The sequence below is a fragment of the Rhizobium sp. LARHSG275 genome (assembly GCF_052871115.1).
In genome coordinates, this window is record NZ_JBIXJN010000003.1 from 278,122 (window position 1) to 332,913 (window position 54,792).

The 54,792-nt window shown below is 61.0% G+C and carries 57 protein-coding genes and 4 pseudogenes (2 of these 61 cut by a window edge); 38 read left to right on the forward strand and 23 right to left on the reverse strand.

Annotated elements, in window-relative coordinates; translation table 11 throughout:
• The 3 genes from ACIPSK_RS05210 to ACIPSK_RS05220 all read left to right on the forward strand — a co-directional run.
• Positions 1–456: the 3' portion of an ABC transporter ATP-binding protein gene (locus ACIPSK_RS05210; RefSeq protein ID WP_162116104.1), read on the forward strand. 651 nt of this gene lie to the left of the window's left edge; only the last 456 of its 1,107 coding nucleotides appear in the window; the start codon falls outside the window, past its left edge; the stop codon is at positions 454–456.
• Between the two features lie 112 nt (positions 457–568).
• Positions 569–1,399 carry a glycerophosphodiester phosphodiesterase family protein gene (locus tag ACIPSK_RS05215; RefSeq protein WP_017964925.1) on the forward strand — a complete coding sequence of 277 codons (831 nt, stop codon included), beginning with the start codon at positions 569–571 and terminating at the stop codon, positions 1,397–1,399.
• A complete protein-coding gene (locus ACIPSK_RS05220) occupies positions 1,396–2,226 on the forward strand; it encodes an inositol monophosphatase family protein (protein ID WP_162116105.1) in 831 nt (276 codons plus the stop codon). Before ACIPSK_RS05215 ends, ACIPSK_RS05220 begins: the two co-directional genes overlap by 4 nt.
• Positions 2,227–2,482: 256 nt before the next feature.
• On the opposite strand, the gene ACIPSK_RS05225 is transcribed toward ACIPSK_RS05220, so the two are convergent.
• On the reverse strand, positions 2,483–2,893 hold the full coding sequence (locus tag ACIPSK_RS05225; RefSeq protein WP_246709635.1) for an RNA ligase family protein: 411 nt from the start codon (positions 2,891–2,893) through the stop codon (positions 2,483–2,485).
• 455 nt (positions 2,894–3,348) lie between these two features.
• On the opposite strand from ACIPSK_RS05225, the gene ACIPSK_RS05230 reads away from it, so the two are divergent.
• Entirely contained in the window at positions 3,349–4,095 is a 747-nt protein-coding gene (locus tag ACIPSK_RS05230; protein ID WP_162116106.1) for an SDR family oxidoreductase, read from the forward strand.
• A gap of 194 nt (positions 4,096–4,289) precedes the next feature.
• Positions 4,290–4,928 (forward strand): annotated as a pseudogene (locus tag ACIPSK_RS05235) (metallophosphoesterase family protein); the annotation flags it as partial.
• 98 nt (positions 4,929–5,026) lie between these two features.
• Here ACIPSK_RS05235 and ACIPSK_RS05240 read toward each other — a convergent pair.
• Positions 5,027–5,380, reverse strand: a complete 354-nt coding sequence (locus tag ACIPSK_RS05240; RefSeq protein WP_162116107.1) for a hypothetical protein — start codon at positions 5,378–5,380, stop codon at positions 5,027–5,029.
• Positions 5,381–5,385: 5 nt separating this feature from the next.
• Positions 5,386–6,195 carry a DUF899 domain-containing protein gene (locus ACIPSK_RS05245; protein ID WP_162116108.1) on the reverse strand — a complete coding sequence of 270 codons (810 nt, stop codon included), beginning with the start codon at positions 6,193–6,195 and terminating at the stop codon, positions 5,386–5,388.
• Positions 6,196–6,313: 118 nt separating this feature from the next.
• Between ACIPSK_RS05245 and ACIPSK_RS05250 the strand changes: the two genes are divergently transcribed.
• The 4 genes from ACIPSK_RS05250 to ACIPSK_RS05265 all read left to right on the forward strand — a co-directional run bounded on the left by ACIPSK_RS05250 (position 6,314) and on the right by ACIPSK_RS05265 (position 10,772).
• Positions 6,314–7,534: a helix-turn-helix domain-containing protein gene (locus ACIPSK_RS05250; RefSeq protein ID WP_162116109.1), complete on the forward strand. Its 1,221-nt coding sequence runs from the start codon at positions 6,314–6,316 to the stop codon at positions 7,532–7,534.
• Between the two features lie 49 nt (positions 7,535–7,583).
• Positions 7,584–8,240: a Vgb family protein gene (locus tag ACIPSK_RS05255; protein ID WP_162116110.1), complete on the forward strand. Its 657-nt coding sequence runs from the start codon at positions 7,584–7,586 to the stop codon at positions 8,238–8,240.
• Positions 8,241–8,617: 377 nt separating this feature from the next.
• Positions 8,618–10,360 carry a sensor histidine kinase gene (locus ACIPSK_RS05260; RefSeq protein WP_162116111.1) on the forward strand — a complete coding sequence of 581 codons (1,743 nt, stop codon included), beginning with the start codon at positions 8,618–8,620 and terminating at the stop codon, positions 10,358–10,360.
• A 10-nt stretch (positions 10,361–10,370) separates the two neighbouring features.
• Positions 10,371–10,772, forward strand: a complete 402-nt coding sequence (locus ACIPSK_RS05265) for a response regulator (protein WP_003560657.1) — start codon at positions 10,371–10,373, stop codon at positions 10,770–10,772.
• Between the two features lie 320 nt (positions 10,773–11,092).
• On the opposite strand, the gene ACIPSK_RS05270 is transcribed toward ACIPSK_RS05265, so the two are convergent.
• Entirely contained in the window at positions 11,093–12,502 is a 1,410-nt protein-coding gene (locus ACIPSK_RS05270; RefSeq protein WP_162116112.1) for an aminotransferase class I/II-fold pyridoxal phosphate-dependent enzyme, read from the reverse strand.
• Between the two features lie 90 nt (positions 12,503–12,592).
• On the opposite strand from ACIPSK_RS05270, the gene ACIPSK_RS05275 reads away from it, so the two are divergent.
• Entirely contained in the window at positions 12,593–13,456 is an 864-nt protein-coding gene (locus tag ACIPSK_RS05275) for a DMT family transporter (protein WP_162116113.1), read from the forward strand.
• Positions 13,457–13,901: 445 nt separating this feature from the next.
• Here ACIPSK_RS05275 and ACIPSK_RS05280 read toward each other — a convergent pair whose 3' ends face one another.
• The 4 genes from ACIPSK_RS05280 to ACIPSK_RS05295 all read right to left on the reverse strand — a co-directional run bounded on the left by ACIPSK_RS05280 (position 13,902) and on the right by ACIPSK_RS05295 (position 17,103).
• Positions 13,902–14,237, reverse strand: coding sequence for an antibiotic biosynthesis monooxygenase family protein (locus ACIPSK_RS05280; RefSeq protein WP_162116114.1), 336 nt, complete (start codon positions 14,235–14,237; stop codon positions 13,902–13,904).
• A 191-nt stretch (positions 14,238–14,428) separates the two neighbouring features.
• The gene (locus ACIPSK_RS05285) at positions 14,429–14,956 is read right to left on the reverse strand and encodes a cupin domain-containing protein (RefSeq protein ID WP_162116115.1); all 528 of its coding nucleotides are present in this window, start codon (positions 14,954–14,956) and stop codon (positions 14,429–14,431) included.
• A gap of 112 nt (positions 14,957–15,068) precedes the next feature.
• Positions 15,069–15,455, reverse strand: a complete 387-nt coding sequence (locus ACIPSK_RS05290; RefSeq protein WP_162116116.1) for a cupin domain-containing protein — start codon at positions 15,453–15,455, stop codon at positions 15,069–15,071.
• A 430-nt stretch (positions 15,456–15,885) separates the two neighbouring features.
• Positions 15,886–17,103, reverse strand: a complete 1,218-nt coding sequence (locus tag ACIPSK_RS05295; protein ID WP_162116117.1) for an ROK family protein — start codon at positions 17,101–17,103, stop codon at positions 15,886–15,888.
• Positions 17,104–17,298: 195 nt separating this feature from the next.
• On the opposite strand from ACIPSK_RS05295, the gene ACIPSK_RS05300 reads away from it, so the two are divergent.
• The 5 genes from ACIPSK_RS05300 to ACIPSK_RS05320 all read left to right on the forward strand — a co-directional run bounded on the left by ACIPSK_RS05300 (position 17,299) and on the right by ACIPSK_RS05320 (position 23,845).
• Entirely contained in the window at positions 17,299–18,573 is a 1,275-nt protein-coding gene (locus tag ACIPSK_RS05300; RefSeq protein WP_162116118.1) for an ABC transporter substrate-binding protein, read from the forward strand.
• A 203-nt stretch (positions 18,574–18,776) separates the two neighbouring features.
• Positions 18,777–19,661: a carbohydrate ABC transporter permease gene (locus ACIPSK_RS05305; RefSeq protein ID WP_162116119.1), complete on the forward strand. Its 885-nt coding sequence runs from the start codon at positions 18,777–18,779 to the stop codon at positions 19,659–19,661.
• Positions 19,661–20,512 carry a carbohydrate ABC transporter permease gene (locus ACIPSK_RS05310; RefSeq protein WP_446532634.1) on the forward strand — a complete coding sequence of 284 codons (852 nt, stop codon included), beginning with the start codon at positions 19,661–19,663 and terminating at the stop codon, positions 20,510–20,512. The genes ACIPSK_RS05305 and ACIPSK_RS05310 overlap by 1 nt, the downstream gene beginning before the upstream one ends.
• 40 nt (positions 20,513–20,552) lie before the next feature.
• On the forward strand, positions 20,553–21,698 hold the full coding sequence (locus tag ACIPSK_RS05315) for an ABC transporter ATP-binding protein (RefSeq protein WP_162116121.1): 1,146 nt from the start codon (positions 20,553–20,555) through the stop codon (positions 21,696–21,698).
• Between the two features lie 14 nt (positions 21,699–21,712).
• Positions 21,713–23,845 (forward strand): beta-galactosidase, encoded by a 2,133-nt coding sequence (locus ACIPSK_RS05320; RefSeq protein ID WP_162116122.1) that lies wholly within the window; start codon positions 21,713–21,715, stop codon positions 23,843–23,845.
• 377 nt (positions 23,846–24,222) lie between these two features.
• Here ACIPSK_RS05320 and ACIPSK_RS05325 read toward each other — a convergent pair whose 3' ends face one another.
• The 8 genes from ACIPSK_RS05325 to ACIPSK_RS05360 all read right to left on the reverse strand — a co-directional run bounded on the left by ACIPSK_RS05325 (position 24,223) and on the right by ACIPSK_RS05360 (position 32,910).
• Positions 24,223–24,873, reverse strand: a complete 651-nt coding sequence (locus ACIPSK_RS05325) for a hypothetical protein (RefSeq protein ID WP_162116123.1) — start codon at positions 24,871–24,873, stop codon at positions 24,223–24,225.
• Positions 24,874–25,167: 294 nt separating this feature from the next.
• Positions 25,168–25,506, reverse strand: coding sequence for a slr1659 superfamily regulator (locus ACIPSK_RS05330; RefSeq protein WP_162116124.1), 339 nt, complete (start codon positions 25,504–25,506; stop codon positions 25,168–25,170).
• A 7-nt stretch (positions 25,507–25,513) separates the two neighbouring features.
• Positions 25,514–26,074, reverse strand: a complete 561-nt coding sequence (locus ACIPSK_RS05335; protein ID WP_162116125.1) for a slr1658 superfamily regulator — start codon at positions 26,072–26,074, stop codon at positions 25,514–25,516.
• Positions 26,075–26,077: 3 nt separating this feature from the next.
• Positions 26,078–28,441 (reverse strand): SpoIIE family protein phosphatase, encoded by a 2,364-nt coding sequence (locus ACIPSK_RS05340; RefSeq protein WP_168724686.1) that lies wholly within the window; start codon positions 28,439–28,441, stop codon positions 26,078–26,080.
• On the reverse strand, positions 28,441–29,613 hold the full coding sequence (locus ACIPSK_RS05345) for a class I SAM-dependent methyltransferase (protein WP_162116127.1): 1,173 nt from the start codon (positions 29,611–29,613) through the stop codon (positions 28,441–28,443). Before ACIPSK_RS05345 ends, ACIPSK_RS05340 begins: the two co-directional genes overlap by 1 nt.
• Positions 29,610–30,101 carry a hypothetical protein gene (locus ACIPSK_RS05350; RefSeq protein ID WP_162116128.1) on the reverse strand — a complete coding sequence of 164 codons (492 nt, stop codon included), beginning with the start codon at positions 30,099–30,101 and terminating at the stop codon, positions 29,610–29,612. Before ACIPSK_RS05350 ends, ACIPSK_RS05345 begins: the two co-directional genes overlap by 4 nt.
• A gap of 55 nt (positions 30,102–30,156) precedes the next feature.
• Complete coding sequence (locus tag ACIPSK_RS05355; RefSeq protein WP_162116129.1) at positions 30,157–31,809, reverse strand: putative bifunctional diguanylate cyclase/phosphodiesterase; 1,653 nt, start codon at positions 31,807–31,809, stop codon at positions 30,157–30,159.
• A gap of 156 nt (positions 31,810–31,965) precedes the next feature.
• Positions 31,966–32,910: a LysR substrate-binding domain-containing protein gene (locus ACIPSK_RS05360; RefSeq protein WP_246709637.1), complete on the reverse strand. Its 945-nt coding sequence runs from the start codon at positions 32,908–32,910 to the stop codon at positions 31,966–31,968.
• A gap of 130 nt (positions 32,911–33,040) precedes the next feature.
• Here ACIPSK_RS05360 and ACIPSK_RS05365 point away from each other — a divergent pair, with 130 nt between their 5' ends.
• Positions 33,041–33,427 carry an ectoine synthase gene (locus ACIPSK_RS05365; protein ID WP_162116130.1) on the forward strand — a complete coding sequence of 129 codons (387 nt, stop codon included), beginning with the start codon at positions 33,041–33,043 and terminating at the stop codon, positions 33,425–33,427.
• A 118-nt stretch (positions 33,428–33,545) separates the two neighbouring features.
• On the opposite strand, the gene ACIPSK_RS05370 is transcribed toward ACIPSK_RS05365, so the two are convergent.
• On the reverse strand, positions 33,546–34,034 hold the full coding sequence (locus ACIPSK_RS05370) for a DUF4168 domain-containing protein (protein ID WP_162116131.1): 489 nt from the start codon (positions 34,032–34,034) through the stop codon (positions 33,546–33,548).
• Between the two features lie 317 nt (positions 34,035–34,351).
• Here ACIPSK_RS05370 and ACIPSK_RS05375 point away from each other — a divergent pair.
• Both ACIPSK_RS05375 and ACIPSK_RS05380 read left to right on the forward strand, forming a co-directional pair.
• Positions 34,352–34,506 (forward strand): annotated as a pseudogene (locus ACIPSK_RS05375) (GFA family protein); the annotation flags it as partial.
• A 217-nt stretch (positions 34,507–34,723) separates the two neighbouring features.
• The gene (locus ACIPSK_RS05380; RefSeq protein ID WP_064247377.1) at positions 34,724–35,167 is read left to right on the forward strand and encodes an SRPBCC family protein; all 444 of its coding nucleotides are present in this window, start codon (positions 34,724–34,726) and stop codon (positions 35,165–35,167) included.
• 37 nt (positions 35,168–35,204) lie between these two features.
• Here ACIPSK_RS05380 and ACIPSK_RS05385 read toward each other — a convergent pair whose 3' ends face one another.
• Together ACIPSK_RS05385 and ACIPSK_RS05390 are read right to left on the reverse strand one after the other, a co-directional pair.
• Positions 35,205–36,131, reverse strand: a complete 927-nt coding sequence (locus ACIPSK_RS05385; RefSeq protein ID WP_162116132.1) for a hypothetical protein — start codon at positions 36,129–36,131, stop codon at positions 35,205–35,207.
• A gap of 133 nt (positions 36,132–36,264) precedes the next feature.
• On the reverse strand, positions 36,265–36,438 hold the full coding sequence (locus ACIPSK_RS05390) for a hypothetical protein (RefSeq protein ID WP_017964889.1): 174 nt from the start codon (positions 36,436–36,438) through the stop codon (positions 36,265–36,267).
• 104 nt (positions 36,439–36,542) lie between these two features.
• Between ACIPSK_RS05390 and ACIPSK_RS05395 the strand changes: the two genes are divergently transcribed.
• From ACIPSK_RS05395 to ACIPSK_RS05405, 3 genes are all read left to right on the forward strand, one after another.
• The gene (locus tag ACIPSK_RS05395; protein ID WP_162116133.1) at positions 36,543–36,968 is read left to right on the forward strand and encodes a hypothetical protein; all 426 of its coding nucleotides are present in this window, start codon (positions 36,543–36,545) and stop codon (positions 36,966–36,968) included.
• 83 nt (positions 36,969–37,051) lie between these two features.
• Positions 37,052–37,252, forward strand: coding sequence for a hypothetical protein (locus ACIPSK_RS05400; protein ID WP_017964887.1), 201 nt, complete (start codon positions 37,052–37,054; stop codon positions 37,250–37,252).
• 1 nt (position 37,253) lies between these two features.
• Positions 37,254–37,463 carry a hypothetical protein gene (locus ACIPSK_RS05405; RefSeq protein ID WP_132609999.1) on the forward strand — a complete coding sequence of 70 codons (210 nt, stop codon included), beginning with the start codon at positions 37,254–37,256 and terminating at the stop codon, positions 37,461–37,463.
• A 91-nt stretch (positions 37,464–37,554) separates the two neighbouring features.
• Here the strand turns inward: ACIPSK_RS05405 and ACIPSK_RS05410 are convergent, their stop codons facing one another.
• Positions 37,555–38,439 carry an SDR family oxidoreductase gene (locus ACIPSK_RS05410; protein WP_162116134.1) on the reverse strand — a complete coding sequence of 295 codons (885 nt, stop codon included), beginning with the start codon at positions 38,437–38,439 and terminating at the stop codon, positions 37,555–37,557.
• 91 nt (positions 38,440–38,530) lie between these two features.
• Between ACIPSK_RS05410 and ACIPSK_RS05415 the strand changes: the two genes are divergently transcribed.
• The 5 genes from ACIPSK_RS05415 (at position 38,531) to ACIPSK_RS05435 (ending at position 42,194) form a co-directional block, all read left to right on the forward strand.
• Positions 38,531–39,355: a helix-turn-helix transcriptional regulator gene (locus tag ACIPSK_RS05415; protein WP_162116135.1), complete on the forward strand. Its 825-nt coding sequence runs from the start codon at positions 38,531–38,533 to the stop codon at positions 39,353–39,355.
• A gap of 216 nt (positions 39,356–39,571) precedes the next feature.
• The gene (locus ACIPSK_RS05420) at positions 39,572–39,754 is read left to right on the forward strand and encodes a hypothetical protein (RefSeq protein ID WP_162116136.1); all 183 of its coding nucleotides are present in this window, start codon (positions 39,572–39,574) and stop codon (positions 39,752–39,754) included.
• A 38-nt stretch (positions 39,755–39,792) separates the two neighbouring features.
• The gene (locus ACIPSK_RS05425; RefSeq protein ID WP_017964882.1) at positions 39,793–39,918 is read left to right on the forward strand and encodes a hypothetical protein; all 126 of its coding nucleotides are present in this window, start codon (positions 39,793–39,795) and stop codon (positions 39,916–39,918) included.
• A gap of 261 nt (positions 39,919–40,179) precedes the next feature.
• On the forward strand, positions 40,180–41,718 hold the full coding sequence (locus ACIPSK_RS05430; RefSeq protein ID WP_162116137.1) for an Ig-like domain-containing protein: 1,539 nt from the start codon (positions 40,180–40,182) through the stop codon (positions 41,716–41,718).
• Positions 41,719–41,981: 263 nt separating this feature from the next.
• On the forward strand, positions 41,982–42,194 hold the full coding sequence (locus ACIPSK_RS05435) for a hypothetical protein (RefSeq protein ID WP_245268365.1): 213 nt from the start codon (positions 41,982–41,984) through the stop codon (positions 42,192–42,194).
• Positions 42,195–42,317: 123 nt separating this feature from the next.
• Here ACIPSK_RS05435 and ftsZ read toward each other — a convergent pair whose 3' ends face one another.
• Complete coding sequence (gene ftsZ, locus ACIPSK_RS05440; protein ID WP_017964879.1) at positions 42,318–43,337, reverse strand: cell division protein FtsZ; 1,020 nt, start codon at positions 43,335–43,337, stop codon at positions 42,318–42,320.
• Between the two features lie 433 nt (positions 43,338–43,770).
• Between ftsZ and ACIPSK_RS05445 the strand changes: the two genes are divergently transcribed.
• From ACIPSK_RS05445 to ACIPSK_RS05460, 4 genes and pseudogenes are all read left to right on the forward strand, one after another.
• Complete coding sequence (locus ACIPSK_RS05445) at positions 43,771–44,235, forward strand: hypothetical protein (RefSeq protein WP_162116138.1); 465 nt, start codon at positions 43,771–43,773, stop codon at positions 44,233–44,235.
• A 4-nt stretch (positions 44,236–44,239) separates the two neighbouring features.
• On the forward strand, positions 44,240–44,527 hold the full coding sequence (locus ACIPSK_RS05450; RefSeq protein WP_162116139.1) for a hypothetical protein: 288 nt from the start codon (positions 44,240–44,242) through the stop codon (positions 44,525–44,527).
• Positions 44,528–44,644: 117 nt separating this feature from the next.
• Positions 44,645–45,925, forward strand: a complete 1,281-nt coding sequence (gene blh / locus ACIPSK_RS05455; protein WP_162116140.1) for a bifunctional sulfur transferase/dioxygenase Blh — start codon at positions 44,645–44,647, stop codon at positions 45,923–45,925.
• Between the two features lie 39 nt (positions 45,926–45,964).
• Positions 45,965–46,156, forward strand: a pseudogene (locus ACIPSK_RS05460) (hypothetical protein); the annotation flags it as partial.
• On the opposite strand, the pseudogene ACIPSK_RS05465 reads toward ACIPSK_RS05460, so the two are convergent.
• Positions 46,153–46,649 (reverse strand): annotated as a pseudogene (locus ACIPSK_RS05465) (HIT family protein). The pseudogenes ACIPSK_RS05460 and ACIPSK_RS05465 sit on opposite strands and share 4 nt — an antisense overlap.
• 225 nt (positions 46,650–46,874) lie before the next feature.
• On the opposite strand from ACIPSK_RS05465, the gene ACIPSK_RS05470 reads away from it, so the two are divergent.
• From ACIPSK_RS05470 to ACIPSK_RS05505, 8 genes are all read left to right on the forward strand, one after another.
• A complete protein-coding gene (locus ACIPSK_RS05470) occupies positions 46,875–47,798 on the forward strand; it encodes an MYG1 family protein (RefSeq protein WP_162116141.1) in 924 nt (307 codons plus the stop codon).
• Positions 47,799–47,997: 199 nt separating this feature from the next.
• Positions 47,998–48,387 (forward strand): c-type cytochrome, encoded by a 390-nt coding sequence (locus ACIPSK_RS05475; protein ID WP_162116142.1) that lies wholly within the window; start codon positions 47,998–48,000, stop codon positions 48,385–48,387.
• A 162-nt stretch (positions 48,388–48,549) separates the two neighbouring features.
• Positions 48,550–49,368, forward strand: a complete 819-nt coding sequence (locus ACIPSK_RS05480) for a cytochrome c oxidase subunit II (RefSeq protein ID WP_162116143.1) — start codon at positions 48,550–48,552, stop codon at positions 49,366–49,368.
• Positions 49,369–49,433: 65 nt separating this feature from the next.
• On the forward strand, positions 49,434–51,203 hold the full coding sequence (ctaD, locus tag ACIPSK_RS05485) for a cytochrome c oxidase subunit I (RefSeq protein WP_162116144.1): 1,770 nt from the start codon (positions 49,434–49,436) through the stop codon (positions 51,201–51,203).
• Complete coding sequence (locus tag ACIPSK_RS05490; protein ID WP_162116145.1) at positions 51,200–51,913, forward strand: cytochrome c oxidase subunit 3; 714 nt, start codon at positions 51,200–51,202, stop codon at positions 51,911–51,913. Before ctaD ends, ACIPSK_RS05490 begins: the two co-directional genes overlap by 4 nt.
• Before the next feature lie 9 nt (positions 51,914–51,922).
• On the forward strand, positions 51,923–52,642 hold the full coding sequence (locus ACIPSK_RS05495) for a heme-copper oxidase subunit III family protein (RefSeq protein WP_162116146.1): 720 nt from the start codon (positions 51,923–51,925) through the stop codon (positions 52,640–52,642).
• A 7-nt stretch (positions 52,643–52,649) separates the two neighbouring features.
• The gene (locus ACIPSK_RS05500) at positions 52,650–53,015 is read left to right on the forward strand and encodes a cytochrome C oxidase subunit IV family protein (protein WP_017964866.1); all 366 of its coding nucleotides are present in this window, start codon (positions 52,650–52,652) and stop codon (positions 53,013–53,015) included.
• Between the two features lie 43 nt (positions 53,016–53,058).
• Positions 53,059–53,751, forward strand: coding sequence for a molybdate ABC transporter substrate-binding protein (locus tag ACIPSK_RS05505; RefSeq protein WP_162116147.1), 693 nt, complete (start codon positions 53,059–53,061; stop codon positions 53,749–53,751).
• Positions 53,752–54,029: 278 nt separating this feature from the next.
• Here the strand turns inward: ACIPSK_RS05505 and ACIPSK_RS05510 are convergent, their stop codons facing one another.
• Positions 54,030–54,792, reverse strand: partial view of an AraC family transcriptional regulator gene (locus tag ACIPSK_RS05510; RefSeq protein WP_162116148.1) — the 3' portion only. 275 nt of this gene lie beyond the right edge of the window; only the last 763 of its 1,038 coding nucleotides appear in the window; its start codon lies off the right edge, out of view — the gene reads right to left on this strand; the stop codon is at positions 54,030–54,032.

Below are 54,792 nucleotides of genomic sequence, written 5' to 3' on the forward strand. Positions count from 1 at the left end.
ATCCTCAACAAGGGGCGGATCGAACAGTTCGACACGCCGAAGGCGATCTATCACCAGCCGGCCTCGGTCTTCGTCGCCAAATTCATCGGCGCGCCGCCGATGAATATCCTGCCGGTCACCGGCGACGGCACGGTGCTCAGGCTCGCCGACGGGCAGGTGGTGGCGCAAGCCCGGCTTACCGGAGACTATAAGCTCGGCATCCGGCCAGAGGATATCCTGATCGGTGGCGGGGCCAACGGACATGTGGTCACGTCAGCTCTGCGGTTTCGCGAGGATCTCGGCTCGCACGCGATCCTGGCAGCCGCGCTCGGCGGTTCAGTCATCAGGATCGCGACACCCTTCGGCGTCGAGATGCCGGATCACAGCCAACTCTCTCTCAATTTCCCTGCCTCCCGCCTGCATCTCTTCGATGCGGAAAGCGGCAGGGCCATACCAGGCGCATTCGGCGCAAACTAGAACATTGCCGTTTTTCTCCGAAACACGAAAACGTTCTATCTCTTTGTTTTAACACAATTCCGGACGCAAAGCCGCTGCGCACTTTTGCTGGAATTGTTCTAGAGGAAATCCCATGAAATACATCGACCACATTGCCGACCCGTCGCGCGCCTGCGCCATCGTCGCCCATCGTGGTGCCTGGCATCAGGCTCCCGAAAACAGCCTTGCGGCAATCGAGAATGCGATTGCCGGCGGCTATGACATCGTTGAGGTGGATATTCGCCAGAGCGCCGATGGCGTGCTGTTCATCCTGCACGACGACACGCTAGAGCGCATGGCTGGCATCGATCGCATTCCCGAGGAGATGACGATCGCCGAGATCACCAGCCTTCGGCTGCGCATGGCCGATGGCGGGCCGGACCAGCCGTTCACGACGCAGACCGTTCCGACGCTGGAACAGGTGCTCGAAACCGTGCGCGGCCGCATCTTCGTCGATCTCGACCTCAAGGACCTTGAGATGATGGGCATCGTCGCCGCCAAGGTCAAAGAGATTGGCATGGCCGACCAGGTCGATCTCAAGGCTCGCGCCGACACGCCGGAGGCGCTGGCTTGGCTCGCCAGGCAGCCCGGGATCGACGGCATTCCGTTCATGGGCCAGGCGTTCTTCAGGGTCGGGAGCGCCGAAGAGACCGCCAAGGCAGTTATCGCGGCGCGCCCCTTCATGTGCGAAGCCAAGTTCGATGCGCTTGAGACGCTGGCCGGCCAGCACGCGCGTCTGCGTAACGCCGGAATCTCGCTCTGGGTCAACACGCTCGATCCGGTCTCCTGCTGCGGCTTGACCGATAGTGCGGCGCTTGCCGATCCCGACGCGATCTGGGGACGGATGATGGCGGCCGGCATCAGCGTCATCCAGACCGACCAACCCGCCGCGCTTAAGGCCTATATCGAGGCACGCCGCGCATGAGGGAGGTGTCGGATGACGTATTCTTCGCCGTGATGGAGGATATGCGCCGGGCGGCGAAGGCGGAAATCCTGCCCCGCTTCCGCGGCATCACCGCCGAGGGCATTCGCACCAAGACCGCGCCCGACGATCTGGTGACCGATGCCGATCTCGGCGCCGAGCGACGGCTCACCGAGGCGCTTTCGGCGCGCTTTCCCGAGGCACTGCTCATCGGCGAAGAAGCGGTTTCGGTCGATCCCGCCGTATTGGCGCGGCTTGCCGACGCCGATCTCGCCGCGATCATCGATCCGGTCGACGGCACCTGGAATTTCGCCCACGGCCTGCCACTGTTCGGCATGATCGTGGCGATCGTCTCCGGCGGAGAGACCGTGGCCGGGCTGATCCACTATCCCGTGACCGGCGAATTCCTCGCCGCCCGGCAGGGGCGAGGGGCGTGGCATATTGCCGGCGACGGCACGCAGACCCGGCTCAGCGTCGCGCCGCCGAGGCCGATCGGGGAAATGCACGGCTTCGTGCCGCTGCATATGTTTCCCGCCGAGGAGCAGCCGGTCTACGCTCGGAGCATGCTGCACTTTGCCCGCACCACCACATGGCGCTGCTCGGCCTATGAGTACCGGTCGGTGGCATCGGGGGCGATGAGTTTTTCGCTGAACGCCGAGCTCAAACCCTGGGACCACGCCGCCGGCGTGCTGATCCATCACGAAGCCGGCGGCTACGGGGCATTGCTCAGCGGTGAAGCCTATCGTCCCGCGATGACCAAGGGCCGGCTGCTCTTGGCGCCGGATGCCGAGAGTTGGAAGGCGATCCGCCGCAGTTTTACGGAGGGGTGATCGCGGGTGTGGTTCGGCATTGCGCCGGTGTGAAGTTTGGCAGAAGCGCCACCCCATCCGCCATGCCTGTGACAATCACAGGAATGGCGGATGGGGTGGCGAGCGGCCGTCAGTGATTCGCCAAGCGATTGGGAATGAGTTCCGACTGCATCCAATGCGTTTCACTTTGAACGTGGTTGTCCCGCACATATTTGCCCATGCGAACTGGCATTTCGGTTTCTGGGAAGGCATCAGCGATCCGAACGACAAACCCCTCCTAGCTGGTCCTATCCAGCGAGGCCGCAGTATCCTCGAACAGGCCGGCTTTGTATGGTCCCCGATACAGAGTCGACACGGGAACGATGCTCAGTTCTTCGAACCGAGCCAGAGTCAGATCCCAGGACTGAACTTCGCCTTCGATAATCCATGCAAAGCCGAGGAAGTATGACGGCAGATCATCATAGCCGATCGAGTGCCGGGCATAGAGGTTCTCGCCCACGATGCGTTCGCCGTCTGCCAGTTGCGGGCTGATCCCGGCGGCAAAGGCTTTAAGCCAATCGCGCGACGAATGGTAACGGCTGTCGGGGCTGCGGGCGTGAGACCCACTCCGATGAATTGTCGTGTTCTCACCATCCATTTTCTCGGTGATGACAAGATCGGCGATCATCAGCCCGTCAAGCTTCGCCATGACCTTATCGTCGCTTGTCGCTCCGGGCGAAATTGGCAGGTGATAGGTTCGTCCGTATTTTTTCATGGGATGAACGCATACCCGGTGGCGACCGCACAATGCAAGGTCGCCTTAGGGCTACAAGCTGCCCTTGATGGTACGCAACGCCCGGCTTTATTGATGCGCCAAGCGTCCGTGGATCGGCATCTTCGGCGACTGTCACGGCGATCGCTGACGGGTGCCCTGTCTGGTTGTCATCCTACGATCCATTGCGGTTTCTTCGAGCGGTCTCTGCTGCCCCCGGAACCGCGCCTGCGCGACGATGGTCACGAACGCCTTGAGCTCCGCGGAGTCGCTGCCGCGCATTATGCCTCGAAGTCCACATAGTCTGTTCGATTTATATAGCATTGTTGCTATGATCATCGCAGCCTAATTGCCGATAATTTCACCCTGAACCAAAAGACGGGAGAGCCGGTATGCAGACAGACAAAAAGCTCAGTGGCAGGGTCGCCCTCATTGCCGGCGCTTCGTCTGGCATAGGTGCGGCGACCGCTCTGGCGCTGGTGGAGGAAGGGGCAAGTGTGGTGATCGCCGCCCGCCGCATGCCGCGCCTCGAGGCGTTGGCGGAGCGCATCCGCGAGCGCGGCGGTGAGGTCCTGCCGATCGAGGCCGACGTGTCCGACGAGGCACAGGCTGTGGCGATGGTGGAGCGGGCGATCGGCGATTTCGGCAGGCTCGACATGCTGCTCTGCGTCGCCGGCGTCGGCGTTGCCGCGCCGTTCCGGAACACGACCACCGCCGAGTATCGGGAGATGGTCGAGGTCAACTTCCTCGGGCTGCTCTATCCGATCCATGCGGCGTTGCCGGCGATGCAGCGGCAGGGGACCGGCCATATCGTCATCGTCTCCTCCGGCACCGGCCGGTACATTCATCCCTCGACGGTCTATTCCGGAACCAAGCATGCGGCGAGCGCTATGGCGGAATCGCTGCGGCGCGAGATTGGCCGGGATGGCATTCGCGTCACCTGCATCGAGCCCGGCGCCGTCAGGACCGAGTTTACCTCTCATATGCGCGCCAGTGTCCGCGAGGCGGTGGAGCAAAGGCTGGGCGACATGGAGCAACTGGAGGCCGCGGACGTCGCCGCGGCCATTGTCTATGCGGTGACGCAGCCGCGCAGGGTCAATGTCAATATCCTGACGCTCTACCCCACTGAACAGGCTTGAGCGTTGTGGCGATTGCCTCAAGCGGAAGGAGAGCCAACCGCCATAAATGCCGGAGATTGAGTCGGCTTTCGCGACGGCGACTGGCTTTCGTTGGTGATGGGCGGGCGGCGAGCGGTGCGAGCCTCGGCACAATGTCCTGGCGCGCCTCCACGTCCTTGGCCGCGGGCCGTCGCAGCAGCCGAGAGGGTTGAAACATGCGCTACACATTCGCCGTAGGTGATATCCACGGCTGTATCGATCCCCTGAATAGGATGATCGATCTTATCGAGGCCTATGCGCCTGAAGGGACCGTCGTCTTCCTTGGCGACTATATCGATCGCGGGCCTGACAGCAAAAGTGTCCTCGACCGGATCATTGCCGGTCCATCGGAGCCTTGGAGATGGATCTGCCTGAAAGGCAATCATGAGGATATGATGGTCGCTGCCTATGCCGACGGTCTAAGCAGATCCGTGTGGCTCGGCAACGGCGGGCTGGAGACCGAAATATCCTATGGCGGCAGGGTTTTGCCGCAGCATCTGCAATGGGCGGCCGATCGTCCGCTCATGCATGTCGATCGGTACCGCATCTTCGTCCATGCCGGCGTCGATCCGGCATTTCCGCTGGACCGGCAGAGCCAGGACAATCTTCTATGGATGCGGTTCGTGGCCGGTGAGCCGGGCGAATATTGGGGCAAGCACCTCGTCCACGGCCATACGCCATCGATGTCGAACCCGATGACGACAGGAAATCGCACCAACATCGACAGCGGCTGCGTCTTCGGCGGCAAGCTTTCCTGTGCGATCTTCGACGACGATATTGCCGGCGGGCCGATCGACTTTATCGAGGTGAGGGCACGAACGTGGGAGGGCCGGCAGGGAGATATTACGGGAGGGGCAGTGCGGCTTGCTGCCTCTTCTCTCCAGCGGGGAGAAGAGGGCGCGACGCCACCCACTCAGACCCGCCAGCCGGCGGCGGCGAGCCGTAGCCAGGGCGCCAGGTGGAAGCCGCTCATCAGCAGGTACATCGGCACCATTCCGCCAATCGGGAAGGCATCCGGCGCCGTCATGCAGATCATGTCGATGCTGCCGGTCGCGGCTGTCAGCAGCGCCATGACCGCGAATGTCGGGGCGGCGGCGAGCGACAGCCAATCGGCGGTGTGGGCGGCGGTCCGGCCGCCTGGGCTCGCCATGCCGGCGCTCGGTTTACCAACTGATCCGTCTGCGGCGGCGGCCAGCGAGAGCCATTCGGCGGCGTTGAGAGCGACGTTGCCGTCGCCTCGCTCCGGAGTGTGGGCGGAAAGCAGCATCGGCGTCACTCCTTGCCGTACCGGTCGTGGTGGCGCCACCAGATGCCGGTTTCGTTGCGGCCCTTGGGGGCGCGGTCGAGCCATTGGTACATGCCCCACAACCCGTCCAGGCCGCGGGCATAGCTGGAATAGCTGTGGTAGACGGCGCCGTCGGCAAGCTCGAAGGCGCTGACTCCGGGCCGGTCGCGGGTATAGGTCGCGACATCCGTTTCGGTCATGGCGGCGATCTGGGCGACCGGTCCCTCGCTGCCGCGCAGTTGCCATTCCTGCACGGTCCTGCCGGCCAATGGTTCGGAAGCGGACTGCTCGGGAGCGGGCGGCTCGCGGCGGTAGTTATATTCTATCCCGCCCTGGCGCTGCTGCTCGGGGGTGAACCAGACGCTGAAATCGCTGTTGAAGTCGCTGCCGGAGGAGGAGGCCCAGGGAAAGCTCCAGTCCATGCGCTGCCGGAATGCCAGAAGCTTTGCCAGCGGCGCGCGCGAGATCGCGGTGAAGGCGACGTCGTGGTTTTCTAGATGGACGAAGAAGCCGTTGAAGCCGTCGGCGATCGAGGAGCAGGAGGGGCATCCGGCGGTATAATCCGGCCCGAACATGAAGTGATAGACGAGGAGCTGCGAACGGCCGCCGAAGAGATCCTTCAGCGAAACGTTGCCGGCCTCGGTGTCGAAGCGGTATTCCTTGTCAATCCTCACGCGGGGCAATTGCTGGCGCTTCATCGCCAGCGCGTCGCTCTGCCGCGTCAGCGCCTTCTCCTCTTCGAGCAGGTCGAGCCGCGCTTCCAGCCACTGCTGCCGTGTTCCGAGTTGTATCGTCATGGGTCTTCTCCTTTGCCTGTTTCTCGTCGTACCATCCGGCTCGGGTTGCTTGCCGGTCGACGACAAAGTTACGGCCGGGCAGGGCAAGGGTGGGAGTGACAAGTGTGACGGGATTTGAATGGACTCGCTGATCACGGCAGCTGCGCGGGCGCTGGCAGTCGGAGACGCGCTGGGCGCGCTGAAGCGGGTAGCACTTCGCGACGATGCGCCGGCGCTGGCGCTGCGCGGCATTGCGATGGCGCAGCTCGGCGATCTCGTCCGTGCCAAGGCGCTGCTGAAGAGTGCGGCGCGTGCTTTCGGCCCGCGGGAGGCGGTGGCGCGAGCCCGCTGCGTGGTCGCCGAGGCCGAGATCGCGCTGGTCTCGCGTGATCTCACCTGGCCGCCCAAAGCGTTGGAGGCGGCGCGCAAGGTGCTCGAAGCGCATGGCGACAGGGTCAACGCTGCCCATGCCAGGAATGTCGAGCTTCGCCGGCTGGTGCTGATCGGCCGGCTCGACGAGGCCGAGCGGGCGCTCGAAACACTCGACCCGTCGCCGCTGCCGCCGGCGGCAAGGGCTGCCCATGAGCTTGTGGTCGCGGGTATCGCGATCCGGCGCCTGCAGACGAAAGCGGCACGTGCGGCGCTTGATAGGGCGAGGCAGGCGGCGCGCGAGGCCGGTATGCCCGTATTGACGGCGGAGGTGGAAAATGCCGCCGACGTACTCAACGCACCCGTGGCACGGCTGATCTCGCGCTGGCGGGAAAACCCGCTGCGGCTTGAGGAGGTGGAAGAGCTGCTAGGTTCGGGTGTGCTCGTCGTCGATGCCTGCCGTCATGTCGTGCGCGACGATCAGCTTTCCGTGTCGCTGGCAACGCGGCCTGTGCTCTTCGCGCTCGCCCGCGCGCTTGCCGAAGCCTGGCCGGGGGATATGGCCAGGGGTACGCTGGTCGCGCGTGCCTTCCGCGGCAAACATGCCGATGAATCGCATCGTGCCCGGCTGCGCGTCGAGATCGGCCGGTTGCGCGCCGAGCTGCGGGCGCTCGCCGAGGTTTCGGCGACGAAACGCGGCTTTGCGCTTTCGCCTCGGCGCGCCGGCGAGACCGCGGTGTTGGCGCCGCTGGTCGAAGGCCAGCATGGGGCGGTGCTCGCCTTTCTCGCCGATGGCGAGGCGTGGTCGAGTTCGGCGCTGGCGATCGCGCTCGGCGCCAGCCCGCGCACCGTGCAGCGGGCGCTGGATTCTCTTGCCGGGGAGAGCAAGGTGCAATCCTTCGGGCGCGGGCGGGCAAGGCGTTGGATGAGCCCGCCACTGCCCGGTTTCCCGACGATCTTGTTACTCCCGGGACCTTTGCCAAGCGACTAATATGGCCTGACAGATGAAGATGGCCCTACGGGCGAACAGGATAGAAGAGATGAAAAAATCAGCTGCGACCATCATCCGTGAATATGGACCTTTTCCCGGCGCCGAGCGCGTCAACGGCGTCACCTTCGATGGTGAGCACGTCTGGTTCGCCTCGGGCGACAGGCTGAATGCGCTCGATCCCGCAAGCGGCGAAGTCGTGCGCTCGATCGAAGTTGCGTCCCATGCCGGAACGGCCTTCGACGGCGAGTTCCTCTATCAGATCGCCGAGGATGTCATTCACAAGATCGACCCGAAGACCGGACGTATCGTTTCCACCATCCCGGCGCCCGGCAATGGCGGCGATTCCGGCCTTGCCTGGGCCGAAGGCTCGCTCTGGGTCGGCCAGCACCGGGGGCGCCGGATCCATCAGATCGACCCGGAGACTGGCAAGATCCTCCGCACCATCGAATCCAACCGCGTCGTGACAGGCGTCACCTGGGTCGACGGCCAGCTCTGGCACGGTACCTGGGAGGGCGATGACAGCGACGTCAGACGCATCGACCCCGAAACCGGCGAGGTGCTGGAGCGGCTTGATATGCCCGAGGGAACCGGCGTCTCCGGCCTCGAATCCGACGGGGGAGACTGCTTCTTCTGCGGCGGTGGCGGCAGCGGTAAGGTCCGCGCGATCAGCCGGCCGGCGCAGGGCAAGGAGGGGAAGGGGAAGTAGCCGATGCGACGCCGAAGAGGCCGATGCGGGATATCTCTCCCCAGCGACATTCAGCTCGCCAGCAATCCGGGAGCCAAAGGGGAAGTCGGCACCAAGGGTCAAGTTGTGGGAATTTCAACTGAGTGAGCGATTGATTTCGTTACGTGACGATCTACTTTCGCGGGCAGTGTCGAGGCTTCGGCGTCGGTGATACAGCGCCGCGCGTCTCGAGCGCATGATGAAAGCTGTCGATATGGACGGCAGCGATCGGTTCGATCCTGATGCCTGATGTATCCGACGATGCTGCTTCCGTGTGCTTCTCCTTCAACGATTGCGATGCCTATCTGAGATCTGCCGCAACCCCACACGGGAGCGCATAATTCACGGTCCGTCAACCTTTGCGTGTCAATTTCTCGGCAGCGGGCGCCATTAAAAGGTTGCAGATATTGAAGGTCGGGCTCACATCCCACATTACATTCGTCCTGGTGACGCTCACCTGCGCGGCGGCAGCATTGCTGTGCGGATTTGCGTGGCTCGCCGCGGTGAAGGTCGATGATCTCTCCTTGCGCCGGCAGGCCGACTTCGTCAGCCAAGGATTGGAAGAGCAGATCGCGGCCCTTCCCCGGGAGCAGGAAAGCGTCACAAAATGGGACGATGCCTTCCTTTATGCCAAGCAGCGGAACCATGAATGGCTGCTCGATAACGTCGGCCGGTGGACGAGCCGGTATTTCGGGCACGACAGGACCTATATCTTCGACGATGCCAATCGCCTGATGTTTGCTTTCCGCGACGGCGCGGATGCCATGCCGCCCCGCCTCGGCAATGACGACGGCCGAGAAATGACCGCGCTTGCCGGAGAGGTGCGCGCCGCTCTCGTCGATCGGGCTGCAAAGCCCGGCACAGAGGCGCTCGGTCAACTGGCTGTGGTTCGCACGATCATGATCGGCAACAGGCCGGCAATTGCCAGCGCACGTCCCATTCTGCCGAGCTCGGCCCGGATGCAGATCGAGGTGGGTCAAGAGTTCATCGCCGTCTCGGTCAAGTTCATCGATGGAAAAGCTGCCGAAAGCATTGCCCATTATGCGCGGCTCGAAGGATTGCATTTCGCGCCTTCGAAGGGTGAGGACGAGCGGGCGCAAGTGCCTGTGTCATCGCATGACGGCACGATCGGCTATCTCGTGTGGCCGCCTATCCTGCCCGGATTCATGCTGCTTCGGCAGATCGCGTCTGCGGGGCTCGGCTGCCTGGCGCTGCTGATCGCCGTCGTCTTCTGGCTCGGACGAGGTCTGCATCGGACCTCGCTGACACTGCTGGACAGCCAGGCGCAGCTCACCCATCACCGCAACCATCTGGAAGAAATGGTGGCCGATCGAACGGCCGAGATCGAAAGGCAGAGAGAGGAACTGGACCGCCTGTTGGTGCATGAACGCCAGGTGAATGCGCTCCAGCGCCAGTTCGTCGCCATGGCTTCGCACGAGTTTCGCACGCCGCTCGCCATCATCGACGCCGCTGCCCAGCGGCTCTGCCGCTCGATAACCAATGTCAGCGGCGATTACGTTCACGAAAAAGCCGGCGTGATCCGCAGCGCTGTCGTGCGCATGGTCGACCTGATGGAGAGCATCCTGGCCAACGGCCGGCTCGAAACCGGGCAGATCACACTGAAGCGCAGCGAAGGCGATCTGAAAGCGGTACTCGTCACCTGCTGCGACAGACAGCGCCAGCTCAGCCGCTCGCATCTGTTTCATCTCGATCTCGAAGCCATACCTGATGTATTGACATTCGACCGCAGCGCGATGGAACAGGTCTTCACCAACCTGATTTCGAACGCCGTCAAATATTCGCCCAGTGTGCCTGATGTTCATATTCGCGCCCGGGCCGACGTGAAGACGGTGGAGATTGCCATCTCCGACAGCGGCATCGGCATGGATGCGGAGGATCTGCCGAAGCTGTTCCAGCCCTATTATCGCGCCCGCAGCGCGACGGGCATTGCCGGAACCGGCATCGGTCTCAACGTCGTCAAGCAGGTCGTCGAACTGCATGGCGGCACCGTCGAGGTGACGAGCGAGCTCGGCAAAGGCACAACATTCACCATTCTTCTGCCAATAGAATTTCTATTGTCGGATCAACAAGTCGCAGCATAAGGAAGAGCTCATGGTTACGGTCCTGTGCATAGAAGACGAAGTCGAGATCCGGAATCTCCTCGTCGAAGAATTGAGCGAAGCCGGTTACAAGACGCTCGAGGCCTCGAACGGCGCCGAAGGGCTGGAAATGATCCTGTCGAAATGGCCCGATATCGTCATCAGCGATATTTCGATGCCTGTGATGGACGGGCACCAGCTTCTGGCGGAAATTCAGATCAATCATCCTGAGCTTTCCAATATTCCCTTCATCCTGCTGACGGCGCTGACCGACCGGGAAAACACGCTTGCCGGCCTTCGCGGCGGAGCGGCGGACTATCTGACGAAGCCGCTCGACTTCGATCTGCTGCTCGCCAAGCTCGAAGGCTGCGTGACGCGTCTTGCCAACGACAAGGCGGTTCACCGGTCGTTCTGATGGTTGCTGGGCAAGGACGAGGGAAGAAAGCACATGTCCTTCGTTTCCGCAAAAGACGCTTTCAGGAAGAGCGAGGCGTCGCCACGAATCTCTTCTCCCCAGCGGGGAGAAGGTGCCGGCAGGCGGTTGAGGGGGTGAGCGACGACAGGAGCGAATGCGCTGAGCGCAAGTGAAGGGCAATGAATGGTGTGCCGTGCAGCCCATCCGACCCTTCGGACCACCTTCTCCCCGCTGGGGAGAAGAGGGAGCAAGCTGCTCGCTATTGTCTTCACAGACGTTTCGCGGGGCAACGCGCTCGATCTCCGACGGCCCACCTTCCATCATCTTCTTCCTGCCAGGACGTCGCCCAGTACCTCGAACACGCGCGGATCGAGTGTCTGGGACACGTTGAAGCGCATGAAATTCGTTGCCGATTGCGACAGGCTGAATGCGTTTCCGGGAGCCAAAACGATCCTCTTTCCCAGTGCGGCGCGCGCCACATCAGCCGCATCGATGCCGTCGGGCAGACGGCACCAGAGGAACATTCCGGACTGTGGCTCCAGCCAGGGCGTTATGCCGAGATTGTTCAGCCTGGCCGAGACCTCGCTCATCGCCCGGGAGAGCTTGTGTCTCAGCGTCTCCATGTGTTTGCGATAGCTGCCGTCGCTCAAGACGTTCAGCACCAGTTCCGCCGTCAGCCGGCCGCCGCCGAAGGAGGTGGCGATCTTGAGGTCTGTCAGGCCGTCGATCCATTCCGGTTTTGCCACGACGAAGCCGCAGCGCGCCGAGGCTGACAGGGTTTTTGAGAAGCTGCCGATGTGAATGACCCGCTCGAGCCCGTCGAAGGCGGCAAGGCGGGGCGCCGGCGTATATTCGAAATCGGCGAAGATATCATCCTCGATGATAGTCAAGTCGAACTGGTCGGCGAGTTTTAGAACCCGGTGAGCCGTAACGGGAGACAAGGTTGCGCCGGTCGGATTGTGGATGGCGGAATTGGTGATGTAGAGCCGCGGACGCTCATCGGCGACGACTTGCGCAAACAGCTCGATATCGGGACCGGACGCGGTGTAGGGCACGCCGACGATCTTTGCTCGATGAGCGCGCAGCAGCGCATGGAAATTGAAATAGCAGGGGTCGTCAACCAGCACCGTGTCGCCGGGTTCCAGCAGGAAACGGCAGAGCAGATCGATTGCCTGCGTGCCGGAATCGGCCAGCATGATTTGGTCGGGAGAGGCTTCGATCCCCCGTTCACCCATGCGGCGGGAAATCAGCTGGCGCAATTGCGGCAAGCCGAGCGGCGAGCCGTAATCGGCAAGCGCCGGCCCGTCTGCGCGGGCAAGCGTTCTGAGCCCGCGGCGCATGCCGTCTTCCGGCAGCCAGGAGGGCGGCAGCCAACCGCAGCCGGGCTTCAGGTCGGCTTCGCCGGCCTCCAGCGATTGCCGCGATATCCAGAACGGATCGACGGCGCGGTCGAGCTTCGGCCCGGCCTCGGCAAGCGCAAAGGGCGCTGCCTGGTTGGCGACGTAGAATCCCGAGCCCGGTCTTGCCAGGATCGCGCCTTCGGCGACCAACCGCTCATAGGCATCGACGACGGTCGAAGTCGACAGCTTCAACGTCGCAGCCAGCCCCCGGACGGAAGGCAGTCTTGCGCCCGGCGTCAAGCTGCGCCCGGCGATGCGTTGCCTGATCGTCGCGGCGACCATCTCCACGCGTGTACGTCCTTCGATCATCTGTATTGCTTTCTGCATCACTACAGTTTCGCAAATTCGTATCAGACTGTCACTGTCATGACCATCCGTGTTGGCCGATAAGAGTCAGAGAATGAAGGAGTGCAGCGCATCATGGACCGCATGGCATCGGGATGGATCAATGGTTTTATCGGGGTGGTGATCTTCAGCGGATCGCTGCCGGCGACGCGCGTGGCGGTGATGCAGTTCGATCCGGTTTTCCTCACCGTGGCGCGCGCGGCGATCGCCGGCTTCCTCGCCCTCGGCCTGCTGATCGCTTTCAGAGAGAAGCGGCCGAGCCGAGGTGATATTCTCTCGCTGGCGGTCGTCGCGCTCGGCGTCGTGGTCGGTTTCCCCCTGCTGACGGCGCTGGCGCTGCAGCATGTCACCTCAGCCCATTCAATCGTCTTCATCGGCCTGCTACCGCTCGCAACCGCGATCTTCGGCGTGATCCGTGGCGGAGAACGGCCGAAGCCGGCATTCTGGGTCTTTTCGGTTCTCGGCAGCGCGCTGGTGGCTGGATTCGCATTGACGCAGGGCCTGACGGCCTCGCCGGTCGGCGATCTGCTGATGCTGGCGGCTGTCATTGTCTGCGGCCTCGGCTATGCCGAAGGCGGCAGGCTTTCGCGCACGCTTGGCGGGTGGCAGGTGATTTCCTGGGCGCTCGTGCTGTCGTTGCCGGTGACGGTCGCGGTGGCGCTTTTGCATCGGCCGGAGACCTTCTCCGGCATCGAAACGCCGGCGCTGCTCGGCCTTGCCTATGTCTCGCTGTTTTCCATGCTGATCGGCTTCATCTTCTGGTATCGCGGCCTGTCGCAGGGCGGCATCGCCGCCGTCGGCCAACTGCAGCTGCTCCAGCCGTTCTTCGGCCTGGCGCTCGCCGCAACCTTGCTGCACGAGCCCGTGACCTCAGCCATGCTTGCCGTGACCGTTGCCATCATCCTCTGCGTCGCCGGTGCCCGCAGGTTTGCTCGGTAGGGGGAGGATCGACCGGGAACTCGCCAACTGAATACGGACGACTTGCCGTCAATCGCGGCTGTTGGGGGCTTGTGCCTTGTCCAAGGCATCCGACAACCAGAGATCCCGTTTTTCATGATAGCAAGGTAAGCCGCCGATGCAGCGCCTTTCATGTACATATCGCCTTTCCATTCCCCGGAGTGAAACTCCGGACAGCAGATATCCGAAGGCAAGGCAGGTGAATATGCAGGCCCAAACTATTGCGAAGGTGAGCTGTCGCGTCGTCATTGGTACACCCATCAGCCAGACGACGCGACTTAATCAGGCTTCGATTGCAGAAGGCTTTTGGAAATTCGTAAAATTTCAATGATCTTCATGCGGAGGCGACGTTAGATCCTGGCTGCATTTCGAAAGGAAATGTGCTTCCGTCTCACGCGCTTAGCCTTGGCTATCCAAACAAGCCAAGTCATGTCGCTTCGATGTTGAACCCGTAGGCTCGCGTGACGAGCGCAATACGGATTTCGTACCGAGTGTACCAATCTGATCGACCGCGATTTTGCGCCTCAACGTGATCGATGACTGATTTCCAAGCTCGAATGCTGTCCTCATCCTTCCAATACGAGATGAGTATGCCGAAACCGTCTGCTCCGCGCGCGCTTTCAAAGCCGAGATAGCCCGGCTGCTGTTTTGCAAGTTCGGTCATCGCATAACCCATCTCGCCATAGCCGTTGTCCACCTTTGTTCGTTGAGAGGAAAAACTGACCATATAGTATGGCGGTTCAGGCAAAACGGCGGTGGACATTTGAGCTCCGATCGGTTGCTTTGAACGTCATCATCATGCGCGGCTCAGCGCCTGACGGAAGGCGTTGCGCACGAAAACGACGAGCTGTTGCGGTTGGCTGGCCTGAGCCCATAACTGTCGAAGCTTCAGCCAACCGTTGGTCTCCGCTTTGCGCGAATCCGCCATTTCGGCCGGCTATCGGCCTGGCTGATCTATTCGCTGCTTCCTCTGTCCTTTGCTTCCCGCACCAGGTCCGGCATTCCGTCGTGCGGACCGAGGGCGTGAGTGGGATGGTCATCCCACCAATCATCGAGCAGCGGTCGGCGGTGAGGGTGGAGTGGATAGAAGATCCGGTTTTCGGCCTTATGGCGCTCGCCGACGACGAGGAGGTGCACTTCGGCTTGCGTGTTGTTGAGGAAACTATGGGCGATCCCGGTGCCGGCAGGAAATCCGACGGCGTCGCCGGGCCTCAGCCGATAGAGGTAGCCATCGAGCCAGACGTCGGGTGCGCCTTCGATGACATAGACGAATTCTTCCTCGGCGCTCTCGGCATGCGGAAAGGATGTGCGCCGGCCAGGCGGCAGGCGCTCGTGATGAATGCCTAATTTGGCCAGGCCGAAATAGCGCCCCAAAGGCGCACCGATGCTCATCAGCTCGTCGTCATCGTCGTAATGCGAGTTGTCAGGCTGTTCGATCTCGCTCCAATGGACGACAAAGGCCGGCCGCTCCAACGTTGCCATGGTAATCCTCCTGATGTGAGAGGTTCAGATGACGGGGGACACGTGCATGCTGCCGTGAATGGAAGGCGACCGCAAGGGTGAAACGGCGGCCCGCACGCAGCACACGAACGGCTCACTTGGCGGGCACGACGAGCGGCGCCCCTTTGCGGACGATGTAGGTTGCCAATTCCGACGCCTTGCCGCTGCCGACATTCTTCGCAGAATGAACGACGCCGGTGGGAATGAACAAGGATTGGCCGGCTTTAAGGGTAACCGGCTGCCTGCCTTCGAGTTGGTATTCCAGCGTTCCCGCGATAACGAAGGCGATCTCCTCGCCGGGATGCGCGTGACTGGGGGCGAGAACGCCGGGCGCGAAATCGACGCGCACCTGCACGACCTCGTGTCCGGGCACGTCGATATCGTTCTTGAGGAGATCGGTGCGCTGCAGCGGCTGTTCCGCGTGTGCTGCAGCTGCGCCGCCGAGAACGAGGGCGAGCGCGATAGCCTGGATCATTTTCATGTCATCATCCTTCCTGAATTGACCTTTCCGACCGGTTGGCCGTATCGGGATTTAAGTCGATCAGTGAACCAGGGATGTGTCGGGGGGCCCCTATTTTTGTAAGCCAGTGTATCTGCGGCGCGGCTGGGTTGTTCTGCGTGAGATAACTGTCCAAGATTGGGCCGGCATCGGTTGGCCTACGTTGCTTGTGATAGAGTGTGCCCTGGAGCCCCCCTCTGCCCTGCCGGGCATCTCCCCCACAGGTGGGGAGATCACAAGTGGCTTGAACTTCCTGCCCATCTATAGTTTCGTCGTGCTGGCCGCTCATTGTTTGGGAAGCCGGTGAGCCCAGCCAATCTCCCCACCTGTGGGGGAGATGGCCGGCAGGCCAAAGGGGGGCTTTGCACGGCACGCCTTACCCGGCAAGCAATCCCGCCGATCTCTCGCGGCTTTACGCCGCCGACGACGAACCCGCGGTCATGACACTCGCCAAGCTGGCGATGTCGGTAACGCCACCCGACGACTCGAAGTCGAATATTTTCTGGGTGACCAGCGCAGCCGCACCCCGGGCCCAGGAATTGTCCTCCCAGTCGGGCAAGAGCGGCGGGGCAGTCCGGAAAGTCCGGGCGGCGAGCGCTTCGCGCAGCGGTGTCAGGAAAGGGTCGCCGAGGGAGACGGCTTCGCCGCCGGCGACGATGACTTCGGGGTCGGTGATATTGACGAGATTGGCAAGGGCGGTGCCGATGCCGTGGCCGGAATCGGCGACGAGGGCGAGGGCGACAGTATCGCCTGATGCGAGCGCAGCCGACAGTTCCGGTAGACCGAGTTCCTCGCGACCGGTCGCTTCCCGCCAGCGCCGGAGCATCGAGGCTTCGGAGTGATAGGCCATCAGACAGCCGCGCTTGCCGCATTCGCAGAGCCGGCCGTTCTCCTCGTAAAGCGTGTGGCCGAATTTGCCGGCAGCACCATTGGCACCGCGATAGAGCTTGCCGTCGATGACGAGTGCGCAGCTGATGCCGACGCCGACGGCGAGAACGGCCATGTTGCGATGCTGGCGGCCGAGCCCGAAGAGTTGCTGGGCGATGGCATAGGCATTGGTGTCGTCTTCCAACCAGACCGGCACATGGACGCGGCTGGCGACCAGCGAGGCGAGGGGGACATTGTCCCATTTGAATCGGTAGCTGCGCACGCAGGCCGTCTGTTCGTGGTTGATGACGCCGGGCATGGAGATGCCGATGCCGGCGAGCTTCGCGTTCGGCCGGCCGGCGAGCTTCACCAGTTCGGGAACGGTGCCCGCCAGCAGGTCTGCGACCTTATCGGGCTGGTGGCCGTCGAGGCTTACCCGCATGGCGGCGACGGGGTTGGTGGCAAGGTCGGTTGCCACGCACTCTACCGAATCCACCATCAGCTTGAAACCGACGGCAAGCGCGTGTTCGTAGTTGATATCCACCGGGATCGGGCGACGGCCGGTGAGGCCGGGCACGGTCTTACCTTCGATGACGATGCCTTCTTGCAAAAGGTCGGCGACGACGAAGGTGACGGCGGCCGGGCTCAAGCCGATGACGGTGGCGATGTCGGCACGACTCCTCGGCCCCTCGCGACGGAGGAGGTTCAGGATGAGGCGTCGGTTCATGGCTCTTGCCGTGGTCTGGTCGCCTTTTAGCTTCACGATTCATTCCTTAATTTTGTAAATTAATTATTGCGAGCTGCTGAGATCTATGCATAAGTTCGGCCGCGGATCAACTCAGCCAAGCGGATTATCGCAGGAATCGCGGAGCGGATCGCAGCATTGAATGCCTGGTCGGTCGTTTCATGGAGGAGGCGACGGTCGGGAGATGTCGATCGATCAACTGGGAGGAATTCAATGACATTTTTGAAGCAATTTCCGTCGACCACCCGCAGACGCTTCCTGAAGGGCGCGGGGCTGGTTTCCGCCGCAGCGGTTAGCGGCAGCTTTCCGATCCCGGCGATCGCGCAGGCCCAGGAGGTCACGATGATCTCTGCCGAAAACAACGGCGCCGCACTCGACGCGCTGAAGGCGATCGCCGCGAGCTTCAGCAAGGAAGCCGGGGTCAACGTCGTCATCAACAATATGGACCACGAGGCCCACAAGACGGCCATTCGCAACTATCTCGTCGCCGGCGCGCCTGACGTCTGCTCCTGGTTTTCGGGCAACCGCATGCGCGCCTTCGTCAAGCGCGGCCTGTTTGACGACATCTCCGACCTTTTCGAGAAGGAGAAGTACAAGGACGTGCTGGGTGCTACGGCCGGCGCCGTCACTGACGAGGGCAAGCAGTACGGCCTTCCCACAGGCGGCACGCTCTGGGGCATGTTCTACCGCAAGGATGTGTTCGAGCAGCATGGTCTCATGGTGCCGAAGACGGCCGAAGAGTTCATGGCCTATGGCGACAAGTGCAAGGCCGCGGGCATCACGCCGGTCGCGATCGGCACCAAGGAATTGTGGCCGGCGGCCGGCTGGTTCGACCAGATGAACCTTCGCATCAACGGCCTCGACAAGCATATGGCGCTGATGAACGGTGAGATGAGTTATCTCGATCCCGCGCTGACGGCGGTTTTCGATCAGTGGGAGGCGATGATTTCGAAGGGGTTCTTCACGGAGAACCACACGTCTTTCGGCTGGCAGGAGGCCGCGGCGCTGCTGTCGCAGAAGAAGGCCGGCATGATGAACCTCGGCGCTTTCCTGCGCTCGGCTTTTACCGCCGAAGATCTGCCGCAGCTCTCCTATGCGACCTTCCCGGTGCTCGACGCCAAGGTCGGCCACTTCGAGGAATTCTCGGTCAATTCGATCCACATTCCCGCCAAGGCCAAGAACAAGCAGGGTGCGCGCGATTTCCTCGCCTATTTCTACAAGCCGGAGAATCTGGCGGCCTACCTGGAGCCGGGCGGCAACGTGCCGCCGCGTAGCGATCTGCCGCCGAGCAAGGATCCGCTGGTCAATATCGCCGTCGAGACGATGAAGACGGTGCAAGGCACGTCGCAATATTACGACCGCGACAGCGACCCCGACATGGCGCAGGCGGGGCTCGTCGGCTTCCAGGAGTTCATGGCCAAGCCCGACCGGCGCAAGGCCATCCTCACGCGCCTCGAGGGCACGCGCAAGCGGATTTACAAGATCTGAGCCTGGAAGGCATTTTGACGCTTGCCCCTCACCCTAACCCTCTCCCCGTAAGGACGGGGGAGAGGCGACGTGCCATACGGGACGTTGGCGAGGGACGAAGAGGTTGCGGCACATCCCCTTCGCCCCGTTTACGGGGAGAAGGTGGCGGCAGCCGGATGAGGGGCAGCTTCACCGCTTGCTCTGTCGTAAATGAGGCTCCTGAAATGCTGACATTATGGCGCCGCCAGCGTTGGTGGCTTACCCCGACTTTGCTCATCGCGCCCGCGATCGTGCTGTTCTTCACGGTTATCCTGCTGTCGGCGGTCAGAAGTCTCTGGATCAGCCTGCACGACTGGGATGGCTTTGGCCCGATGGTCTGGATCGGCTTCGGCAATTACGTCGAACTCTACAACGATCCGCAATTCTACGTGTCGCTGAAGAACAACCTGATCTGGCTGGTGATGTTCATGGCGGCACCACCTCTCGGGCTCGCCATCGCGCTGCTGGTCAACCAGAAAATCCGCGGCATGCGCTTCCTGAAATCGCTGTTCTTCATCCCGCTGGTGCTCGCCTCGGTGACGGTCGGCGTCGTCTTCACATGGGTCTATACGCCGGAGTTCGGGTTGCTCGCGCTGATCTTCAGGGCGTTCGGGGCGACGGCGCCGGCGGTTCTCTCCGACGAGCATTTCGTCACTTTCGCGATCGTGATTGCCGCGCTCTGGCCGCAGATCACCTTCTGCATGGTGCTTTATCTCGCCGGCCTCAACAATTTGAGCGAAGAGCTGATCGGGGCAGGGCGCGTCGACGGGGCGAGGGGCTGGAACATGTTGTGGCACATCGTGCTGCCGCAACTGACCCAGGTCACCTTCATCGCCATTGCCGTCACCGTCGTCGGGGCACTCAGGTCCTTCGACATGGTGTCGGTGATGACGAATGGCGGTCCTTTCGGTTCGTCCTCGGTTCTCGCCTACCAGATGTTCGAACAGTCGATCTTCTCCTACCGCTTCGGTTACGGCGCGGCGATCGCCTCGGTGCTGTTCGTGATCATGGCCGCCTTCATCGTCTGGTACCTCAGCCGCATCATCCACACCGAAGAAAGGGGAGGCTGATGTATCCTCGTCCCATTCCCGATGCCGCCATCTGGCAGCGCCGCCTCTATGTGCTCGCCGTCGTCATCGTCCTTCTCCTCTGGCTCTGCCCGCTGTTCGCGATTATCCTCACCTCCTTCCGCTCGACCGAGGATGTCATGGGCGGCAATCTGTGGGGATGGCCGACCGGGATCGGCGTCATCGACAACTATACTGATGTCTTCACGCAGACACCGATGGTCCGCTACTTCCTCAACAGCCTGACGATCACCATTCCCTCGGTGATCGGCGTGCTGGTGCTCTCCACGCTCGCCGGCTACGTGCTGTCGCGCTATCGCTTTCCCGGCAACATGCTGATCTTTGCGCTGTTCGTCGGCGGCAATTTCCTGCCGCACCAGATCATGATGATCCCGGTGCGCGACCTGATGGTCCGGCTCGATCTGATCGATACCACGGCATCGCTGATCATCTTCCACGTCGCCTTCCAGACCGGCTTTGCCACGCTGTTCATGCGCAATTTCATCGCCGCACGGCCCGACGAGCTGTTCCAGGCGGCGCGCGCCGAGGGGGCGTCTCCCTTCCAGACCTTATGGCATGTGGCGATCCCGCTGGTGCGGCCGGCGCTGGCCGCACTCGCCATCCTGATCTTCACCTTCATCTGGAACGATTATTTCTGGGCCGTGGTGCTGACCGTCAGCGACTCCGTCAAGCCGGTTACAGCAGGTCTTGCCAATCTTCGCGGCGAATGGGTCTCGGCCTGGAACCTCATTTCCGCCGGCACCATCGTCGTCGCCGTGCCGCCCGTCGTGATGTTCTTCCTGATGCAGCGGCACTTCATCGCCGGCCTGACCATGGGGGCGGTGAAGGGATGAACCATCGGCAGTCTCAAGTTTCAACAAAAGAGAGCCAGACATGACCAGTCTCGAACTCCGTGAGATCAACAAGAACTACGGCGCCTATCATGCGCTGCGCGGCATCGATCTTTCCGTAGCGCAGGGCGAGTTCATCGTCATGGTCGGCCCCTCCGGCTGCGGCAAGTCGACGCTTTTGAAAACGATCGCCGGCCTGGAGGAGATCTCCTCCGGCCAGATCCTGATCAACGGCCGCGACGTCAGCAAACAGGAGCCAGGGGACCGCGGCATCGCCATGGTCTTCCAATCCTACGCGCTCTATCCGCATATGACGGTGGCGGAGAACATGGGCTTCGGTTTGCGCATGGCCAAGCGCCCGAAGGCCGAGATCGAGGCAGCGGTGGCGCGCGCCGCCAAGATTCTGAGGATCACCGATCAGCTGGAAAAGCGGCCGAAGCAGCTTTCCGGCGGTCAGCGGCAACGCGTGGCGATCGGCCGGGCGATCACCCGCTCGCCCGAGGTCTTCCTATTCGACGAGCCGCTGTCCAACCTCGATGCGGCGCTCAGAACCCAGATGCGCGTCGAGCTCAGCAGCCTGCATGCCGAGCTCGGCGCCACCATGGTCTACGTCACCCACGACCAGGTGGAGGCGATGACCATGGCAAGCCGCATCGTCGTCTTGAACCAGGGCATCATCGAGCAGGTCGGCTCGCCGCTGGAGCTCTACCGCAACCCCGACAATCTCTTCGTCGCCGGCTTCCTCGGCGCGCCGCGCATGAATTTCCTCGGCGTCACCGTCGACCACGTCTCCGGCCGCAATGTCACCGTCTCCGCCCCGGGCCTCGTGCCGGTGACGGTGGAACTGGCGGAGGCGACCGCGCTGCCGAAAGGCGCCAGCCTGACGCTCGGCGTCCGGCCGGAGAACATATCGATGGTCGCCGATGGCGGCGAGGGTGGGGCGATCCATGGCCAGATCAGGCTGGTCGAGCATCTCGGCCGCGAAACCATTCTCTACGTCGACGCTGGCAATCTCAGGACCATTGCCTCGGAAAGCGGCACCGGCAACATCACGGTGCAGCTCAGCTACGTCGCGCCTTTTGCCGCCGACCAGAACGTGGCGCTGAAGCTCGACGCCAGCGAACTCTATCTCTTCTCGCCCGATGGCGGACGCACGATCAGCGCCCGCAAGACGATCCTCGACAGATAACAGGAAACATCACCGTGTCCGACAAGACCCTCTCCGTATGGAACCCCGTCAAGACCGACCGCTTCCTCGTCGGCGCCCCGCATTATCCCGAGCACGTCGATGAAAGCTACTGGGAGCGCGATGCCGAGCGCATGGCGAAGGCCGGCTTCAACGTGGTCAGAATGGCCGAATTCGCCTGGCATATTCTCCAGCCGAAGCTCGGCATCTTCGATTTCGACCTGTTCGACCGCGCCATCGCCATGCTCGGGCGCTACGACATCGACACGATCATGTGCACGCCGACGGCAACGCCGCCGCGCTGGCTGACCGTGGCGCATCCGGAGATCTTAAGGGTCGACGGCAAGGGCCGGCCGATGAGCCATGGCTCGCGCCAGCATTGCGACACGGCAAGCCCGGTTTTTCGCGAACACAGCCGGCGCATCACCAAAGCGATGGCCGAGCACTATCGCGACAATCCTTTTGTCGTCGGCTGGCAGACCGACAACGAGCTGAACACCAGCATGCCGGAAAGCTTTTCCAAGGCGACGCTCACCGAATTCCAGGCCTTCCTCGCTGGCAAATACGGCGAGATCAGCAGGCTCAACACGGCGTGGGGCGGCGATTTCTGGGCGACGGCCTATGACAGCTTCGACCAGGTGGTGCTGCCGATCGAGTTCGGCCCGACCTTCCCGAGCCCCGGCCATCTGCAGGATTATCATCGTTTCCTCGCCTTCTCGACGGCACGCTTTCAGCACGACCAGGTGGAGATCCTGCGCGCCGTAAAACCCTCCTGGTTCGTCTTCCACAATCTCGGCGGTCTCCGGGATATCGACTTTCGCGGCCAGTTCACCACGGATCTCGATTTCGTCGGCTACGACATCTACCCGATGCTCTACGACGAGTTCCAGCGGCTCGGAAACCACGCCAAGGTCCAGGCGCTGCATCTCGATATCTGCCGCGGTTTTTCCGGCAACTATATCGTTCCCGAGCAGCAATCGGGCTTCGGCAGCCAGCCGGGTTTCTGCACGCTGACGCCGGAGCCGGGCGAACTGCGCCGCATGGCACTTTCCTCGGTCGCCCATGGCGCTGACGGCTTGATGTTCTTCCGCTGGCGCCCGGCCCATTTCGGCGCCGAGATTTACTGGATGGGCATCATCGACCACGACGACGTCGCCCGCCATCGCTATGACGAGGCGAAGCGCTTCGCAACCGAGATGACCGCGCTGGCGCCCAAGATCCTCGGCACCTATGTGCGCATGGATGTCGGCATTGCCGGATCCGACTTCGACAATCAGGAAGCCCATAAGACCTATCCGATCGGCCTGCCGAGCCCGCAGGACGATGCGATCCTGCTGCACCAATATTGCTATGACCGCGGCATTGCTTGCGGCTTCATTCATCCCGAGGACGATCTTTCCAAGCTGAAGCTGCTCTATGTCCCCCACTGGGTGATGTGGAAGGACGAATGGACCGAAAGGCTGAAATCCTTCGCCGAGCAGGGCGGCACCGTCGTCATCGGCGCGCGCACCGGCACGCGCAACGAAGACAACCACGTCATCCGTGAGACCGCGCCCGGCACATCGCTGTCGCGGCTCACAGGCGTACGTGTCGAGGATTTCGGCCGTCTCGCCGCCCCCGGCGCCAACGGGCTTTTCGATGTGATGGAGCGTTCGGGCGGGCTTGTCATTCCGCCGAACAAGCCGGCGGAATCGCATCGGCGCGAACGCCGCTTCAAGATCGGCAATCGCGAACTGGCTGCCGGCTATTTTTATGAAAACCTGGCGATCGCAGGCGATGTCGAGGTGGTCGCGGCCTGGTCCAACCGCTATGCCGAGGGCCAGCCGATGGCGACGTCGCGCAAGCTCGGCAAGGGACAGGTGGTCTATGTCGGCACCTATCTCACCCCGGATCTGACGGCAGCGCTTGCCGAGCGGCTGTTTGCACCTGTCGGAATCGAGCCGCTGATCGGCGACCTTCCCGAGGGCGTCGAGGTGACCATGCGGATGAACGAAGAGCGCCGGTTGCTGTTCATCCAGAACTACACCGACCAGCCGGCCGCCATCGGCGGCGTTCCCGCTGGCCGCGACCTTCTCGATGACGAAAAGCCGGTTGCCGGCAGGCTCGATCTCGAAGGCTACGGCTGCGCGATCATCGAGCTCGCGGGGTGACGCGGCTTTCACCTGCAAGGCAGGGGCCGCAGGCCGGCCTCTGCCCGATCAAGGCGGGTTCGCAAACGACCGATGGTTTTCAATACGGCGACACCGTTGTCGGCAAACGCGATCGGTCGATGGCTCGATCTGGTCGGGACATCGACAAACATGACTGCCGGGTGGAATGAATTCCACACGCTCGACGGCTCATCACAACACAGGGACTTCGAGGCGGCGGGCGATCGACCGTCATCTTGGAGCAATTCGAGCAAAAGGTTCTGCGTCTGAAATCGATAAAAAAAGAGCATCTCCATACTCAAACAGAACGGAGATGCTCTTCGTAGTTTAGTGCGGAGCCATACTTGTCGGCTCCACACCGCTCGCAACTTTATCGGCTATTCCTCGGATGTCGCCGGCGCGGCGTTCTCCAGCGAGGTGCGGATTTGATCGATCTTGCCGTTTGCGTCGCCAACCCCGAGAATGGTTTTGGCCTCTTCCAGAACGGCCGGACTGACTTCACCGGTTTTTGTTGCGGAAGCCAATGCGTCCTCCAGCGCCTGATCCCCCAATAGAGGGTCATCGGCTGCGGGCTCGATTCCATTGTCGAGTTCATACTGGGCATAACCCACGGCATAGGCCGCGATGGCCGTCATGCGTGGGTCCGACGTATGCATCAACGCCTTGTAGTTTCGCTTCAAGGAGTTCAGGCCCGCAAGTTGCGCCGACAGGTTCTTTTCTTTGGTGCTGACTTTGGTCTCGTCTGCCTTGACGGACTTGGACTTGCCTGCCGGCTCGGTGGATTTGCCTTTCACGCCTTGAGATTTGGAGTTGCCATGGGTTGAACCGCTATCCTGGCTGCTGCTGCCATGGTTGCCGCTGTTTCCACCGCCGCCGCCGTGACCGCCGCCGCCATTGCCCCCACCGTTGCCGCCACCGTTTCCACCACTCTTTGCCAGCGCGGTCATGTCGATCCCGGCAATCGTTGCCGGGCTTGCTGCAAGAGCCAGCGAGAGCACGGCCAAGGACGCTAAGGTTGCTATCCGCATTGTTTCCTCCAAATCGGATCAAGCGCCGTGTAGATGCACGGCTTGAGCAGATACGAGAGGTTAGACGGTGGTCGCGCGTTGCACATCGGACCGAGGTCCCATGCCGGCCCCGGCAATGGTCCTAGATGGCGTGGAATACTTAACGAATCCCTTTTTCGTCCCAACGCGGCTTTCGGTTTGAAGCCAATTGCTGCTCAGAATTTTTCATCTAGCTCGTCTGCAGACGCGTCGCGGGAGGGGCGACAGAGCGGCGGCGAACACCTCTCGGCGCAGGGCACCTTCGACCAAAGAGAATCACGCCATGCGCAAATCGAGAAGCGGGTGTAACTTCTTGAGATTCGGGAGGGACTTCGCTTGCCAAGGATATTGATTGGTGCCTTTGACGACGAGCAGGAGGTCGCCCGTCTTTCTGGCTTCGATCGTCAGCTTTGCTAGCAGATTTATGCCAGAGGAATTGAGAAACTCGAGACCTGTCAGGTTGAAGGTCACCTGTTTGTGCTCGCCATGGAGCAGGCCGGATACCAAGGAGTAGATCGGCGCATAGGCGTCCGGTCCTGCCAGCCGGAATACGCCATCGAAATACACTTCGTTTTTCTCAGCCCATACGCGGAAGTTTTCGTCGCTGATTTCCATTCTTCGCTCACAGATTGGAGGAGGGCGGCATCGCCACAGCTGCAGTCGTCGTCAGTATGACACGATGGTCATTATTCTCTTCGAATGCCCATGCCATTTTTGCATCGTAATCGCTCAGAAGAGTGAGCAATCCCAAGCCCGAACCGCCTGCTGCCGATATGGCATTGGTTTCGATTTGCTCAAGAAGAAGTTCCCCGGGGTCCTTCGATTGCAGGCGATGCAGCAGTTGCTGAAAGCGAGATGACGTCACACCGTCGATCGCGTTCTTCACCCTTATCAAAAAGGTTCCCTCGAATATTCCGGCTTCAATGAGGATCTCTCCAGGCTGTCGAAACTTGACGGCATTTTCGATAAGCTCATTGCTGAGATATCCGATGTCATGATGCGCCTGCATGTAGTCTTTCCTCGACCGTGAATACGGCAGAGCCATGACTTCTGCTATAAAGTCCGCGGTCATTCCTGAGTGCTTCCATCCAAGCTGAAGCGGTCCATCGCTTAACGTGAGGCGAGTGCTTGAATCCAGGCTTATGCCGGCCAGAGATTCGATACCGAACACCGTTGGCATCATATCTCACCTATGCCGCACTGCGAGAAGCGTGATGTCGTCGTAGATCTTCTGCGATCCGATGAAGAGCATCAATGTCGCTACAATTCCGGAAACGACTTTCTCAGCGCTCAGATCTTTCAAGCGAAGTGCTTCGCGGCACAGGCGCTCGATGCCAAACAGTTCTCCCGCGTCGTTTTCGGCTTCTGTTACGCCGTCCGTGTGCAGGAGTATCAGGTCGCCCTTCTCGAACGCTATTTCACGGGTTTTAATGAAGGCAGAAATATCGGCTTCCAACCCGATCGGTATACCGAGATCCATCGTGTCTATGCGCTCGACCTCGCCATTTGCCCTTATGACCACAACTTCCTCGTGCTGTCCCGACAGGACCATTTCTTTTCCGTCGTAGTCAAGAAACGCCAGAGTGAGATGCTTGTCGATTTTAGTCCTCACGATATTTTTAAACAGGGCGCTGTTCAGGTCAGTAAGAAATTTGACTGCATCGGTGTTTCCGGCTTCCTGCAGGGCGCGGGCGACGGACTGAACCATCAACATCAACACGCCGCTTTCGAGCCCGTGCCCGGTGACGTCGCCGATGCCAATCTTCAATCGGCTTCCGTTCTTCAATACGTCGTAATAATCGCCACCGACTTCTTCTGCCGGTCTCATATAGGCGGCGATCTCGAGGGCCTGAAATTCCTCAAGCTCCTGATGCAGCGGAAGAACCATGAGCTGGATTCTCTCGGCGACGGCCAGCTCTGTTCCGAGACGTCGATTTTCACGCTGGAGCTGTGCGTTCAGTGTCGAAATCTCTTCCTTTGCATCTTCGATTTGAGCGGTTCGCTCTTCGACGAGCTGCTCGAGATTTTCGGTGTGATAGCTGATCTCTTCGGCCATGCGATTGAAGGCTTCACCGGCCTCACCGACTTCGTCTCTGCTTGTGATGGCCACTCTGACGGAATAATCCTTCGCCTGAATCCGTTTGGCGGCCCCTGCCAGGGCGCTGATTCCGCTGGTTATTCGTTTCGAGGCCGCAAAGACCGCGATCGTCACGATCAGCAGGGACATCAGGATCGCCAGAATTTGGTAGAGCACGATCCGGTTCGTCGCTTCGGAAATTTTGGCCTGGGCCGCATAGAGCGAGGCATCGATTTCTCGCTCGGGCACAACGACCCCCAGCAACATCGACTCTTGCCGAACCGGGCCACTGACCCAGAGATTGGTTGCCGGCAGTTTCTTGACGATAGCGATATAGGGGACCTCGTTGCCGTCCTGCTGCAACAGCAGGTGCTGAATGCCCTGTTCTCGGTCAAGAGCCAGTTTGGCGATGGCAGGCTGGGAGCTTCCCTTCAGGGAGCGCTCCAGGCCAGTCAAGGCGCCGGCTCCGCTCGCATCGCTCGCAGAACGCAGACCGAGGGTTTTTTCTCCTGTGCTGTTGATCGCCACAACGTTTCCGTCAGACATTGCGAGAAATCCAAAGCCGGACTGGGCCACTTTCACATTCTCAACAATCTGCGCGAGCTGGTCGAGCGTAATGTCCGCACCAGCCGTTCCGGCGACATCTTTCCTGTCGGCTGTCCACAGTGGATGAAAGAAGCTGACGATCAGCTTTCCGGTAATGGCATCGGTATATGGAGCGGTCTGCGTGATATCGTCGGCGACCGGCCGCGTTTTCGCGTCCTTGGCCCAGCCCTGCCAGGACTCGTAAAGCCCGGGGAAAAAGAAGTCCCAGAAATCGGCTTCGTTGTGCCCCGAATAAAGGCGATCGAAGGTCTGAGCCTGGTCGGTGTAAGGCGCCGTCCTGAAGATTGGCCGTTCTTTCGGCCCGATGTAATACATCTGCAGCTTGGAAGCGCCGTGCTGCAGCAGGCTCGGCGCAACGATGTCGAGAACCGCGCTCGTCTCTAGATCGCGCTGGATGTCGGGTTTCGGCCGATGGTCAGGTCCGAGCAAGTAACCCCAGACGCTCACAACCGAAGCGGAGCCGGGCAGGTTCTGAGACCATTTTCCCTTCTCATCGTAAACAAGGCTGACGCTGCCAGGCGATGTGCGGGCGATTGCCGCGCCGACGTCCGAATTGCGGGCGGGATCATCGATCTGCGCCTGGAGCACGCCTGCCAGCGTACTGACGTCGCTATGAACCTGCCGCAGGAGCAAACTCACCTGGGCTGCGGTGGAATCGGCATAGGTGCGGATGTATTCCTGACTTGCTGCTTCGAGACCCTGTCCGACTTCGAGGGTGGCGTCGCGCGACAGCCTCTGAACATTCCAAAGCGCTAGGCCGCCGCTGACCAGCAAGTCGAAAAGGACGGCGCCACCGACGACTAGGATGAACTTCGCCCGAAATGAGCCCAGTCGTGCCGGTCTCTTCGATGATGATCTCCCGTCCATCACAGCGGCTTTCGGCCGGAAGCGGCCCAGATCGGCCAGCCTGCATAACCCTTGGGGTGAAGAGCAGCAAAGATATGATCTCTGAATCCTTGTCGGAACCTGCGAATGAAATCTGATGAGTCCCCCCGCCGGACGGCCATCTCGCCAGCATAGACATTCTCCCAAGCTTCGATGATGTCTGCGAAGTCTTGGGGATCCCCGTCAAGGTTCGTGACCATAAAGCAATCGACCTTGATGCTATCGAACCCGGCGTCAGCAAGGAGATGGCGGCTTTTCGGCCCCATCTCGACATCCATGTCGAAGTGCTTGAACAGTTTGGCGACCTCCTCATAAGTCCATTTTATGGATTCAGCATGTGGCTCGCCCAGACAATGCGAATTTTTTTCATTGGTGATGTAGACGCGGCCGCCAGGTTTACAGATGCGGTAAAGCTCCCTGAGCAGCGTCTCGGGACGGTTGAAAATCTGCAGTGAATGTCGGCAGGTGACAAAGTCGAATTGATTGTCTCGCAGCAGCATTTGCGCCGCGTCACCATAGGTGTATTCGATTCCCTGCAGATCGAAGTCGGCAGCGACCCTGCGTGCATATTCGAGGCTGCGCACGGAGTGATCCAACGCGACAAGGCGTGCCGGTTTAAATTCTCGTTGAACCAACGCCGCGAAGTCCCCAATTCCGCAACAGATATCCGCGATGACAAGACCGCTGCGCAAACCGTGGCGAGGCAACAGTTCGCGTTCGTGCTGCCATGTCATCTTCGTCTGGGTGCGCAGAATGGGAATGAAGCTCTCATCCTCGACAAAGCTCTGGCCGGGATAAAACGCCGAATCGTAGACTTCAACCGACAGGTTTGGTTGTGCTGCCGCCAAGGTCTGGAACAACGAGGTCGACCATGCCACCACGCTCGACGTAACGATGACGATCTTCCGTTCAGGCATGGTCCGGCAGCTTTCCGTGAGCACCTCGGAAAGGGCTGCGAAGGCCGTCATGTTGATATGCGTCAGGCGTTTGACATTGAGATAAACGACGCCGCTGTAATTTTCCAAACTTTGCCGCACGAGTTCGAGAGCATCGGCAATCTCGTCGGAGCTTTCAGGCCGCATCTTGCCGGACAACAACAGCTCCTGATTTGTCGGATCAAAATGAACGGTGAAGGGGCGGGCAAGCAGGGTCATCGGAAATCCTCGGCCGAGGGGAAATCCGCGATGATTTGCATCCTGCGGGCGCCGTCTTGCTCAATTCGGATAGCGGCGCGGAATATGGTTGCCAGATCTCTGAGCAAAATCGTCCCGCCGGACTTCAGGTCAGACCCGGCGCCCGGTAGAGACTGGCGTTCACTTGATTTCATACTCGTACTCTCGCGGTCCTCGCGGGCAAAGGCAATTCTCAGCCGGTTGAACGTCGCGCCCCGATAGAGGCTGAAACTTATCCTTCCCGGCTCACCCGTCGAGCGAAAGGCTAGTTCAACGAGCTCGTTGGCTGCGACGGAAAGAAAATTCGAATATCGAGCGGGATCGCTGTGACCTTGGCCGAGAATGTCTGAGAGATATTCGGTAATCCTGTCGCAAAACTGCCACTGAGATTTGAACGTCGCAACGTTCAATTCCAGCGATACCATCGGCGCCAATGCATGGTCATCGAAGCCAGATGCTTCCTCTTCCAATACAGCCTCCATCAGTTGTCTGGAGCGTCAGATGCCCTCAAAAATCACTCGTTTTTTATACCAGAACGTGGCTCACGGATGTTTCAGCCCGGTTGATGAACTCGCCGATCGCCTCGACCGGAAGCGGCCTGCTCACCAGATAGCCCTGAAGCCTGTCGCAGCCCACACTGCCCAACCATTCCGCCTGAGCCGGAGTCTCGACCCCTTCGGCCGTCACCTGCATGTCGAGACCATGTGCGAGGTTGACGATACAGCGGACGATCGTCTGGCTTTTCGGATCGCTTTCCAGATCGGTGATAAAGTATTTGTCGATTTTGATCGTGTCGAAAGGGAATGTCTTCAGATAACTCAGGGAGGAATATTCGGTCCCGAAATCATCAAGCGAGATTCGTATGCCCAGCACGTTGAGAGTGTTCAACGTATCGATATTGTTGACGGTCCGCTCAAGGAGCACGCTTTCGGTTATTTCAAGCTCCAGACGGTCGGGCGGTAGCCCGACCAGGTCCAGCGTCTGGGACACCCGATCCGTGAGGCCGCTCGTCAAGAATTCAGCCGCGGACAAATTGACAGCGACGATATAGTTCTGCGGCCACTTCATTGCCTCGCGACATGCCTGCTCCAAGACCCAGGCACCTATTTCCGGCATCATTCCATCGGCCTCGGCCATCGGAATGAATGCCGTTGGTGGGATTATGCCAAGGAGAGGGTGGTGCCATCTGAGCAATGCTTCGAAGCCGACAATGCTGCCGCTCTCGGCAATGGGTTGGTACTCTACAGAGAATTGTTGTTGGACCAGAGCCATGCGAAGGCTGCGGCGCAGCAGTTCGCGTTGTTCCAGCAACTCAAGCATTGAGGGATCAAAGGGTCTCGCGCGACCGCGCCCGTCCTTCTTCGCGGCGTAGAGTGCGACGTCGGACGCCTTCATCAGCTGCTCCGGACTTGTACCGTCCGGTGGAGCAGCTGATATGCCGATGCTGGCACCGACAAATAGCGCGATGCCATCTATCGTGAAGGGCTTTTTGAATGCATCAACCAAAGCTTCTGCTAGCTGGTGTCCTTTGGCGGGATGTCCCGGGCCTCTTGATATGACGGTGAATTCGTCACCCGCCAGTCGATAGGCTCTGTCGTCCTCGGTAAGGCACTCTTGAATGCGGCCTGCAGCGAGCTGAAGAAGCTTGTCGCCGGCCGGATGCCCAAGCGTGTCGTTAACGGGTTTGAAATCGTCAAGATCGAGTTGCATCAGGGACAAAGTCTCGTTCGAACCGGCGGTCTCCTGTAGCAATATAGTGAGGTCCTCACTGAACTGGCGTCGGTTCGGCAGTCCAGTGAGTGGATCGTGGGTGGCCAGGTGCAAAAGGGTTGCGCGTTCATCGTCGACAGATTCCTCGGACCGAACTACGGCAAACAGATCTCCGATCCGATAGATCGTCAGTCCGTGCGACGCTGGCGTGCCAAGATTACCCGATATTCGCAAAGGCTGGACGCTGTCGCCCAATGAACGGAGGGCGAGCGTAATCGCCGATTTGTCCAATTCTGGAAAATGCTCCCAAAACGACACTGCTGGTTTGACAGAAGCAGGCAGCTCATTGCCCAGCAAATTCTCGACGGGATTGAAATCGCGGTCAAAGAACAAAAGCCGGTCGATCGAGCTCGAAGCTTTTGCCTGTGTTTGTCCGAGCGCCGAGGGGGCCGCATGAATTTTCCGCATGTCCGAGGCCATCCCTAGTCGCATGTGTAACCAGATAATGTAGCAAATCAGATCCCGCACAACCTGTGCACGCCAAGATTTACATTAGGTAATTCTGATTAACAATCCCCAAGCTCTGCCCAACTCGCACGCGGATGGGCTTATGCCATGTCTTTATTACCGCGACCCATTTGCATCCATCGTCTCGGCGGCGACCCTTTCGACAAACTGTGGGCAGGGGATCTCAGCTCCCGATCCGCACTCCGTCATGAACCAGTCGATGAAGCGGCGCACCGGCTTTTCCGCCCAGCTGTTCGATATGACGTAATAGCCTTGGTTCTCTGCCGTCGCGATGTCGGAAAGCACCAGCAGATCGCCGCGCTCGATCTCCCTGCGGAACACCTCGACGGGGCAGAGCGCCACACCGTGGCCGGCGATCACGGCCGTCGCAAGCATGTTGAAATCCTGGAATATCGGGCCTCGAATCGGCTCCGGCGCTTTCTGGCCGGCCTTGCGGAACCATTCCTTCCAGCCGTCGATGGATTCGTCGTGCAGCAGATCGGTGCCGGCGAGCGAGACGTCGCCTACCGTCCAGTTGCGTTTGGCAAGGTAATGGCGGCTGGCGACGGGCTGGTTGCGGCGGGAGAAGAGCAGGCGGCTTTCCCTGCCGCCGCTCAGATCCTCGCCCATGGTGATCAGCACGTCGAGGCTCTCGTCGTCGAAGCGTTCTTCGGCCCGGGCATAGACGATCCTGACGTCGAGATCGGGGTTGCTTTCCTGGAACGAGGGCAGGGCAGGGACGAGCCAGCGCGATGCGATCGAGGGAATGCAGCCGACGGTGATGGCGCGCATGTCGTGATCGCGTCGCATGTTGCCGGTCGCATGCGCAATCGCCGCCAGCGATCCGGAGATGGCCCGGTAATATTCGCTGCCGGCTGCGGTCAACGCAACGCCGCGGCCCGATTTCTGCAGCAGCTTGCGGCCGAGCCAGTTTTCCAGATGCTTGATTTGATGGCTGATCGCCGCATGGGTGACGTGCAGCTCGTCGCCCGCTTTCGAAAGGCTCATCAGGCGGGCCGTGGCTTCGAAAGCGCGCAAGGCATTCAGCGGCGGCAACTGCATGTGTAAAATTTCCTAACAGATGACGCAGGAATCATCATTTGAAAACGCCAGCCATTTCAATAGCTAATTGTGGTTGGCGATGAAAATGAATCATCGCTACATCTTCAATAACTTGTCAGGAGAATCGGCGATGTTCGTCAGAAATCTGAAGGAGGTGGAACTCACCGAGCGTTTCGTCGACTGGGGCAACGGCACGAGCCACCGCCTGCTGACCAAAGACGACGGCATGGGCTTTACCGTGTGCCATACCGTCGTTCGCGCCAATAGCGAGGCCCTGCTTCAGTACCGCAATCATCTGGAGGCCTGCTATTGCATCAAGGGCGAGGGCGAAGTGGAGGATATGGACGGCAACGTCTTTCCGATCCGGGCCGGCGATATCTACGTGCTCGACAAGCACGACCGGCATTATCTGCGCGGCGGCAAGGATCAGGACCTTATTCTCGTCAGCATCTTCAATCCGCCGCTGGCGGGAACCGAACGGCACGACCTGCACAACAAGAGCGGGTCCGAATATTGAGTGATCCCGTCGTCGACGTAGCGAGGTGAACAGAGCCCGGCAAATGGCGGGCTCTGCTTCCGGCGCGAACGGCAAGGCGTCCGCTGCCTATTCGTGGCGACATAAGCGCTGCGTTGCCTTATTGCTGCGGCTGCTGCTGCCCCTGCTGCTGTTGTTGCTGGCCCAGGGGCGGCGTGCCGATCTTTTCCAGAACTTTCTTGGCCAGAGCCGGGTCGCTCTGTGCGGCCGTTAGGATCGACGAGTATTCCTCGACGGAGATATCGGGAGAAGCCTGGACGGTATTGACCATCTGCTTCTTGGCTTCTTCCTGCAACTGCTGCTTGGCGGCCTCGTCCTTCGTCGCGCCGATCTTGGCGGAATATTCCTGCCTCACCTTATCGACTTGCAGATAGGCAACGGCGAAGGCCTCGATTTTCTGATCGCTGACGGGGGCGGTCGCACCGCCGCCGGGTTGTCCCTGCATCGGTGTCTGGCCTTGGGCCGGCTGCTGCGTCTGGGCCGGCTGCTGTTGCGCCTGGGCCATGTCGACAGCGGATGCCGGGCTGAAAGCAAGCAGACTGAAGACCGCAGCGCTCAATGTTGCGACAGATGTGTAACGAGTGATCATATTCGTTCCTCTTCAAGTGCATGATTTGATCGGCAGCAAGACCGCCTCGGTCGATCGCTCAGCCGCTCAAAGCTGGGCGAGGTCGCTACGATGAAACCTTTAAGAGAGCACGGTGCGGCGGTAACGGGGCGATTTGCTGACGATTGAGCGGCAGCTTTGTGACAGTCGGCTCGTTGGCACGCGTGGAAAATTCCAGTCATTGTCGGACTCTGCGGCCCGGATCTTCGGCGGTGTTCATCGCTTATCTGGATCAGAAATGCCGGCAGGAACGTGGCGACGACTGCCTCGGCGCGGCGGTAAATCTCCTGATTCGTCAGAGCGGCCTCGAGAGTTTCCCCGGTCTCGTCTTCTTGACGCTCGGCAGCCTCGACCGGCCCGAATTGATCAAGCCGCGGTCGAAATGTTCACCCGGCGCCGGCTGGCCTGGGTAAGATCGCTCAATCTTCCGCAGTTCGAAGGCATGCCCGGTTGAGCCGCGATGCCCTAAAGCGCGTCCCAATCTTTCAGCGTTTTCTCTTGCGCTTTAGGTCTTTGTTTCCACGCATATCGTTATCGCAAAACGGCTGCACACTTTTGCGTGACATGCTTTTAGCAATTTTTCTTGAAGAAAAGTTCGATCCGGTGTCGGATCGGCCAAGCCCCACCCGTCCTAGGTTCGTCCATTCAGTCCATTCAAAAGGATCATGACCATGCCGAGTACCATACGCCTGCACCGCGTTCTGGCGACCAGCCCGGAGAAAGTCTATCGCGCATTCCTGGAGGCGGACGCGCTTGCCAAGTGGCTTCCGCCGAACGGCTTCCTCTGCACCGTGCATCATTCGGAGCCGGTTGTCGGCGGCACGTTCAGAATGTCCTTCCGCAACTTCACGACGGGCAATAGCCACGCCTTCGGCGGCGAATATCTCGAGCTCGTCCCGGGCGAACGCCTGCGCTACACCGATAGGTTCGACGACCCCAACCTGCCTGGCGAAATGGAAGTCACCGTGACGCTGAAGAAGGTTTCGGTCGGCACTGAGGTGGATATCGTGCAGGCAGGTGTGCCTGACGTCATTCCGCCCGAGGCTTGTTATCTCGGCTGGCAGGAGTCGCTTCGAAACCTCGCGAGAATCGTCGAACCCGACATCCAGGAATAGCAAAAGATCGCGCCGGATTGAGTCGATCCGGCTGAGATCATCTGATGGCGCGTTTGGCGAGAGCGTGCCGGGCGGCCGTGGCGCCCCAGTCGTCGGAAAGGTCCTGCCCTTCGATTTCGGCTTCGGCGATCGGGGTCGCGCGGATCAGCGGTACGGAGCCGAAAGGCAGGCCATCGATCCGGCCTGCGTCGCGGCTCAGCATGATGCGGGACATCGGGAGATAATCCTCGGTCAGTCGGCAGAACAGGATGGCGCCGTGCTTCTCGACATCGCGGGCGACGCGATGACCGTCTGCCACGAGGTCTCCGATGTTGATCAACAGGTTCGCCCAGTTTTCGATCCCCGCCGTATCCAGTCTCGCAGCGTCGAATTCCATGAAAAGCTCGCATTCGACGCCGTTCTCCGGCTCGGATATGCCGGCCCAGGGGGTCGACAGCCCGTCAGTGGCAAGTGTCAGTCTTCCCGGCGTGTGGATGGCGAGGATGCGGCGATGCGGGCCGAACCATTTTGTCTGGGCGTGAATATTGGCCGTTCCGCGCTCGACGGCGAAGTCCTCCTGCAGTGTGCCGCGGCTCTGCCAGAAGGCGCGCCGCGCAGCCGCAGCAATCTCGTAGATCGGGTCGTCGGGGCCGCGCGGTATGATCGTCTGGTCATAACTGGTTTCGAGCGCGATCTTCGCCTGCATGAACGGAAATTTCGGCTTCTTCCAGCGGATCACCATCTTGTTGAAACGTGGCCCCTCTGAGGCAGCGAGCTTTTCGACGACATCCGCGATGCTGTCGAGCGGATGCCTGGAATCCTCCGGGACATGCTTTCCCTCGGCATCGAGGTAGCCGCCCGTCCGGGAGGAACGCCCCGCCTGCATCGTGGTGGCGGTCCATTCGCCGCTGACCGCGCCTGCCGGCGCCTTGCCGAGAGCCGGGGCAAGTTCCCGGATCGCATCGTCAATCGAATAGGATGCCACGTCGCCCCTCCGCCTTCGCCCGAAGATCGTATCCCGCGGCCGCTCGGCCGCGACCAGAAGCTAGCGCGGCGGCGTCTCCATTCAATAGCGGCTGGAGCAGGGGGCTTTCCTGGGAGGTGAAACGCACCGGCGATTATTTGCTTCCGTCATTCGGCCGCGCTTTGGCGCTGTCGTTGGTCGTCGACGAGGCAGTTTTTCCGTCCGGTTGCTGCCCGAAATATGTACCGCCGAGATGGCCGCCGGCGCTGGTGTTCTTGACCTGCTGTTCGGCGCGTTTCCGAAGTTCACGAACGTTGGTCTTGCTCATTTTTCGGCTCCATGGTTGAGGTGGACCTCTGATCAACCGATGGCGGACGACACTGTTCCATATTTTCTGCTGGAACCCTTCGTCCTTCGGATGGTTTATCCGCCATGAGATTCCTGGCCATCATCATAACGGGCCTGGCGCTCGTGGCACCTGCAGCGCACGCCTTCGCGCTCCTGAACAAGATCGGGATGGCGAAGGCGGACTATTTTATCGCGCAGCAGGCCTATGCCGGATGGTGGATCGTCGGTCTGCTCCTGCCGCTGGCGCTCGTGGCCAATATCGGCAACGCCGTGACCCTCAGGGCTGATGGAAGCGCAATGATGTTGTCGGTTGCGGCAGCCGCGCTGATCGCGCTCAATCTCGTCATCTTCATGATCTTCACCCAGCCGGCGAATGCGGCGACGGAGAACTGGACCGTGCAGCCGGAAAATTGGGAAAGCCTTCGCACCCAATGGGAATATTCGCACGCGGTCAATGCCGTGGTCACTTTGCTTGCTTTCTGCTGCGCCACGCTTGCCTCGCTACGATAAAGCGCGCTTCGCGCGAAAGTATTGCCGCGGGAACACTTGCTGGTCTTTTCGGTTTTCCCTGTTCCAACCAAGGAGGAACCACGATGGGCATGACGACACCGAAAGACGGCGCCCCCGGCACGACCGATCAGTCACCCCGCTGGGAAGGGCCGAAGGCAAATAAGCCCCGCGGCTACATGAAGGCCAAGGACGATCCGGATCGCGACCGCGATGCGTATGGCGAAAACAATCGCGACCCCGAGACGAGAGATCTCGGCGACGCGCTGAAGCAGAAGGGCGATTGACATGGCCAACCCCGAGAAAGACGCGGCCGGCCAGTTCGCCAAGTCGCGGGCTGACCGGAAGAGCAGCGGCGTCGCCAGCGCCAAGCCGACCGTCATTACCGGCTCCGAGGATGCGACGGTGAACAAGAACCCGCCCGGCAAGAAGAAGCCCGAAAAGGATTGGGACATCAATTACGACCCGGCCGACATGAATGAGGGCCGCTCGCGTTAGGAAGCTATTTTTGGCGAGGTGCGCCCGTGATTCCGACGGACGCGCCACCTCGTCCTTCCAGGCCTGGGCGCCTCCGCAAGGATGGGCTTTCTTAAAAATAAGCCGGGTGGTCGATATCGGCGAGCAGGCCGGGCTGCTGCGGCTGCCAGCCGAGCAGGGCGCGGGTGTGCTCGCTAGAGGTTGGGATGTCGAAGCCGGCGAACATGGCGAACCAGCCGAAATGCTCGGCCGCTTCTTCCCGTGAGAGCGACACGGCGGGCACATCGAGGCGACGGCCGATGACCTCGGCGATCTGCCTGAAGGGAACTCCCTCTTCCGCGACTGCCAGGAACGGGCCGCCGACGGCGCCGCGCTCCAGCGCCAGCCGATAGACACGGGCGGCATCGAGCCTGTGCACGGCCGGCCAGCGGTTCTGCCCTTCGCCGATATAGGCCGAGACGCCCTTCTGCCGGGCTAAATCGATCAGGATCGGCACGAAGCCGTGGTCCCCATGGCCATGCACCGAGGGCGGGAGGCGGACAGTGGATGCCCGCACGCCACTCGCGACAAGCGATACCGCGGTGATTTCGGAGGCGCGAGGGTAGGTCTCAGATGTCGGCATGGGCGGATCCTTCTCGGTGCCGACGCGGCCGGGGGCAAAGCCGAGGCCGGCTGTGACCAGCAGCGGATGATCGGAGCCTTGGAGGGCTTCGCCGAGTGCCTCGATGGCGCGCCGGTCGGCGGCGCAGTTCTCTGCGAATTTCGAGAAATCATGGTTGAATGCCGTATGGATCACGGCGTCTGCCTCAGCCGCACCGCTTTTCAGACTTCCCAGATCATCGAGCGTGCCGTGATGGACTTCGGCGCCGGCAGCGGCCAGTTGATCCGCTCCCTTGTCCGAGCGGGTGAGGCCGAGCACCTGATGGCCAGCGGCGATCAATTCATTGACGACAGCCGAGCCGACCCAGCCGGTGGCTCCAGTGACGAATACGCGCATGTGATATCTCCAGTTTTTGCCGGAGACAGATATCGGCTCTGCCGATATCATGGTAAAGTAGTGACATTATCATGGTATAAAGGCTAACAGGATGGGCGAGTTCGTCACCTCGGATAACCGGCTCGGCACCTATTTGAAGGACCGTCGCGTGCGGCTCGATCCCGCCGCCTTCGGCTTCGCGCGGGAGAGACGGCGCACGCCCGGCTTGCGCCGCGAGGAGGTGGCGAGCCGCGCCAATATCAGCCCGACCTGGTACACTTGGCTGGAGCAGGGCCGTGGCGGCGCGGCGTCAGCCGATGTGCTCGACCGGATCTCTCGCGCGCTGATGCTGACTGATGTCGAGCGCGAGCATCTTTTTCTGCTCGGTCTTGGACGCCCGCCCGAGGTGCGCTACCGCAGGCAAGAGGGGGTGACGCCGCGGCTGCAGGGCGTGCTCGATGTGCTGGACCCGAGCCCGGCGTTGATCCGCACCGCGATTTGGGACGTCGTCGCCTGGAACCGGGCGGCAACCGTGCTTCTGACCGATTACGGCGCGCTGCCGCCCGAGGAGCGCAACGTACTGCGCTTCATCTTCCTCGATCCGCGTGTGCGTGCCGCCCAGTACGACTGGGAAAGTGTGGCCCGTTTCGTGGTCGCGGCCTTCCGCGTGGACGCGGCCCGCGCGGGTGCTGCGGCCGAGGTCGAGCCTCTCGTCGACGAACTCTGCCGCAAAAGCCCGGAATTCCTGGCGATGTGGAGGGATAACGACGTGCGCACCCACGGCGAGGGCGCCAAACACATCCGCCACCCCATCCTTGGTCCACTCGCTTTCGAATATTCCGCCTTCCAGGTGGATGGCCGGCCGGATCTCAGCATGGTGGTGTACAACCCGGCGACGGCGGAGGATGCGGCGAAGATCAGGGGGTTGGTGGGCTGAGGCGAGTGCGGTTGCTTGAAGGAACCTCGGCAGCGCTTCTATTAATTGTTGCCGATCCGGAACTCACCGCTGTCCCGGTCGTAAGTGTGGCGGACGGTGCGGAACATTTATGGCGAAGGCGAGCCCGGAGGGAGACCGAAGGGCACCTTCCGACCATCAACGACCGTTGATCGGCGATTTCGGGGCGAGAACGTTTCAAGCATATAGGAGGACATCATGGAAGACAGAGAGCAGCGGTCGGACAAGATGGCCGGGACGCCAGACAGACACCCGGGCCGTGAGCCGCCGATCCGAGAATCGAGCGAGCAGCAAGGCATGGCGCCTAGCGTCTTTGACAAGGACCGCGTCATGCCCATCGGCAAGCCGGGCGTCAGAGTCAAAGGCGACAAGAAGGGGTGATTGGTTTGCCTGATGCCGGTAAACCCGCACGCAGCGGGATGATGATTTTCGTGCTCGTCATTTTCGTCGTCGCCATTCTCCTGGCGCTCGGATATCTGCTGTTTGCCCATCCCGGCGAGGCGCCGTCGAACGCGCCGGCCGTCCAGTCTGCTCCGACCCAGTAGCGGGTTATGTGCGTCCGTCTCGGAGGTGACCGGCCGCCGACATGTCTCACAAGCGCCGGTAGCCTTCAGCTTCGGCGCCTTGAGAGGAGGCTGTCTTCAGCTTTGACGTCGCTAAGGTTAGAGCCAAGGCGAAGCCCCCCGAACGTGACAAAGCTGTGAAATGCTAAATTACTACCTTTGATAGAAAATTTGTTGACCGAGTCGATCTCAGCTGCTTTCCTCCCGATAGACCAAGGCGAATGGATCTTGAAGGAGATATCCATGACAGTGATAAAACCTGTAGCGGTCGATGATGTCAGCAGCGCTTCCGAGAATGACGTGATCTCGGGCAATCTGCTGGATAATGATCTGGCCGGCGGCTCCGGCAACATGTTCCTCAACTTCTTCGATGGCGAGCGAGTTCTTGCCAAGACGGCCGGGCAGGTCACCGATATCGAGGGCGAACACGGCACGTTCCACATCAAGGCCGATGGCTCCTACACCTATACGCTGAACGAGGCCGCCGAGGTGGGCTTCGTTGACGGAATAACGCTGACGGAGACGATCGGCTACAAGATTTCCGACGGCGCCGGCAATACCGATTTCGGCCATTTCAAGCTCGACATTCATGGGGTCACGAGCCCGCCTGTCGCGGTCGACGACGCCTTCTCCTTCCGCGAAGGAAGCGAGATGGCCCGCAATGTGCTTGCCAATGATCACGCGGGAGAGGCGGGCACGCTCTTCCTGCGTTCGGTCGAGGGCACGAGCATTCCTGCCGGTCAGGGGCAAGGGCAGACGACCGACGTGGCGGGTGAATTCGGCATCTTCCATTTCGCAGGCGATGGAAGCTTCACCTACGATCTCAATCCGGCCGTGAAGGCTGGCCTCGATGATGGCGAGCATGTCACCGAGAAACTCCAATATTGCAAGGTCTCCGACGGCGCCGGTCACGCAGATGCCGGCGTGATTACTCTGACCGTCGACGGCGTGACGGACGGGAAGTCGTTGAATACCCATCATGTCGAGGCCCAGGCGGAAGTGGTGCGCCCCTTCTTGGACCATTACGAACTCCAGGGGGTCGCGATCGATCCGCTAACCGGCAAGTATTACGTCAGTTCCGGCCATGGTTTCCCAGATGGTCCCATGGTGAGCATTTACGACAACGCCGCGGCATTTGAAGCCGACCATGCCAGCGGCGCCATCTCTTTTGGCGACTATGACAAGGGCGAATATGACATCGGCGGAACCTATTTTTCTGTCCGCGGCGGTGAAATCATCGGCCGAACCAACGAGGCGAGAGGCCAGGAGGATCCTTTCCCCGATCAGACCTATCTCGCAAAGTGGGATGCCGCAGACGGATCGCTCGATCAGCGGGGCGATCCAATCCCGGGCCTTATCGGCGAGAATTGGGCGGGTACGTTCGACTGGGGTGGATTCACGGCCGTCAATACGATGCAGGATTCGACTGGCATTTATGTCGTCGGCCGCATCAATGATTCCACCTGGCAGGTCTCCAAAATCGATCCCGAAACGCTGAGCCCGATCGAATCCAAGACCTTCGCCGCCGGCGGGCTCGGCTACGGCTTTGCCGTCGACGGCACCTTCTTCTTCGGCGATTCCTCCAGCAGCGAGCATATCGGCACGGCCTTCGACTTCGAAACCGGGGTCAAGACAACGGTTGACGTCAACATTGCCATACCGGGAGACGACTTGATCACCAACGTGGTCTATGACTCAGCGGTAGATAATCTCTACATCACCAACACCGGGATCGACGAAATTTCCGTGGTGCACAATATCTCGGACGTCCTGTTCGTCTAGCGCATGATGCCGAAAATGCGCGATTTTCGGAAAGCACGCGTCTCCGGCTGCCCCGGCAGCAAGAGCGGCGGGCCGTGCGGAACAAGGATGGCGGCCGACGTCTTCAGCCGGCCGCGTGGACCGGTTTCGGCCGATGATTTGGAACCATGATCCCGCCGTACTGTTTAACTGGGAGGCGCCGAAGCGCCGATAACGGGATGCCGATTGCCGGCCAACCTGGTAATGACGATCGGCCTTTCGGTTCGCCTATGGAGGAACACGACATGCAGACGACCCGATCGAAAGAACTGGCGGACGAATACCTGCGGCTTGGCGGCAAACGGCTGGCGAAGATCGATGACAATATCGTTAAAATCCGCCACTGGGAGGATGACACGCCGGAGGCCGAGGCCTTCTGGCAGAAGCACATTGAGCCGCTGGATGATAAGCGCCGCGTAGAGGTCGAAACGCACCTTCCCACGATCAACGACAGGTGATCGCGAATCAACGACTGGTGATCGCGGCGATTTCCTGGAGCGCATGACATTGAAGCACGACAGCGCTGCGCATCTGAAAAGACGCGGCAGGCTGTCGTGCTTGGATATGTCGCGCCGCTGCGCTTACTGCAGCGTGCGCGTCTGGATCTGTTCGGCGGCGTGAGGCGCGGATGCGGGCAGCGGGCTGCCTTCCAGACCGGTCGCCACGACCGAGACGCGAAACTTGCCGTCGAGGCTGCGATCGAAGATCGCGCCGACGACGATATCGGCATCTTCCTGGACTTCGTCGCGAATGCGGCTTGCCGCTTCGTCCACTTCGAACAGCGTCATATCCGAACCGCCGGAGATCGAGATCAGCACGCCCCTGGCGCCCCGCATTGAGATATCGTCGAGAAGCGGGTTGGCAATGGCGGCTTCCGCCGCCTTCATCGCGCGGCTTTCACCGGAGGCTTCGCCAGTGCCCATCATCGCACGGCCCATGCCTGACATGACCGACTTCACGTCGGCAAAATCGAGGTTGATCAGGCCTTCCTTGACGATCAGATCGGTTATGCAGCCGACGCCGGCATAAAGCACGCGGTCGGCCGTCATAAAGGCATCGGCGAACGTCGTTTTCGCATCGGCGATGCGGAAGAGATTCTGATTCGGAATGACGATGACCGTATCGGCCGCCTGGCGAAGCGCCTCGATGCCGATTTCCGCCATCCGCATGCGACGGTTTCCTTCGAAGGTAAAGGGTTTGGTGACGACGCCTACCGTCAGGATGCCGGCGGCACGCGCAGCGCGGGCGATGACGGGTGCAGCACCGGTGCCCGTTCCGCCGCCCATGCCGGCGGTGACGAAGCACATATGCGACCCGGCCAGGTGATCCATGATCTCATCGAGCGACTCTTCGGCAGCCGCATGGCCGACCTCAGGCAGCGAACCGGCGCCGAGACCCTCGGTCACATTCGCGCCAAGCTGGATGCGGCGCGTCGCCTTGGAGGTGGCCAGCACCTGAGCATCCGTGTTTGCGGCGACGAATTCGACGCCTGCCAGCTTTTCCGCGATCATATTGTTGATCGCATTGCCACCACCGCCGCCGACGCCGATGACTGTAATATGCGGCCGTAGTCCAGAAATGCCGCTCTTGGCGTCCGACATCGCGCTCTCCTTTGATGCTTCGTTCATGCCCACCCTCGTTTGCGGACGGCGAATCGCGCGTCAGGATACGCGAGCAACAAGGCAGAGGCGAGGCGAAAGACTCGCGCGGCAATTCGGGATCGTCCAGCGTCGCCTCAGTCATGCGCGTGTTGGAGCGGGCAGCGCGTTTCCACCCGCACGGAAAAGAAGGCTGCGGCGGCATCAGCGCGTCGTCGTGCTCGCGGCCGTCACCGTCCAGGGACGCTTCGACGACGGCTTTGTGCATGCGAGCCACCTTGTTCGCCACGATGGACGAACCGAGCGCTGCGTCCGCTGAAAGGTCCGCCGCACAGACAGTTTGGAGATTTCGATCACAGGCGCTGACGGGCGTGAACCAAAGCCGCGCTGCGGTGTTTACCCACGCAGTTGATATCTCCGACACAGGAATGTTCCCATGCAAAGACTTCTTCTCTCAGGCATTGCTCTCGCCGCGCTCTCCGGCGTCGCATTCGCGCAACAAACGCCCATCCCGCCATCGGCCGGCACTCCGTCCGCCGTGCCCGAATCCAGCACACCGCCTTCGCCGCCGCCAGCGCCTCCATCTGCCTCCGGTGATGATGGGTCGACGATGGATGGGCCGATGATGGACCGGCCGGACGCGAGAGAACGTCCCGATGGCCCCGATCGCCAATGGCATGGCCCGAGAGGCGGGATGGGCTTCCGCGATGACGGCGGCTTCCGTGGCGACAGGGGCTTCCGCGGTCATCACCCGATGCTCCCGCCGCCCTCCAAGGCCGCGCATTTCCGCATCGAGGACGGCAACACCAGGATCGATCTGAAATGCGCCGAGGACGAACCGATGAAGGCCTGCGCCGATCTCTTGCTCCAGGTCATGGACCGCCTGCAGGGCCAGGACTGATCGTATGCGCGTGAGGCTGATGCTGCACGAGGATGCTGTCGCCCGCGTATTCTCGCGGGCGGTTTTGGAGGTTGTCGGAGGCGTCACTACGACCTGGATCGTAATGATCGGCGAGCGCATGACACACGTGCCGCCGCTCCATCCGCTCGCAATGCTGGTCGATCCAGCGGCGCGGCGGCCGATCTGGGCCTGCCCGCCCTGTGTCGCGTCTCGAGGCTACATACAGGAGGACATGCTCGACGGCGGCATCGTCGTCAGCGCCATGCATGTCGAGATCAGGCAAGTGCGGTGACGCTGTCGTTTTGACTGCGCACCGGCCGGGCCGAAGCTATTCTTGCGCTCGGCAATATACTTGTGAGATTGTAGTGTAATACATGCGATACTGCATGATGCGGGCGCAGGGGCTTCGATGACATCCGTGAAGGTCAATGAGCTGATAACGGTGGCGGGGCAGCCCGACGCCGCAGGTTTTGCCGCCTTCGCGGCTGATGGTTTTGCCGCCGTCATCAATGCCCGGCCGGATGGCGAGGAGCCGGGGCAGCCGGGCAATACGGCGGAAAAGACTTCCGCCGCCGCCGTCGGGCTCGCCTACAGCTTCGTGCCAGTGAAGGGGGCCGAGATCACCGAGGCCGATATCCGCGCCTTCCAGACGGCGGTGACGCAGGCGAAGGGGCCGGTCGTCGCCCATTGCAAGAGCGGTACGCGGGCGCTGACGCTCTATGCACTGGGCGAGGTGCTGGACGGGCGGATAAAGCGCGGGGATATCGAGGCCTTCGGTCAAAACCTCGGCTTCGATCTTGCCGGCGCGCGCCGCTGGCTGGAAAGGCGGTCGGGGCAAGCGGCTCATGTGAAGGCCTTCTTCGAGCCCCGCACCTGCAGTGTGCAATATGTCGTTTCCGACCCGGCGACGAAACGCTGTGCCATCATCGACCCGGTGCTCGATTTCGACGAAATGTCGGGGGCGACGGGAACAGCCAATGCCGACGCCATCCTTGCTCATATCGAAAGTGAGGGGCTGACGGTCGAGTGGATCCTCGACACGCATCCGCATGCCGATCATTTCTCCGCCGCACATTACATCAAGGGAAAGACCGGCGCGCCGACGGCGATCGGCGCGCATGTCACCGACGTCCAGACGCTCTGGAAGGAGATCTACAACTGGCCGGCGCTTAAAACCGACGGCTCGCAATGGGACCGGCTGTTTGCCGATGGCGACACGTTCGAGATCGGCGCGCTTAAAGCCCGCGTGATGTTTTCGCCCGGGCACACACTCGCCTCGATCACTTATGTGATCGGTGACGCCGCCTTCGTGCACGACACGGTGTTCACGCCGGATTCCGGCACGGCGCGCACGGATTTTCCAGGCGGCAGTGCTAACTCCCTCTGGCACTCGATCCAGGCGATCCTGTCGCTGCCCGAGGAGACCCGGCTCTTTTCCGGCCACGACTATCAGCCCGGCGGCCGGCACCCGCGCTGGGAAAGCACGGTGGCTGCGCAGAAGCGCGCCAATCTTCATATTGCAGGCGTTGACGAGCCTGGCTTCGTGGCGCTGCGCCAGGCGCGCGACCGCACGCTGCCCAAACCGAAGCTGATGCTGCACGCGCTGCAGGTGAATATCCAAGGCGGGAGATTGCCGGAGCCGGAGGGGAATGGCAGGCGATATCTGAAGATACCGCTGGATGCGTTGTAGCCGCGTGGCGGCAAGGAAATGGCCACCGCCATGACCCTCGTTGTCTATGAAGGCGTGCGGCTTGCCGCAAAAGTGGTGCTTCCGTCCGGTGAGGGCGCGTTTTCGGCAGCGGTCGTGGCTGATGTTCTGTTGATCAATTCTCTCGCGGCGATTGGGCTCATCTGCCTGCATGCCGGCGCGGCAGCCGGCCGTGCGCTCGTTGCAAGACAGCCGGGAACGGTGTTGTCTTAGGCTTGAGGCGCCGGAAACCGCATTGTCTCACGCAGCAACTCGATGGCCTCTGAGACCAATGGCCCTCTGACCGGTGGCGGCTCTGCGCGTTCGCAGAATTCGCGCCAGACAAACAGCGTCAGTTCCGCGCCATCCGTTGCGGTTTCCCCTGGTCCCTCTGCGAAATTCTCGAGCAGACGATATCGGGCGTCCTTCCAGAACAACTCCTCCACCCAGTCATATATCGGGATCACATGGAAATGGATCGGATAACCGGGCGCGTGGCCATACCGGCCGATATAGACGCGCTGTGCATTCAATTGCCGTTTCAGCGTACTTAGAGCCCTTGCGAGCAATGGGCCGAATTCGGCCAAAGCGTCTTCAGGCAAATCCGACAGGTCGTTGGTGTCGGTCTTGGAGCTGATCATGAGGTAACCGGGGAGGGCGGAGTTCATGCGGTGGTTCACAACCATCCGGCCGTCTCGACAACGTGAAAGTGCTGAGGGATTTCCACGGACTGCCTCTTATCTTGGGCACGCTTCAGGGGCTTCGATGAATTCAGCTGGAGATGGTATTTTGGCGATGTGCGAAAGAGCGCTGTAACACATTGGATTGGTGCATCATTTTTATTCTTAAATCGACACCGATTTAAGGTATGGGTTGAGATAGCGGCCGGCAACGGTTATCTCAAGCCGACCTGCAAGCGGATCGTCCGCGAACGACAAGGCGCATAGCTTCCATGATCCCCGATTTCCTCGTCACCCATTCCGGTGGCTTTCATGCCGACGAATTGCTGTCGAGCGTCATCCTCACCCGGCTTTTCCCGCAGGCGCGTATCGTCCGCAGCCGGGCGCCGGAGTGGATCACGCCGGGCGAAGACCGGATCATTTATGATGTCGGCGGAACCTATGAACCTGCTGCCGGGATATTCGATCACCACCAGCGCGCCGCGCCGCTACGCGACGATGGCCAGCCTTACAGCTCGTTCGGCCTGATCTGGAAGCATTATGGCCGTGATTATCTGGCAGCCTCCAGCCTTCCCGAAGCACATGTGGAAGCGATGCATGGCTGTTTCGACGCCAGCTTCGTGCTGCCGATCGATCTGACCGACAACGGCGCGCTTAGCCCGTCGGGGCCGCTGGCCGGGTTGACACTGCCAACGCTGCTGGAGACCCTGAAACCGGTTTTCGACGAGGCGGACCCTGAGGCCGACGATCGCGCCTTCCACGCGGCCCTTGCCATTGCCCGCAGTTTCGTCGAGGCCAGGATCGCCCAGAGTGCCGCAAAATTGCGGGCCGAGGCGATCGTGCATCGGGCAATCGAGGCGGCGGGAGAGGGGCGTGTTTTGGAATTGCCGAGGGGGATGCCCTTCCGTCCCGCTATCGTCAAGGCGGGCGCCGATCACCTGCTGTTTGTCGTTCATCCGCGCGAAAAAGACTGGTGCGTGACCGGCATTCGCCGCGGCGACGAGGGCTTCGAACTCCGGGCCGACCTGCCGGCAACCTGGGCCGGGCTCACCAATGGCGCACTGGAGGCGGTTTGCGGCATAGAGGGCGCGAGCTTCTGCCACAACGGCCGCTTCATCGCCGCCGCCAGAACCCGCGAAGCCGCACTTTCCATGGCTGAGTTGGCGGTAAAGGAGACGCTTTCGATCAGGGCATAGTCGCGGCAGCTGAGGTGGCGCGGGGCCTGCATCATCTGCGCGGGATCCGCCGACATCAGATTGCGTCCATGTGGCCCACTGGAACGGATTGACTTGCACCCGCGAAGGACTAAGCTTTAAGGATAGAACCACTACCCGCACGCGAATGATTGTGGAGGGTGCGGGTGGCTGGCGACCTTTAGGAGGATGAGGTTTGCCCGTGGATTACCGTGTTGTTCTGCTGATCGCCGCATCCGTTATCACCCTTTTCCCCGGTAGCGCCGGGGCGCAGGAGGGCGACGTGACGGCGGGTGCCGCCGTTTTCAAGAAATGCGCGACCTGTCATATCGCCGATTCCGATACGAACAAGGTTGGCCCGTCGCTGAACGGGCTGTTCGGCCGGAAGGCCGGAACGCACCCGAACTTCGCTTATTCGTCCGCAATGAAGGCGGCCGGAGACGGCGGTCTCGTCTGGGACGAGGCGACGCTACGCGACTATCTGCACAATCCTAAAGCGAAGGTGAAGGGCACGAAAATGGCCTTCGTCGGCCTGAAGGACGATCAGGAGATCACCGATCTCATCGCCTATCTGAAGCAATATTCAAAATGATGGGCAATATTCCAACTGCGGGCATTACTGCAAATGACGGTTCGCGGCCGGTGGCGCGTGCCTAAATTGCCGTAATTGCCGATATTTTCTATCTGTGCGATAATAAAGACGAACTTTTTACGGAATGCGGTTTCACGGGTCACTGCTCGAGGAGGAGCGGACATGGCTGTCGTGCTGATCCTCGTCCTGATTGTCGTCGGCTCCGTGCTGTTCCATGTGCTGAGCCCGTGGTGGTGGACGCCGATCGCGTCCAACTGGACCTATATCGACAGCACCCTCGTCATCACCTTCTGGATCACCGGCATCGTCTTCGTGGCGGTGGTTTCGTTCATGGCCTATTGCGTCTTCCGCTTCCGGCACAAGCCAGGCAACCGGGCGCATTACGAGCCCGAGAACCGCAGGCTGGAATTGCTGCTGGGAGGGGGAACGGCGGTCGGCGTTGCGGCAATGCTGGCGCCCGGCCTGATCGTGTGGAACCAATTCATTACGGTGCCCAAAGATGCTGCATCGGTCGAGGTCGTCAGCCAACAGTGGCAGTGGAGCTTCCGGCTGCCCGGAGCGGACGGAAAGCTCGGTCGGGCCGAGACGCGCGACGTCACCCCCGAAAATCCGCTTGGCCTCGACAAGAATGATGCAAGCGGCCTTGACGACGTCATCATCGAGGGCGGCGAGCTGCATCTGCCGATCGGTAAGTCGGTGCACATCTTGCTGCGTTCGGTCGATGTGCTCCATGATTTCTACGTGCCGGAGTTCCGCGCCAAGATGGACATGATCCCCGGCATGATCACCTATTTCTGGTTCACGCCGACCCGGACGGGGACCTTCGAGATTCTCTGCGCCGAACTCTGCGGCGTCGGCCATCCGCAAATGCGCGGCACCGTCGTCGTCGACGAGGATGCGGACTACCAGACCTGGCTCGGGCAGCAGCAGACATTCACCCAGTTGACAGCGTCATCGGGAGAGCCGCCACCGACAAACTGAACCGGCGTAGCGGTCACAGATCGCTTGCCGGTTTGGTTAACCGGCGGGGAAAGGGAAGAGAAATCATGGTCGAGATTCCATCCGGCAGCATTCCATCCGCTGAAGTCGAGGATGTCGAGCTTTATCATCCGAGAAGCTGGTGGACGAAATATGTGTTCAGCCAGGATGCGAAAATCATCGCCGTGCAATATTCGATTACCGCAATCTCGATCGGCCTGGTGGCGCTGGTGCTCTCATGGCTGATGCGGATTCAGCTCGCCTTTCCCGGCGCTCTCTCCTTCATCGATGCCGATCACTATTACCAGTTCATCACCATGCACGGCATGATCATGGTGATCTATCTCCTGACCGCGCTCTTCCTCGGCGGCTTCGGCAATTACCTCATTCCGCTGATGGTCGGCGCCCGCGACATGGTGTTTCCCTATGCGAACATGCTGAGCTACTGGATCTATCTGCTTGCGGTGCTGATCCTCGTTGCCGGCTTCTTCGCCCCCGGCGGCCCGACAGGGGCCGGCTGGACGCTTTATCCGCCGCAGTCGGTTCTGTCAGGCACACCCGGCGGCAAGGACTGGGGCATCCTCTTGATGCTCTCCTCTCTGATCGTCTTCATCATCGGCTTCACCATGGGCGGGCTGAACTATGTGGTGACGGTGCTGCAGGGGCGGGCGCGCGGCATGACGCTGATGCGGATGCCGCTTACCGTCTGGGGCATTTTCACCGCCACCGTCATGGCGCTGCTTGCCTTTCCCGCCCTCTTCGTCGCCTGCGTCATGATGCTGTTCGACCGCGTGCTCGGCACCAGCTTCTTTATGCCCGCCATCGTCGAGATGGGCACGCAGCTGCAGCATGGCGGCGGCAGCCCGATCCTCTTCCAGCACCTGTTCTGGTTCTTCGGCCATCCGGAGGTCTATATCGTTGCTCTTCCGGCCTTCGGCATCGTTTCGGATCTCATCAGCACGCATGCGCGCAAGAACATCTTTGGCTATCGCATGATGGTCTGGGCGATCGTCATCATCGGTGCGCTGAGCTTCGTCGTCTGGGCGCACCACATGTATGTCAGCGGCATGAACCCAGCCTTCGGCTTCTTCTTCGCCACCACGACACTGATCATCGCCGTTCCGACGGCCATCAAGGTCTATAACTGGGTGCTGACGCTCTGGCGCGGCGACATCCACCTGACGCTGCCCATGCTCTTTGCACTCGCCTTCATCGTCACCTTCGTCAATGGCGGCCTGACCGGCCTCTTCCTCGGCAACGTCGTCGTCGACGTGCCGCTGTCGGATACGATGTTCGTCGTCGCGCATTTCCACATGGTCATGGGGGTGGCGCCGATCCTCGTCATCTTCGGGGCCATCTATCACTGGTATCCGAAGGTGACGGGACGCATGCTCGACGAGGTGCTCGGCCAGATCCACTTCTGGATCACTTTCCTCGGCACCTATGCAATCTTCTTCCCGATGCATTATCTCGGCCTGCTCGGCGTGCCGCGCCGCTATTTCGAGATGGGAGAAACGGCCTTCGTTCCGCCTTCGGCCCATACGCTGAATATCTTCATCACCGTCATGGCGCTTGTTGTCGGGGCTGGGCAGATGGTGTTGCTGTTCAATCTGGTCTGGAGCCTTTTCCGGGGCAGGGAGGCCGGCGGCAATCCATGGCGGGCAACGACGCTCGAATGGCAGACGCCGCAGACGCCGCCCGCCCACGGCAACTGGGGCAAGGATCTGCCGGTCGTCTACCGCTGGGCCTATGACTACAGCGTGCCCGGGGCGACCGAGGATTTCATTCCGCAGAATGTGCCGGCAAGCGACGGCATCACCCGGGAGGTTCCGGCATGAGCGTCGTGCTGATCTTCCTGGCCGCCATCGCCGCTATCATGATCTGGTGGCTTTCCGGGCAGCGGTTGACCTCGAAGCCCTGGCTCGAAACCGGGTCGGTGCAGATGCCGGATCGTATCGGCACTGAGCGGCAACAGCCGCCGGCGGTGAAGATCGGCCTCTTCGTGTTTCTCGGCGTCGTCGGCGCCGTCTTCAGCCTTGCCGTCAGCGCCTATTTCATGCGCATGGCGTCGGCCGATTGGTGGGGCATGCCAATCCCCCGGCTGCTCTGGGTGAACACCGCAGCACTCGCCTTGAGCAGTGCGGCGCTGCAATGGGCGAGACGAGAGGCGGGGCAGGGCCGCATGGAAAGCCTGCGGCCGGCGCTCGTGACAGGACTTGGCCTTGCCGTCTTCTTTCTCGCCGGGCAGATCCAGGCATGGCGGGAGCTAACGGCGGCCGGCTATGTGCTGGCCGATAACCCCGCCAACAGCTTCTTCTACATGCTGACCGGCCTGCACGGCCTGCATATCCTCGGCGGACTCGCCGTGCTCACGCATACGACGGTCAGGGCATTTTCAACCGACGTCACGCCGGACAGGCTGCGCCTCAGCGTCGATCTTTCCGCCATCTATTCGCATTTTATGCTCGCCGTCTGGCTGCTGCTCTTCGCGCTGTTTGCCGGCTGGGCCAATGACTTCGTCGATCTCTGCCGCACGTTGATCAGCTAGGGGGTGCAGATGGCACAGACTATCGAGACACACAGTGGGGCGGACCTCAGGCCAGCGGGCCTGCGTGGAGTCGCGGCCGATTTCAGCTCGGATCAGCGCGCCTTCAAGACCGCCTCCTGGGGCAAGGCGATGATGTGGATCTTTCTCCTGAGCGACACTTTCGTCTTCGGCTGTTTCCTGATCGCCTATATGACCGCCCGCATGTCGACGCCCGTTCCATGGCCCAATCCGAGCGAGGTCTTTGCGCTCCATATCGGCGGCCAGGACGTGCCGCTGATCCTGATTGCGATCATGACCTTCGTGCTGATCTCGAGCAGCGGCACCATGGCGATGGCGGTGAATTTCGGCTATCGCCGCGACCGCCGCACGACGGCGATCCTGATGCTGCTGACAGCGCTTCTCGGCGCAACCTTCGTCAGCATGCAGGCCTTCGAATGGACGAAGCTGATCACCGAAGGGGTGCGCCCCTGGGGAAACCCGTGGGGGGCTGCACAGTTCGGATCGACTTTCTTCATGATCACCGGCTTTCACGGCACCCATGTCACGATCGGCGTCATCTTCCTCATCGTCGTCGCCCGCAAGGTCTGGCGGGGCGATTTCGATGTGGAACGGCGCGGCTTCTTCACCAGCCGGAAAGGCCGCTACGAAGCCGTCGAGATCATGGGCCTCTATTGGCATTTCGTCGACCTGGTCTGGGTCTTCATCTTCGCATTTTTCTATCTGTGGTGAGGTCGTCATGAGCGAAACAACGGCGCATGCACAAGTCCAAACGGCGCATGCACAGGCACATACCGGACAGCAGCATCCGATCGGGCTCTACTTCTTCGTCTGGGGCCTGCTCTTCGTGCTCAGCGCGGCGTCCTACATGGTCGATTATCTCGGCATCCAAAGCTACCTGAGATGGACGCTGATCCTGCTCTTCATGATGCTGAAGGCCGGCCTCATCGTCGCCGTCTTCATGCACATGGCCTGGGAACGGCTGGCGCTTGTCTACGCCATACTTCTGCCGCCGCTGCTGGTGCTGGTGTTCGTGGCGCTGATGGTGTCGGAGGCGGACTATACGATTTTCACGCGGGTGGCGTTCTTTGGGACGGGGCCGTAGGGTCGGTTGGACTAGATCGATAGATCAGGGGCAGATTTCGGTCATGACTCAGGAAATCCGACTCTTTGGCGCCATTGCGGTCCGACCTGCCGTCCTTGCTCTCATATCCCGGTTCGAAACTGCCACAGGATTCACGGTTGCGGTCAAGTGGGAGCTCAATCCTGTCGTCAAGAAGCAGATTGAAGCCGGGGAAGCTTTTGACCTCGTCATCACCAATCCGAACCTGGTTGAGGATCTGACCGCCTTGGGAAAAGTCAAGGCGGGGAGCGAGGTCGCGTTCGGCCGGATCGCAATGGGGGTAGCGGCCAAGGCAGGCAATCGGCCGCTCGACATTGGGTCGGTGGGAGCATTCAAACATGCGTTGAAGAGCGCCAGATCAATCGCCTACGCCAGTGAAGGAAGCAGCGGCGGCTATTTCTCCGGTTTGCTGGAAAGCCTGGGAATTGCCGATGAGGTGAAGCCCAAGCTGGTGGCCATATCAGGAGGGCAGACAGCGGCGGCCATCGGCCGTGGCGAGGCCGAGTTGGGCGTCGTTCCCGTGACGTCGATTCTCGCCGCTGCTCCCGAGGTCATGCTTGTGGGTCAATTTCCGGCAGAACTCCAAAGTTACATCGACTTCGCCATCGGCATCAGCGCCGATTCAACGGACGCAGAAGCCGCCAGGCAGCTGTCGGAATTTCTGACGTCAACCGCCGTTGATGACATCCTGGCGGCAAAGGGCGTCGAGCGTTGCTGAAAGCGTGCTTGGCTGACGACGAGAACGCCAACCCAACCTCCCTCATTCCTGTGCTTGTCACAGGAATCCAGTGTGCCCAAGTCCTTGGGCGCGGGAGAACGACCTCGTCGTATGAGAGTCATTCACGGCGCGGACGCGCCGTGCCTGGATTCCTGTGACGAGCACAGGAATGAGGGAGGAGAAGTAGGCACCATCGCCATAGGGCGTTGGAGAATGCCGGGCTTTTGCTTCCGTCCGTAGGGCAGCAATCGGCGATCTCCGTTGCCGTGCTTCTTCGATCAACCTGTCGAAGATGGGTCGTTCCCCTTCTTTTCCCAGGATCGCAGTGCACGCCAGAGCACGGTGTTGTCTGCATAACCCAGCACACGCGCAACTTCGGACATCGGTGCGGCATGTCGGTCGCCGAGATAGTGGGCGGCGAGTGTCTGGCGGTGCTGGCGAACGAGATCGCGAAGCGACACACCTTCCTCCGACAGCCGGCGCTGCAGGCTTCGCGGCGACATCTTCAGTTCGGCGGCAAGGGTTGCAACCGTCACCGGCTTGCGGCCGAGATAGATGCTGATCAGAGCCTGGATCTTTTCCGTGACGATATCGCCGGCCGCTGGCTCGTTGACCAGATCGCCGATATGCCGCTCCAGGATTTCGACCAGGCTTTTGTCTTCCGCACGGTGCACATGATCAGCCTCCGCCCTGTTCATGACGATCCGGTTGCCGGATTGGGCAAACAGGATGGGCGCGCCACAGATGCGTTCCAGCACGCTGGCGTCGCGCGGGGCGTGATGCTCGAGCTGGATTTCGATCGGCCGCCAGCCACGGCGGAAGCACGAGCGGACGAGCTGACAGGAGGCGGCGATCGTGAATTCGCTGTCCTGCCGGCGCGGCCACATCGCTGGATCGACGATCCGGTAGCTCCAGACAAAATCGCCATTTTCCTCGAACACGCCGGAACTGGTCGCGCCCTGGACCGCGTTCACATATTTCGACAGCCGTTCGAAGGCGCTGCGAATGGTCGGCGAGAGCGCAAAGAGCATGCCGATGGGG

What these genes read in the sequence shown, in the direction of transcription:
- ACIPSK_RS05215 (WP_017964925.1), top strand. Translation starts at nt 569, where the DNA reads ATGAAATACATCGACCACATTGCCGACCCGTCGCGCGCCTGCGCCATC.
- ACIPSK_RS05220 (WP_162116105.1), top strand. Translation starts at nt 1,396, where the DNA reads ATGAGGGAGGTGTCGGATGACGTATTCTTCGCCGTGATGGAGGATATG.
- ACIPSK_RS05225 (WP_246709635.1), bottom strand. Translation starts at nt 2,893, where the DNA reads ATGGCGAAGCTTGACGGGCTGATGATCGCCGATCTTGTCATCACCGAG.
- ACIPSK_RS05230 (WP_162116106.1), top strand. Translation starts at nt 3,349, where the DNA reads ATGCAGACAGACAAAAAGCTCAGTGGCAGGGTCGCCCTCATTGCCGGC.
- ACIPSK_RS05240 (WP_162116107.1), bottom strand. Translation starts at nt 5,380, where the DNA reads ATGCTGCTTTCCGCCCACACTCCGGAGCGAGGCGACGGCAACGTCGCT.
- ACIPSK_RS05245 (WP_162116108.1), bottom strand. Translation starts at nt 6,195, where the DNA reads ATGACGATACAACTCGGAACACGGCAGCAGTGGCTGGAAGCGCGGCTC.
- ACIPSK_RS05250 (WP_162116109.1), top strand. Translation starts at nt 6,314, where the DNA reads ATGGACTCGCTGATCACGGCAGCTGCGCGGGCGCTGGCAGTCGGAGAC.
- ACIPSK_RS05255 (WP_162116110.1), top strand. Translation starts at nt 7,584, where the DNA reads ATGAAAAAATCAGCTGCGACCATCATCCGTGAATATGGACCTTTTCCC.
- ACIPSK_RS05265 (WP_003560657.1), top strand. Translation starts at nt 10,371, where the DNA reads ATGGTTACGGTCCTGTGCATAGAAGACGAAGTCGAGATCCGGAATCTC.
- ACIPSK_RS05275 (WP_162116113.1), top strand. Translation starts at nt 12,593, where the DNA reads ATGGACCGCATGGCATCGGGATGGATCAATGGTTTTATCGGGGTGGTG.
- ACIPSK_RS05280 (WP_162116114.1), bottom strand. Translation starts at nt 14,237, where the DNA reads ATGTCCACCGCCGTTTTGCCTGAACCGCCATACTATATGGTCAGTTTT.
- ACIPSK_RS05285 (WP_162116115.1), bottom strand. Translation starts at nt 14,956, where the DNA reads ATGGCAACGTTGGAGCGGCCGGCCTTTGTCGTCCATTGGAGCGAGATC.
- ACIPSK_RS05290 (WP_162116116.1), bottom strand. Translation starts at nt 15,455, where the DNA reads ATGAAAATGATCCAGGCTATCGCGCTCGCCCTCGTTCTCGGCGGCGCA.
- ACIPSK_RS05300 (WP_162116118.1), top strand. Translation starts at nt 17,299, where the DNA reads ATGACATTTTTGAAGCAATTTCCGTCGACCACCCGCAGACGCTTCCTG.
- ACIPSK_RS05305 (WP_162116119.1), top strand. Translation starts at nt 18,777, where the DNA reads ATGCTGACATTATGGCGCCGCCAGCGTTGGTGGCTTACCCCGACTTTG.
- ACIPSK_RS05310 (WP_446532634.1), top strand. Translation starts at nt 19,661, where the DNA reads ATGTATCCTCGTCCCATTCCCGATGCCGCCATCTGGCAGCGCCGCCTC.
- ACIPSK_RS05315 (WP_162116121.1), top strand. Translation starts at nt 20,553, where the DNA reads ATGACCAGTCTCGAACTCCGTGAGATCAACAAGAACTACGGCGCCTAT.
- ACIPSK_RS05325 (WP_162116123.1), bottom strand. Translation starts at nt 24,873, where the DNA reads ATGCGGATAGCAACCTTAGCGTCCTTGGCCGTGCTCTCGCTGGCTCTT.
- ACIPSK_RS05330 (WP_162116124.1), bottom strand. Translation starts at nt 25,506, where the DNA reads ATGGAAATCAGCGACGAAAACTTCCGCGTATGGGCTGAGAAAAACGAA.
- ACIPSK_RS05335 (WP_162116125.1), bottom strand. Translation starts at nt 26,074, where the DNA reads ATGATGCCAACGGTGTTCGGTATCGAATCTCTGGCCGGCATAAGCCTG.
- ACIPSK_RS05340 (WP_168724686.1), bottom strand. Translation starts at nt 28,441, where the DNA reads ATGGACGGGAGATCATCATCGAAGAGACCGGCACGACTGGGCTCATTT.
- ACIPSK_RS05345 (WP_162116127.1), bottom strand. Translation starts at nt 29,613, where the DNA reads ATGACCCTGCTTGCCCGCCCCTTCACCGTTCATTTTGATCCGACAAAT.
- ACIPSK_RS05355 (WP_162116129.1), bottom strand. Translation starts at nt 31,809, where the DNA reads ATGCGGAAAATTCATGCGGCCCCCTCGGCGCTCGGACAAACACAGGCA.
- ACIPSK_RS05360 (WP_246709637.1), bottom strand. Translation starts at nt 32,910, where the DNA reads ATGCAGTTGCCGCCGCTGAATGCCTTGCGCGCTTTCGAAGCCACGGCC.
- ACIPSK_RS05365 (WP_162116130.1), top strand. Translation starts at nt 33,041, where the DNA reads ATGTTCGTCAGAAATCTGAAGGAGGTGGAACTCACCGAGCGTTTCGTC.
- ACIPSK_RS05370 (WP_162116131.1), bottom strand. Translation starts at nt 34,034, where the DNA reads ATGATCACTCGTTACACATCTGTCGCAACATTGAGCGCTGCGGTCTTC.
- ACIPSK_RS05380 (WP_064247377.1), top strand. Translation starts at nt 34,724, where the DNA reads ATGCCGAGTACCATACGCCTGCACCGCGTTCTGGCGACCAGCCCGGAG.
- ACIPSK_RS05390 (WP_017964889.1), bottom strand. Translation starts at nt 36,438, where the DNA reads ATGAGCAAGACCAACGTTCGTGAACTTCGGAAACGCGCCGAACAGCAG.
- ACIPSK_RS05395 (WP_162116133.1), top strand. Translation starts at nt 36,543, where the DNA reads ATGAGATTCCTGGCCATCATCATAACGGGCCTGGCGCTCGTGGCACCT.
- ACIPSK_RS05400 (WP_017964887.1), top strand. Translation starts at nt 37,052, where the DNA reads ATGGGCATGACGACACCGAAAGACGGCGCCCCCGGCACGACCGATCAG.
- ACIPSK_RS05405 (WP_132609999.1), top strand. Translation starts at nt 37,254, where the DNA reads ATGGCCAACCCCGAGAAAGACGCGGCCGGCCAGTTCGCCAAGTCGCGG.
- ACIPSK_RS05410 (WP_162116134.1), bottom strand. Translation starts at nt 38,439, where the DNA reads ATGCGCGTATTCGTCACTGGAGCCACCGGCTGGGTCGGCTCGGCTGTC.
- ACIPSK_RS05415 (WP_162116135.1), top strand. Translation starts at nt 38,531, where the DNA reads ATGGGCGAGTTCGTCACCTCGGATAACCGGCTCGGCACCTATTTGAAG.
- ACIPSK_RS05420 (WP_162116136.1), top strand. Translation starts at nt 39,572, where the DNA reads ATGGAAGACAGAGAGCAGCGGTCGGACAAGATGGCCGGGACGCCAGAC.
- ACIPSK_RS05425 (WP_017964882.1), top strand. Translation starts at nt 39,793, where the DNA reads ATGATGATTTTCGTGCTCGTCATTTTCGTCGTCGCCATTCTCCTGGCG.
- ACIPSK_RS05430 (WP_162116137.1), top strand. Translation starts at nt 40,180, where the DNA reads ATGACAGTGATAAAACCTGTAGCGGTCGATGATGTCAGCAGCGCTTCC.
- ACIPSK_RS05435 (WP_245268365.1), top strand. Translation starts at nt 41,982, where the DNA reads ATGCAGACGACCCGATCGAAAGAACTGGCGGACGAATACCTGCGGCTT.
- ftsZ (WP_017964879.1), bottom strand. Translation starts at nt 43,337, where the DNA reads ATGTCGGACGCCAAGAGCGGCATTTCTGGACTACGGCCGCATATTACA.
- ACIPSK_RS05445 (WP_162116138.1), top strand. Translation starts at nt 43,771, where the DNA reads ATGCAAAGACTTCTTCTCTCAGGCATTGCTCTCGCCGCGCTCTCCGGC.
- ACIPSK_RS05450 (WP_162116139.1), top strand. Translation starts at nt 44,240, where the DNA reads ATGCGCGTGAGGCTGATGCTGCACGAGGATGCTGTCGCCCGCGTATTC.
- blh (WP_162116140.1), top strand. Translation starts at nt 44,645, where the DNA reads ATGACATCCGTGAAGGTCAATGAGCTGATAACGGTGGCGGGGCAGCCC.
- ACIPSK_RS05470 (WP_162116141.1), top strand. Translation starts at nt 46,875, where the DNA reads ATGATCCCCGATTTCCTCGTCACCCATTCCGGTGGCTTTCATGCCGAC.
- ACIPSK_RS05480 (WP_162116143.1), top strand. Translation starts at nt 48,550, where the DNA reads ATGGCTGTCGTGCTGATCCTCGTCCTGATTGTCGTCGGCTCCGTGCTG.
- ctaD (WP_162116144.1), top strand. Translation starts at nt 49,434, where the DNA reads ATGGTCGAGATTCCATCCGGCAGCATTCCATCCGCTGAAGTCGAGGAT.
- ACIPSK_RS05490 (WP_162116145.1), top strand. Translation starts at nt 51,200, where the DNA reads ATGAGCGTCGTGCTGATCTTCCTGGCCGCCATCGCCGCTATCATGATC.
- ACIPSK_RS05495 (WP_162116146.1), top strand. Translation starts at nt 51,923, where the DNA reads ATGGCACAGACTATCGAGACACACAGTGGGGCGGACCTCAGGCCAGCG.
- ACIPSK_RS05500 (WP_017964866.1), top strand. Translation starts at nt 52,650, where the DNA reads ATGAGCGAAACAACGGCGCATGCACAAGTCCAAACGGCGCATGCACAG.
- ACIPSK_RS05505 (WP_162116147.1), top strand. Translation starts at nt 53,059, where the DNA reads ATGACTCAGGAAATCCGACTCTTTGGCGCCATTGCGGTCCGACCTGCC.